37 protein-coding genes and 1 pseudogene are annotated in these 48656 nt (G+C 52.8%); 16 read left to right on the top strand and 22 right to left on the bottom strand.

Annotation, left to right across the window (positions count from 1 at the left end; translation table 11 throughout):
- Positions 1–96 precede the first annotated feature (96 nt).
- The gene (locus ABD949_RS19550) at positions 97–423 is read left to right on the top strand and encodes a nucleotide pyrophosphohydrolase (RefSeq protein WP_345246105.1); all 327 of its coding nucleotides are present in this window, start codon (positions 97–99) and stop codon (positions 421–423) included.
- A 117-nt stretch (positions 424–540) separates the two neighbouring features.
- On the opposite strand, the gene ABD949_RS19545 is transcribed toward ABD949_RS19550, so the two are convergent.
- Positions 541–1086, bottom strand: coding sequence for a DUF3347 domain-containing protein (locus ABD949_RS19545; protein ID WP_345246103.1), 546 nt, complete (start codon positions 1084–1086; stop codon positions 541–543).
- A 553-nt stretch (positions 1087–1639) separates the two neighbouring features.
- On the opposite strand from ABD949_RS19545, the gene ABD949_RS19540 reads away from it, so the two are divergent.
- On the top strand, positions 1640–3346 hold the full coding sequence (locus tag ABD949_RS19540; RefSeq protein ID WP_345246101.1) for an AMP-binding protein: 1707 nt from the start codon (positions 1640–1642) through the stop codon (positions 3344–3346).
- 87 nt (positions 3347–3433) lie between these two features.
- Here the strand turns inward: ABD949_RS19540 and ABD949_RS19535 are convergent, their stop codons facing one another.
- Positions 3434–3880, bottom strand: coding sequence for a LytR/AlgR family response regulator transcription factor (locus ABD949_RS19535; protein WP_345246099.1), 447 nt, complete (start codon positions 3878–3880; stop codon positions 3434–3436).
- 252 nt (positions 3881–4132) lie between these two features.
- On the opposite strand from ABD949_RS19535, the gene cysM reads away from it, so the two are divergent.
- The 8 genes from cysM (at position 4133) to ABD949_RS19495 (ending at position 15621) form a co-directional block, all read left to right on the top strand.
- Positions 4133–5008, top strand: a complete 876-nt coding sequence (gene cysM / locus ABD949_RS19530; protein WP_345246097.1) for a cysteine synthase CysM — start codon at positions 4133–4135, stop codon at positions 5006–5008.
- 80 nt (positions 5009–5088) lie between these two features.
- Complete coding sequence (locus ABD949_RS19525) at positions 5089–6123, top strand: quinone-dependent dihydroorotate dehydrogenase (RefSeq protein ID WP_345246107.1); 1035 nt, start codon at positions 5089–5091, stop codon at positions 6121–6123.
- Between the two features lie 137 nt (positions 6124–6260).
- On the top strand, positions 6261–8768 hold the full coding sequence (locus tag ABD949_RS19520) for an FtsK/SpoIIIE family DNA translocase (protein WP_345246095.1): 2508 nt from the start codon (positions 6261–6263) through the stop codon (positions 8766–8768).
- A 97-nt stretch (positions 8769–8865) separates the two neighbouring features.
- Positions 8866–9513, top strand: a complete 648-nt coding sequence (lolA1, locus tag ABD949_RS19515; RefSeq protein ID WP_345246093.1) for an outer membrane lipoprotein periplasmic chaperone LolA1 — start codon at positions 8866–8868, stop codon at positions 9511–9513.
- Between the two features lie 184 nt (positions 9514–9697).
- Positions 9698–11986, top strand: a complete 2289-nt coding sequence (locus ABD949_RS19510) for a sensor histidine kinase (RefSeq protein WP_345246091.1) — start codon at positions 9698–9700, stop codon at positions 11984–11986.
- A gap of 11 nt (positions 11987–11997) precedes the next feature.
- Positions 11998–14145 carry an ATP-binding protein gene (locus ABD949_RS19505; protein ID WP_345246089.1) on the top strand — a complete coding sequence of 716 codons (2148 nt, stop codon included), beginning with the start codon at positions 11998–12000 and terminating at the stop codon, positions 14143–14145.
- 49 nt (positions 14146–14194) lie between these two features.
- Entirely contained in the window at positions 14195–14575 is a 381-nt protein-coding gene (locus tag ABD949_RS19500; RefSeq protein WP_345246087.1) for a response regulator, read from the top strand.
- Entirely contained in the window at positions 14572–15621 is a 1050-nt protein-coding gene (locus ABD949_RS19495; RefSeq protein ID WP_345246085.1) for an adenylate/guanylate cyclase domain-containing protein, read from the top strand. Before ABD949_RS19500 ends, ABD949_RS19495 begins: the two co-directional genes overlap by 4 nt.
- A 47-nt stretch (positions 15622–15668) precedes the next feature.
- Here ABD949_RS19495 and purQ read toward each other — a convergent pair whose 3' ends face one another.
- The 12 genes and pseudogenes from purQ to ABD949_RS19440 form a co-directional block, all read right to left on the bottom strand.
- The gene (purQ, locus tag ABD949_RS19490; RefSeq protein WP_345246083.1) at positions 15669–16358 is read right to left on the bottom strand and encodes a phosphoribosylformylglycinamidine synthase subunit PurQ; all 690 of its coding nucleotides are present in this window, start codon (positions 16356–16358) and stop codon (positions 15669–15671) included.
- A 1-nt stretch (position 16359) separates the two neighbouring features.
- Positions 16360–16557: pseudogene (locus ABD949_RS30835) on the bottom strand (type II toxin-antitoxin system RelE/ParE family toxin); the annotation flags it as partial.
- 83 nt (positions 16558–16640) lie between these two features.
- Positions 16641–16892, bottom strand: coding sequence for a hypothetical protein (locus ABD949_RS19485; RefSeq protein WP_345246081.1), 252 nt, complete (start codon positions 16890–16892; stop codon positions 16641–16643).
- Between the two features lie 47 nt (positions 16893–16939).
- Positions 16940–17872, bottom strand: a complete 933-nt coding sequence (locus ABD949_RS19480; RefSeq protein ID WP_345246079.1) for a bifunctional metallophosphatase/5'-nucleotidase — start codon at positions 17870–17872, stop codon at positions 16940–16942.
- Positions 17850–18596 (bottom strand): 5'-nucleotidase C-terminal domain-containing protein, encoded by a 747-nt coding sequence (locus tag ABD949_RS19475; RefSeq protein WP_345246077.1) that lies wholly within the window; start codon positions 18594–18596, stop codon positions 17850–17852. Before ABD949_RS19475 ends, ABD949_RS19480 begins: the two co-directional genes overlap by 23 nt.
- Positions 18597–18611: 15 nt before the next feature.
- Entirely contained in the window at positions 18612–20258 is a 1647-nt protein-coding gene (locus ABD949_RS19470) for a M1 family metallopeptidase (protein ID WP_345246075.1), read from the bottom strand.
- 186 nt (positions 20259–20444) lie between these two features.
- A complete protein-coding gene (locus ABD949_RS19465; protein ID WP_345246073.1) occupies positions 20445–21224 on the bottom strand; it encodes a DUF4397 domain-containing protein in 780 nt (259 codons plus the stop codon).
- Between the two features lie 28 nt (positions 21225–21252).
- Complete coding sequence (locus ABD949_RS19460; RefSeq protein WP_345246071.1) at positions 21253–22794, bottom strand: RagB/SusD family nutrient uptake outer membrane protein; 1542 nt, start codon at positions 22792–22794, stop codon at positions 21253–21255.
- A 19-nt stretch (positions 22795–22813) separates the two neighbouring features.
- Positions 22814–26374: a SusC/RagA family TonB-linked outer membrane protein gene (locus ABD949_RS19455; RefSeq protein ID WP_345246069.1), complete on the bottom strand. Its 3561-nt coding sequence runs from the start codon at positions 26372–26374 to the stop codon at positions 22814–22816.
- Between the two features lie 20 nt (positions 26375–26394).
- A complete protein-coding gene (locus tag ABD949_RS19450) occupies positions 26395–27399 on the bottom strand; it encodes a FecR family protein (protein ID WP_345246067.1) in 1005 nt (334 codons plus the stop codon).
- 50 nt (positions 27400–27449) lie between these two features.
- Positions 27450–28100: an RNA polymerase sigma-70 factor gene (locus tag ABD949_RS19445; RefSeq protein ID WP_345246065.1), complete on the bottom strand. Its 651-nt coding sequence runs from the start codon at positions 28098–28100 to the stop codon at positions 27450–27452.
- 199 nt (positions 28101–28299) lie between these two features.
- Positions 28300–28500, bottom strand: coding sequence for a hypothetical protein (locus tag ABD949_RS19440; RefSeq protein WP_345246063.1), 201 nt, complete (start codon positions 28498–28500; stop codon positions 28300–28302).
- Between the two features lie 3 nt (positions 28501–28503).
- Here ABD949_RS19440 and ABD949_RS19435 point away from each other — a divergent pair, with 3 nt between their 5' ends.
- Both ABD949_RS19435 and ABD949_RS19430 read left to right on the top strand, forming a co-directional pair.
- Positions 28504–29601 carry an outer membrane beta-barrel protein gene (locus ABD949_RS19435; protein WP_345246061.1) on the top strand — a complete coding sequence of 366 codons (1098 nt, stop codon included), beginning with the start codon at positions 28504–28506 and terminating at the stop codon, positions 29599–29601.
- A gap of 11 nt (positions 29602–29612) precedes the next feature.
- A complete protein-coding gene (locus ABD949_RS19430) occupies positions 29613–31718 on the top strand; it encodes an IPT/TIG domain-containing protein (protein ID WP_345246059.1) in 2106 nt (701 codons plus the stop codon).
- 20 nt (positions 31719–31738) lie between these two features.
- Here ABD949_RS19430 and ABD949_RS19425 read toward each other — a convergent pair whose 3' ends face one another.
- Positions 31739–32590, bottom strand: coding sequence for a DUF6597 domain-containing transcriptional factor (locus tag ABD949_RS19425; RefSeq protein WP_345246057.1), 852 nt, complete (start codon positions 32588–32590; stop codon positions 31739–31741).
- A gap of 87 nt (positions 32591–32677) precedes the next feature.
- On the opposite strand from ABD949_RS19425, the gene ABD949_RS19420 reads away from it, so the two are divergent.
- On the top strand, positions 32678–33520 hold the full coding sequence (locus tag ABD949_RS19420) for an SDR family NAD(P)-dependent oxidoreductase (RefSeq protein WP_345246055.1): 843 nt from the start codon (positions 32678–32680) through the stop codon (positions 33518–33520).
- A gap of 36 nt (positions 33521–33556) precedes the next feature.
- Here ABD949_RS19420 and ABD949_RS19415 read toward each other — a convergent pair whose 3' ends face one another.
- From ABD949_RS19415 to ABD949_RS19400, 4 genes are all read right to left on the bottom strand, one after another.
- Positions 33557–34132, bottom strand: coding sequence for a Uma2 family endonuclease (locus ABD949_RS19415; protein WP_345246053.1), 576 nt, complete (start codon positions 34130–34132; stop codon positions 33557–33559).
- Positions 34133–34239: 107 nt separating this feature from the next.
- Positions 34240–35556 (bottom strand): adenosylhomocysteinase, encoded by a 1317-nt coding sequence (ahcY, locus tag ABD949_RS19410; protein ID WP_345246051.1) that lies wholly within the window; start codon positions 35554–35556, stop codon positions 34240–34242.
- Between the two features lie 159 nt (positions 35557–35715).
- Positions 35716–36372: an SGNH/GDSL hydrolase family protein gene (locus tag ABD949_RS19405; protein ID WP_345246049.1), complete on the bottom strand. Its 657-nt coding sequence runs from the start codon at positions 36370–36372 to the stop codon at positions 35716–35718.
- Between the two features lie 121 nt (positions 36373–36493).
- Positions 36494–37789: a UDP-N-acetylmuramoyl-tripeptide--D-alanyl-D-alanine ligase gene (locus ABD949_RS19400; RefSeq protein ID WP_345246047.1), complete on the bottom strand. Its 1296-nt coding sequence runs from the start codon at positions 37787–37789 to the stop codon at positions 36494–36496.
- Positions 37790–37884: 95 nt separating this feature from the next.
- Here ABD949_RS19400 and ABD949_RS19395 point away from each other — a divergent pair, with 95 nt between their 5' ends.
- Together ABD949_RS19395 and ABD949_RS19390 are read left to right on the top strand one after the other, a co-directional pair.
- Positions 37885–40149, top strand: coding sequence for an FG-GAP-like repeat-containing protein (locus tag ABD949_RS19395; RefSeq protein ID WP_345246045.1), 2265 nt, complete (start codon positions 37885–37887; stop codon positions 40147–40149).
- Between the two features lie 104 nt (positions 40150–40253).
- Positions 40254–40592, top strand: a complete 339-nt coding sequence (locus ABD949_RS19390) for a hypothetical protein (RefSeq protein WP_345246043.1) — start codon at positions 40254–40256, stop codon at positions 40590–40592.
- 89 nt (positions 40593–40681) lie between these two features.
- On the opposite strand, the gene ABD949_RS19385 is transcribed toward ABD949_RS19390, so the two are convergent.
- Positions 40682–42274 (bottom strand): sensor histidine kinase, encoded by a 1593-nt coding sequence (locus tag ABD949_RS19385; protein WP_345246041.1) that lies wholly within the window; start codon positions 42272–42274, stop codon positions 40682–40684.
- 594 nt (positions 42275–42868) lie between these two features.
- Here ABD949_RS19385 and ABD949_RS19380 point away from each other — a divergent pair.
- Positions 42869–45094 carry a DUF7133 domain-containing protein gene (locus ABD949_RS19380; protein WP_345246039.1) on the top strand — a complete coding sequence of 742 codons (2226 nt, stop codon included), beginning with the start codon at positions 42869–42871 and terminating at the stop codon, positions 45092–45094.
- Between the two features lie 6 nt (positions 45095–45100).
- On the opposite strand, the gene ABD949_RS19375 is transcribed toward ABD949_RS19380, so the two are convergent.
- The gene (locus ABD949_RS19375; RefSeq protein WP_345246037.1) at positions 45101–46462 is read right to left on the bottom strand and encodes an amidohydrolase family protein; all 1362 of its coding nucleotides are present in this window, start codon (positions 46460–46462) and stop codon (positions 45101–45103) included.
- 331 nt (positions 46463–46793) lie between these two features.
- Entirely contained in the window at positions 46794–48362 is a 1569-nt protein-coding gene (locus tag ABD949_RS19370; protein ID WP_345246035.1) for a vanadium-dependent haloperoxidase, read from the bottom strand.
- Positions 48363–48656 lie beyond the last annotated feature (294 nt).

The raw sequence follows: 48656 nt of genomic DNA, 5'->3' as shown, positions 1-48656 counted from the left end.
GCCGGTGCCGAGGCATCTTAATTGTAATTCAATCAGCAAGATGCCTCGGCACCGGCCGCCCGGCTGCGTCGGCATGACAAAAATTAACCCCAAATTATGACGTTAAAGGAGGCACAGGACACCGTTGATGTATGGATAAAGACCGTAGGTATACGGTACTTCAGTGAGCTGACCAATATGGCGATTTTGACCGAAGAGGTTGGCGAAGTAGCCAGAATAATGGCCCGACGCTACGGGGAGCAATCGGAAAAGGAATCCGACGAAAGCAAAGACCTGAGTGATGAAATGGCCGATGTTCTCTGGGTACTCATCTGCCTCGCCAACCAGACCGGGATTGATCTGACCGAAGCCTTTCAGAAGAACCTCGACAAAAAGAACATCCGTGACGCAACGCGGCATAAGGATAACCAGAAGCTCAGGTAGTTAGCCGTGATGTGGCCTTTGCAACCATCATCACCCAAAAGCTGAAGGCTTTGCCTTCTTAATAAACACAAAAGCCATTGGGTATCCAATGGCTTTTGTGTAGCGGCCGATGGCCTCTCAGATCTCTTCGGTTACTTTGCCGCACTTCATCATCCGACTGCCGTAGTAGGGGTTGGCAATCTCTTTTTTGCTGCTCAGCCACGCGGCTCCCTTGCCATCAGCGGCCATTGGGCAGTATTGCACATAGGTCTTCTCCGGCTTATATTCTTTGGCGAAAGCAGTCATTTCTTTAGAAAGCAGCTCAAAATGACTACGCTGTTTCTCTACGTTTTTGTTCTTTTGAATCTCACGTGCATGCTTCTCCAGGTTCCGGCTGTAAACATCAAAAGATTTCATCTCCGCAGCAGACATCTTGCTGTGGTCAACTGCCTTCAGGGTCTTTAGGAATGCATCAGCCTGCTGGCCGGCTTCTTTGGCGTTGGTAGCCACCAGCGCATCCTTTATCGTGTAATAAGCCGCCAGTACTTTACCGGCTTCCTGTTTCATCTGGCCACCCGACTGGCTGGTTTTAGCGGTCGGGTGATGCCCCTCATGCTGAGCCAGTACCGGAACGCTCACCAACAGAGCTATTATTAAAGCGGCTACTTTTCCTGATTGTATCATGGTATACTTTCTGTGATTAGGTTAGACAATTGATTTGACTACTTTTAAAGGTTTTCGTTTAATCCGGGAGCGTGTTGAACCTGCAAAATAAAGACAAAAGTCTGAGAAAACCGTAAACAGTCCTCATGCCCAAAAGTCTCTCAAGCGGTGGCTGTTCATCGGGTTGTGACGTTGGTTTGCCCCGAAAACAAGTAACCCCAACGGAAGCGCCGTTGGGGTTAACTACTGTTTGGTTCAAGGTATTTTTAATTTTCCACTAACAGTCGCTAATGCGTTAGAGAAGGTGGCCTGTTATTGAATTAGGTATTTAACATATTTGGATCGCTTTTGTTTAATTGTAAATCGAACAATATACGAGCAGGGTCAATAAAATGCGGGTAAAGGTTTACTGGTAAGCGGTTTGCGCTACTTTGAGTTCTGCCGGAGTGGTGTCTGAGCGCAAGCCTGTAACTAATGTGACACAGCAGACCTGCGCGGTTATTTAGTGGTGTCGCATAAAACCTTTCCTGTTTTCGTTTTATTTTTGCTAAAAAACATCCAAACGCTATACACTATGCAGACCCCCTCAACAACGAAGTCATTTCCATGGCATAAGTTTTATCCCGAGGGCGTTCCGACAGAAATAAATCCGGACGCTTATCCATCACTAGTGAGTTTAATGGAAGAAGGCTTTGAGCGCTTTGCCGCTCAGCCGGCCTTTGCCAACATGGGCAAACAATTAACTTTTAGAGAAGTAGATACATTATCCCGTCAGTTTGCGGCTTTTCTGCAGCATGATCTGGGCCTTCAGAAAGGAGACCGGCTCGCGATTCAGATGCCTAACCTGCTGCAATACCCGGTTGCCATGTTTGGCGCCTTGCGGGCCGGCCTGACGGTAGTCAATACCAATCCCCTCTACACTCCCCGCGAAATGCAGCACCAGTTTAAGGACTCGGGCGCTAAGGCCATTGTAATCCTGGCCAACTTCGCGGCTAACCTGGAGAAAATCATTGCGCAAACGGACATCGAGCATGTTATCCTCACTAAGATTGGTGATATGCAGGGCTTCCCCAAGAAGCACATCGTGAATGCCGTGGTGAAGCACGTCAAGAAAATGGTGCCGGCTTATCAATTGCCGGATGCTATTTCGTTTGAAAATGCGCTTCGGCGGGGTGCGCGCCATACGTTGAAGCCGGTTACCCTGACCGGTAATGACATGGCGTTTATCCAGTATACCGGCGGAACTACCGGCGTATCAAAGGGGGCCATACTCACCCACCGCAATGTGGTGGCTAACGTAGAGGCCAACGACGCCTGGCTTCAGCCGATGCTGAAGCAAATGGGCAATAAGGCAGGTGTGGTGGTAGCAGCTCTGCCATTGTACCATATTTATGCGCTTACGGTCAACGCCATGTCGTCGCTCAAGAGCGGTTCTATGAACCTGCTTATTACAAATCCCCGTGATTTGAATGCCTTCATCAACGACCTGAAGAAGTACGAAATCACCATGTTTACGGGGGTAAACACACTCTATAACGGTCTGCTGAACCACCCCCGCATCAAAGAAGTAGATTTCAGTCACCTGAAGATTACGTCTGCTGGTGGTATGGCGCTGCAGAGCACGGTGGCTAAGCGCTGGCAGGAACTGACGGGTTGTTTGCCGGCCGAAGGCTATGGTTTGTCGGAGACTTCTCCTGTGTTATCGTCGAATCCGCTGGTCGGTGAAAATCGGGTCGGGACAATTGGCGTACCCTGGCCCAGCACCGAAATGAAGATTATGAACGAAGACGGTACCGAAGCTGCCCAGGGCGAACCGGGCGAGATCTGGGCGCGGGGTCCGCAGGTGTTTGCCGGGTATTTCAACCGGCCGGATGAAACGGCTAAGGTGATGGAGGGCGAGTGGTTCAAGACCGGCGATATTGGGGTTATGGACGAAGATGGCTTCTTCCGAATTGTCGACCGCAAGAAAGATATGATCCTGGTCTCCGGCTTTAATGTATACCCCAACGAAGTAGAAGACGTCGTGGCGCAATGCCCCGGTGTGCTGGAAGTCGCCTGTGTGGGTATCCCCGATGCCAGATCGACCGAGACCGTGAAAATCTTTGTGGTAAAGAAAGATTTGGAACTGACTGAGGAAGCCATTCGGAGCTACTGCCGCGAGAACCTGACCGCTTACAAGGTTCCGAAGTACATTGAGTTTAGAAACGAATTGCCGAAAACAAACGTAGGTAAGATTCTGCGCCGGTCGCTTCGCGAAGAAGAATTGGCGAAACAGAAGTAAGTGAAATTGAATGTAACGGCAAGCGCCGGCCGGCTATCCATACTAGCCGGCCGGCGCTTGTTCTTTACCGGGGCGAAAAGCGAACGATCAGGCGGTTGCCACCAGCGGCATTCCGCTTAACGCCCGTATTTCCTGCTGAAAATCCTGAATCTGTTTCATAACCAGGTTTGTTTTCCGACGGGATACCTCAACCCGGTCGCCGTTGGCTAGTACCACGGTTACCTGCTGGTTATCGTACCGAACATCATTCAGGTACATCAGGTTGATGATGTTTTTTTTGTGGAGCCTTACAAACAGCAAAGGCGGCAGCCGGGCCTCCATTTTTTTCAGCGTCAGCGAGACCACCAGTTCACTGCCGTCGTTGAAATGGAACCGCGTGTAATTTCCTTCACCTTCCAGGCGCATAATTCGGTACATCGGCATTTTTTTACGGTAACCCCAAAACGGCAGTGTCAACTCTGACATATGAAAATGGCGGGAAATTTCTTCCAGGCCGGCAGTAGTAAACTGGTATGTATAAAGCGGCTTTTCCATGGTTAAACATTATAGGCGGTTGATAAAGGTAGCCTCATGGGTAGACGGACACGCTTGTTGAACCAGCCTTACACATGAAGGAGCACAATAATATATATATTTCATAACCAAACAATTACGGATTTGAATTTTTTGGATTGTACCATTTGGTTACATGCAAAGTTTTTTTTGAACGGTAAAAATTGGCCTGTAATGAACTAATTTTTCCTCCTGGTTTTTATTCCGGATAATACATCACCCCATTCTGTATACATGGCCACCCTGCTTGATCTCGTTGGGAATACTCCGCTGGTTGAACTAAATCGCTTACATACCAAATCAAACGTCCGGCTGTTTGGCAAGCTGGAGGGTCAAAACCCCGGCGGTAGCGTGAAAGACCGCCCGGCCTACGGCATGATTAAAGGCGCTATTGAGCGCGGTGAACTGAAGCCCGGTATGCGGCTGATCGAGGCTACCAGCGGCAATACCGGCATTGCGCTGGCGATGATTGCCCGGCTGTATGGCGTCGATATTGACCTGATCATGCCCGAAAGCTCCACCAAAGAGCGGGTTCAGACGATGCAGGCCTTTGGCGCCCGGGTGATCCTGACCGAATCGATGGAGTCGGCCCGCGATTATGCCGAAGCGCAGGTAACAAAGGGAGGCTATCTGCTGCTCAACCAGTTTGCCAATCCCGATAACTACATGGCTCACTACCACTCGACAGGGCCGGAGATCTGGCGTGATACCAACGGCCAGGTAACGCATTTTGTCTCCTCTATGGGCACAACGGGTACCATCATGGGTACCTCCCGGTACCTGAAAGAGCAAAACCCGGCCGTGCAGATTGTCGGCTGCCAGCCCACCGATGGCTCTTCCATCCCGGGCATCCGGAAATGGCCGGTCGAATACCTGCCGAAGATATTTGAGCCCCAGCGGGTCGATCGCATCATGGAGGTATCGCAGGAAGATGCCGTAACCATGACCCGCAAACTGGCTAAGGTAGAAGGCGTATTCGCCGGGATGAGCAGCGGGGGATCCGTACATGCCGCGCTGAAGCTGGTTGACGAACTGGAAGAAGGCGTTGTGGTCTGCATCATCTGCGACCGGGGGGACCGCTACCTGTCGTCTGATCTGTTTGCGGAGTAACGTTCCGGCCAGCAGGGATGCTGGCTGAGATTTACCGGTCAGCATCCCTGCTGGCCGGGACATTTTTGTATTTTTGCGCCATGTACAAGCGCATACTGCTGCCCATTCTGTTCCGCTTCGATGCCGAAACCATTCACCATCTTGTTACTTCCGCGTTAAAAACTGCCTTTAAAATTCCGGGTGTGCCGGCGTTGGCCCGACGATGGTTTGTCGTGACCGACCCCCAACTGGAGCGACAGGTTTTTGGCCTGACGTTTCCGAATCCGGTCGGGTTGGCCGCCGGTTTTGATAAAAATGCCGAGCTGGTTAATGAGCTAAGTGATCTGGGCTTTGGCTTTATTGAAGTGGGTACCGTTACCCCGCGCCCGCAGCCGGGTAACCCACGGCCCCGGCTGTTCCGGCTTAAAGCCGATCAGGGACTGATTAATCGGATGGGGTTCAACAATAAAGGGGCCCGCCCGGCCGCTGAACGGCTGCGGCACCGTCGGGCGGGTATTCTGGTAGGTGGTAATATTGGAAAAAACAAAGACACGCCTAACGAAAACGCGCTCGACGACTACCTCCTCTGCTTTCACGACCTGTTTCCAGTGGTCGATTATTTTGTAGTGAACGTAAGCTCGCCGAATACCCCCGGCCTGCGGGCGTTGCAGGAGAAGGAGCCGCTGACCCGTATTTTGCAGCGGCTGCAGCAGGAGAACCAGGCGCAGGCCCAGCCCAAGCCCATTCTGCTGAAAATTGCGCCGGACCTGACCAATAGTCAGTTAGACGACATCATCGACATTGTAGCCACCACCGGTATCGCCGGGGTCATTGCCACCAACACCACCATCAGCCGCGATGGGCTCAGAACGGATAGCCAGACCATGGAGGCCATTGGCGCCGGGGGAGTGAGTGGACAGCCGCTGCGCCAGCGGGCTACGGAAGTGATCCGTTACCTCCACCAGCAATCCGGCGGAGCCTTCCCCATTATCGGCGTGGGCGGTATCAATTCGGCCGACGATGCGCTCGAAAAGCTTCAGGCCGGAGCCAGCCTTGTTCAGATTTACACCGGATTTATTTACGAAGGTCCCGGCATCGCCAGGAAGATCTGTGAGTCCCTACGGAATAGCCGGTAGTCGTTTAATCACTTTCTACCCACTATCGACGATTGACCATCGACTAATACCTAAAAGTTCTTCCTCTTTTCGTTAAAATCGCAGACATTTATAGTGTAGCCGTTTTTTGTCTGCCAACTGGGCTACACACCAACTGTATGGCGCCAACTACCGTTAAACAAAATACCATCCGCCGACCCGAGCGCGCTCCCAAAGAAGAGCCGCCCAAAAAGGCCTGGACGCTGAATTTCGACCAGGTATTTTCTGATAAGCGCAATAACCTGACCCTGGGTGTGCTGATGATGATGCTCAGTGGCGGGTTGTTCTTTGCGTTTGTGTCTTACCTGTTCAACGGACAGGCGGATCAGAGTACCATCAATGCGGCATTCCGCGCACCGTTGCGGGAAACCGGCGAAGAAACCCGGAACTGGCTGGGCCTGGCGGGGGCCTATATTGCACATGTCTTTGTGTTTCGCTGGTTTGGGGTGGGTGCGCTGGGTCTGCCGGTCATTGCTTTTCTCGCCGGCTGCAAGGTCGCCTTTGGAACCGAGTTGCTGCCGCTTCGCCGGACTACGAAGGCTATTCTGTTTTTGTCGTTCTGGATTAGTCTGTTACTGGGCTATATCGTGCTGGTGACGGATAGCGTACAGGACTATAGCATCTGGTGTGGCGGTCTGGGCTATGAGCTGAACGTAGCGCTATATGGACTAATTGGCTGGGGTAATGTTGCCCTGATCGGTTTTCTGCTGTTCTGTTTTGTCGTTTTCTTCTTTAATGTGACCTCACTCCAGTGGCCGTCCAGGTCAACCAATACGTCTGCGCCGTCTCCCCGGCCGTCTACCACCCGCTTTGATCGGGTTGAGGATAGTTACGACGATATTGACGATGAGATACTGGCTGACGAAATACCGGAGCCCGCGCCGGTGGCGGTTGTCGAACCGGCTCCACCTACAGCACCGGCCGCCCCTGTCGCCGAAGAAACCACCCGGGAACTGAGTTTACCAACGCCAGCTTCTGCGCCTAGACCGGCTGCCAAGCCGGGTAGCCTGACTTTTACCATAGAAGATACAACCGCCGTCGTGGAGGCTGAGTCCATAACACCGGTATTCGACGTAGAGCCGGTAACAGGAGAGGACCTGCTGTCTACCCACGGCCTGTATGACCCAACGCTCGATCTGCCCCGGTATCAGTTTCCGACGGCGGAACTGCTGACAGACTACCCGGAAAGCCAGAAGGCCCAGGTAGGCGCCGACGAACTCGAAGCCAATAAAGACCGTATTGTTGAAACACTACAGAACTACGGCATCACCATTGACCACATCAAGGCTACCATCGGACCCACGGTAACGCTTTACGAAATTGTGCCGTCGGCGGGCGTGCGCATTTCCAAGATTAAAAGCCTGGAAGATGATATTGCCCTGAACCTGGCGGCTCTCGGTATCCGGATTATTGCCCCCATGCCGGGCAAAGGGACCATTGGCATTGAAGTGCCAAACAAGAACCGGGAAATGGTGTCGATCCGGTCGGTGATGACCAGCGACAAATTTGCCAAGAGTACGTATGAACTGCCGGTGGTGCTGGGGAAGACCATTTCCAACGAAATATACGTAGCCGACCTGGCCAAGATGCCGCACCTGCTCATGGCCGGGGCTACTGGTCAGGGTAAGTCGGTGGGTCTGAATGTGCTGCTGACGTCGTTGATCTACAAAAAGCACCCATCGCAGCTCAAGCTGGTCCTGGTCGACCCGAAAAAGGTGGAATTGACTCTGTTCAACAAACTGGAACGCCACTTCCTGGCTAAACTGCCCGATTCCGACGAAGCGATCATTACCGATACCAAGAAGGTAGTGAATACACTGAACTCGCTGTGTATCGAGATGGATAACCGCTATAACCTGCTGAAAGATGCCGGTTGCCGCAACCTGAAAGAATACAACGCCAAGTTTGTGCAGCGCCGGCTGAGCCCCGAGAAAGGCCACCGTTTCCTGCCTTATATTGTGCTGATCGTGGATGAGCTGGCCGACCTGATGATGACAGCCGGTAAGGAAGTGGAGCAGCCCATTGCCCGGCTGGCGCAGTTGGCGCGGGCCATCGGTATTCACCTCGTAGTGGCTACGCAACGGCCATCCGTCAATGTGATTACGGGTTTGATTAAAGCCAACTTCCCGGCCCGGTTGTCGTTTAAGGTAACGTCGAAGATCGACTCGCGGACAATTCTGGATACCGGCGGAGCCGAGCAACTGGTAGGAATGGGCGATATGCTGCTGTCGTCTAACTCCGACCTGATCCGGCTCCAGTGCCCGTTTGTCGATACGAACGAAATTGAGGAAATCTGCGACTTCGTAGGCAATCAGCGTGGCTACGAGGATGCTTATGCCCTGCCCGAATTTGTTGGTGACGACGGCGGTATACCAGACGACAAAGATGTTGATCTGGAAAACCGCGATCCTATGTTCGACGAGGCCGCCCGTCTGGTGGTAATTCACCAGCAGGGCAGTACCTCCCTGATTCAGCGCCGGCTGAAGCTGGGCTATAACCGGGCCGGGCGGCTCATCGACCAGTTGGAGGCAGCCGGAATTGTGGGGCCGTTTGAGGGTAGTAAGGCCCGTGAGGTGCTGATCCATGACACGCAGGTGTTAGAAGAACGGTTGAAGGAGATGAGTTAATTAAACTTTTCCTTCTAAATACTGTCTAAGTACAAAACGAATTGCCAATTTTGCTGGCAATTTTGGTTCTGGATTAACACCATAAGACACTATTGTGATGAGAAAAATAGCATTGATCTTCAGTCTGGCAGTCGGTATGCTGGGTTCGGCAGCGGCTACGGATGCATTCGCACAGAAGGACAAACGGGCAGAGGCCATACTCGACGCCATGAGTAAAAAATACAAAGCTATGCCGGCTTACCAGGCGGCTTTCTCGTATACCGCGCCGGGTGCCAAGCCATACACCGGCGACCTGACCGTCAAAGACAATAAGTTTCGTCTGAAACTAGCCGGGCAGGACGTCTACAACGATGGTAAAACCATGTATACCTACATTAAAGAGTCGAATGAGGTAAACGTGCAGGATTACGACAACAGCGCCACCGGCGATTTTAACCCGGCCCGTATTTATTCGATCTACAAAGAAGGCTACAACTACAAGCACCTGAAAGAGCAGAAGCAGGGTGGTCGCACGGTCGATGTCATTGAATTGACGCCGGAGAAGAAAAATACGCAGATTTCTAAAGTGCAGATTAATGTCGATAAAGCGGATAAATCGGTGCGGAGCTGGCAGATTACCGACAAGAGCGGTAAGGTGACCAACTATACGATCACCAGCTTTACGCCGAACGCTAAAGTAGCCGACAATTATTTTGTGTTCGATAAATCGAAATTCCCTGGGGTGGAGGTAGTTGATCTCCGCTAAGAACAGGTAATACTTTTAATGCAAAAGCCGGGCAATCGTCCGGCTTTTGTCGTTTGCAGCCCCTGGGCTTCCGATTACTAACTCCTGCAACCTGCTACTACCTCAAAGACGCTAATGAGAATACTATTGTCTATCTTTCTGTACCGATAGCATCAGGTCACTTTTAGGTTATACATCCACATTTATGAAAAAAGTAATTTTTCTACTTTTCCTGCTTGTAACCGGAATCACGGCTGCCTTAGCGCAATCTGGTCTTCCCTCCGCTTACGTCATCAGGACAGATACAGCGGCTTATTACCAGCTCGATAGCGCCGGTTACCAGATTCTGCCGGAACAGGCCCAATGGACCATTGAGCAGGTGACCAGTGCCGCCTTTTCGACCAGCTTTCGCCCGGCAGATCGTATTGAAGGTAATAAAGTCCAGGCATACTGGTTTCGGTTTCGGCTCAAAAACGAACGGACTCAGGAGGCCAGATTGTACCTTGGCAATCAGCTGGATTATTTCGATCTGTATACGCAGAACCCGGCCGGGGGTTGGCAGCGTCAGCGGACGGGACGTCGGGTTGCGTTTGCCGGGCGGGATGGGTTAAAAGCCAGTCAGGCCCTGCCTGTCACAATTCCGGCCGGGCAGGAGGTCATCATTTATCAACGCTGGGAAGATCCCTTTCTGAGCTATTATACGCCTTTAGAACTGATACCAACATTTACGTTTGAGGACAAGCTTTTGAATTCTGTTTACGTAGATAGGCTCGAAAATAACCGGGAGCAAATAGTATTGCTACAGGCAATTTTTTGGGGAATAGCGTTAATTATGGCGCTGTATAACCTCTGTGTCTATCTTGGCGTGCGAGAGCGTGTCTTTTTATATTATACATTATTCCTTTTTTTCTTTGGTTTTTCCCGAATGCCAGCTTCCATCCGGCCGTATCTGTTTCCTGATTTTTCCGATTCTATTTATTATAGTCAGGTAGCCGCCTATATTCTTACTGACTTATTTCTAATTCAGTTTATCCGCAGTTTTCTGCAATCGGCAACCCGACTCCCAATACGGGATAAGTGGCTGGTGAGGTTAACTATAGCCTGGGCTATTCTGAGACCGATAGAATTTTATTTTACGCTTACCGGACATCCTACATCTACTGTCGAAATTTTCCTGAATGCCGGAATCAGCTCGCTGGCATACATTACCTACTTTATTCTGTTCGTCATGATTATTCTGGTATTGGTTCAGGCAGCTCGTAAAAATTACGAAGGAGCCAAACTGCTGGCCAGTTCAATTATACCATTGTTTCTGCTAATGATTGTTGGGCGTTTAATTTATGCATTGCTAGGTGGGGGTACTAGCGGTGCTAAATCTCCTTACGAAAAACTATTGGATAATCAGTACTATAACACTGAGATTATTGAAGGGTTAGCCACGGTTTGGCTAGTATTCCTATTTTCAGGAGCACTCTCCCTGCGCTATACCCGTATGCGAAAGGAGATCGCTGAGCAGGCTCTGGAGAAGGAAAGGCTGGAGAAAGAACGGGAGCGGGAGCGCAACCAGTTGATTGAAGCGCAGAAAGTAGAACTCGAACGGCAGGTGGCAGAACGAACCGCCGAGGTGGTAGCTCAGAAAGAAGAAATAGAGGCCCAGCGCGACAGCCTGGCCCAAACGCTGCGCGACCTGCAGAATACGCAGACTCAACTCATTCACAAAGAAAAAATGGCATCGTTGGGCGAGTTGACGGCCGGGATTGCCCATGAGATTCAGAACCCGCTCAACTTTGTCAATAACTTCGCTGAGTCGAGTGTCGGTCTGCTGACAGAACTTCACGAGGGACCCATTCAGACGGTAGGCGATCCGGAGAAGAAAGAAGAGGCCGAAGATCTGCTGGAGGATCTCAACCAGAACCTGCAGCGGATATGTCATCATGGCAAACGAGCAGGTAGTATTGTCAGGGGTATGCTGGAACACAGCCGGGCTGGTTCAGGCGAAAAGACGCCCACAGACCTGAATCAATTGGTTGAGGATTACCTGCGACTGGCTTATCAGAATGTGCGGGCCAAGGACGAAAGCTTTGAAGCGGATCTTCGTCTGGAACTGGATCATGGCCTGGAGAAGATACCGGTCATGGCCCAGGAAATGAGCCGTGTGCTGTTAAATCTATACAGCAATGCGTTTTACGCTGTGCAGGAAAAGCGCCGGCAGCAGAACGGACGCTTTCAACCGCAGGTAACGGTGAGTACGCATACCATCAACGGAAAGGTGGAAATTAGCGTAAAGGATAACGGGACGGGAATACCTACTACTATTTTGAATAAGATTTACCAGCCCTTTTTCACCACTAAACCCACGGGGCAGGGTAACACCGGTTTAGGATTATCACTGAGCTACGACATTGTAACCAAAGGACACGGGGGCGAAATGGCTGTTCAAACCGAAGAAGGAGAGTACACCAAAATGATCGTAAGCTTACCGGTAGCACCCTAAACTACTTTTCTATGCGAACGGCATACCTGCTTGCCTGGCTGCTTCTCCTGGAGATGACCGCTTTCGGCCAAACGTCCGTTACAACGGGTCAGTGGCTGAGAACAGGCTGGAAATTTCATCCGGGCGACAATCTTGCGTGGGCAGACCCTGCCTTCGATGATCATCAGTGGGAAAGCCTGAATCCAGCCGATTATCTTCAGGAGTGGCAGCAGGACCGGGTAGCCGGAAGCGGCTGGTTCCGGCTGCGATTTCGGGTGGCTCCTGCATTAGCGGGTCAGCCGGTGACGTTGCTGCTGTCGCAGATTGGGGCCTCGGAGCTGTATCTCAATGGCCGGCCGATTCATCGGGTGGGCGTAGTCAGCGCACAGCCTGCCGATGAGCAAACGCGGTATATAAGCCATCAGCCCATACACGTCACCGTGTTGGATACGGGTGTTCAGGTGCTGGCGGTTCGGTACTCTCTTACCAAAAGTAACTTTTACTTCAACCTGCCGATACCTGTCGGTTGGGGAGATAATCCGGCCTACGCGCTGCAACTCGAGCCAGCCACCGCATCGGTGACTAACTACGCCCGATGGGAGGCTGTTGGTGCGGTTCCGGTTGCTTTTACAATCGGATTTTTCCTGGTGCTGGCTATCCTGCACCTGTTCATCTATATCTCATTTCGTAAGGGAAAGGCTAATCTGTATTTCGGCCTGGCTTTGGTGCAGTTGTCCATTTGGCGCCTGATTCCACCGCTGCTCATCTGGGCGGAGTTGCCCGTATCGCTGCATTATAGCCTGCTTTGGGCCGGGTACGGGTTTGGTGCCCTGGCGGGTACCTTCATTGTGTTGGCTTCGTACCAGGTGTTTCGGCGGAAACTCGATTGGGGATTTATCACGCTGGCCGCTTTCTGGCTAGTTGTGTGGGCCACGCTACCCTGGAATCCGCAGAGTATCACTGTATCAATAGCCGGTACATTTCTGGTGATGCTGCTGGCCGCCTGGGTGGCTTTTCTGTCGATCCGGCCGGGCAATCGGATTGGCTGGCTCTACCTGATAGGTTCTGGTCTCTGGGTTCTGATAAACCTTTTGATGTTTCAGATAAACCCTGAAACCAATGTGTCAGGTATGGCCGTAGGGCAGGCGGCTATGGATATTATTATTCCATTCGTTATCTCCATCGTGCTCGGAAATGGGTATGTGCGGGCAAATCGGACGCTGGAGGCCAAACTGGTGGAGGTAGAACAACTCTCGCAACAGGCGCTGGCGCATGAGCGGGAGAAGCAGCAGCTACTGTCCGATCAGAATAAAATGCTGGAGCAGCAGGTAGCCGTTCGGACCGCTGAACTGGTAACCCAGAAAGACGAACTTGAGCAGACGCTGAAAAACCTGCGGGCTACTCAGGATCAACTGGTGCAGAAAGAAAAGATGGCTTCGCTGGGTGAGTTGACGGCCGGAATTGCCCATGAGATTCAGAACCCGCTCAACATCGTTAATAATTTCGCGGATATTTCGGTCCGGCTGGCCGATGAACTGCAGCAGGAGATGGTGGCCGGCAATACCGAAGAAGTGAATACCCTGACCGGCTATATCAAAGACAATCTGCAACGGGTTTCCCAGCAGGGGCAGCGGGCCAGCGCCGTCGTTAAGAGTATGGTTCGACTGGCCCGGACCAGCAGCGGAGAGATTGAGCCCACGGACCTGAATGCCCTGACCGACGAGTACCTCCGGATTGCTTACCAGAACCTGAAAGCCAAAAATGACAGCCTGACCGTGGATTTACGCCTGCACCTGGACCCTTCGCTGGGGAAAGTGGCGCTGATGTCTCAGGAAATGGGACAAGTCCTGCTGAACTTGTACGATAACGCGTTTTACGCCATCACCGAAAAAGGGCAGCGGCATCCGGGCGGCTTTCAGCCTCAGATTGAGGTAACAACCCGGGCGACGGAGGGACGACGGGTAGAAATCCGGGTCAGAGATAACGGAACCGGCATTCCCGAAGAGATACTGCCCAAGATCTACCAGCCTTTCTTTACCACTAAGCCAACCGGGCAGGGTAACACGGGTTTAGGCCTTGCCCTGAGCTTCGAAATTGTGACCAAAGGGCATAAGGGTGAGCTAAGCGTAGAAACAGAATTAGGCGAGTTTACCGAATTTATTATTAGTTTGCCTGAATAAAGTTTCTAATTTTATAGCGGAGAACATTCCAACTATAAAGCCTTCCTGTATGAAAATTCTGGTTGTTGATGATGAACTGGATGTGCAGTTCCTGTTTGAGCAGCGGTTCCGGCGTGAGATCCGAAGTGGGGAGCTGAGTTTTGCGTTTGCTCATTCCGGCGAAGAAGCCCTGAACTACCTCAGTCAGCACCCTTCAGAAATCATTCTGATTCTCTCTGATATAAACATGCCCGGCATGAGTGGGCTGGAGCTGCTGCGGAAAATCCGGGAACACTATCCGTCACCTCCCCCAAAAATTATGATGATAACGGCCTACGGCGACGTCGATACCTTTAACCAGGCTATGAGCTACGGGGCCGACGACTTTCTGACCAAGCCGCTGGACTTTGGTGGCCTCAAAGACAAACTTAACACCACGGTAGGCACATGACAAAGGCCAAAATCCTGGTTGTTGACGATGAGTCAGACCTGGAGTTTCTGATCAAGAAAAAGTTTCGCCGGCAGATCAGAGAAGGCCTGTATGACTTTGTTTTTGCCGGAAACGGACGGGAAGCGCTCAGCAAACTACAGGAGGAATCAGATATTGACATGGTCCTCAGCGACATCAACATGCCCGAAATGGATGGGTTAACGCTGCTGGTCCGGATCAATGAGATGAGCCCGCTGATTAAGGCGGTAATTGTTTCGGCCTACGGCGATATGGGGAACATCCGGACCGCCATGAACCGGGGTGCCTTTGATTTCGTCTGCAAGCCGGTAGACTTTGAGGACCTGGAGGTAACAATGCAGAAGACCATTAGGCATGTGCAGCAACTGCGGGACACCTTACAGGCCATTAAGGAAAATAATATCCTCCGCATGTACGTCGATGAGAACGTGCTGAATTTCATGAGCCGGCGGGAGTTTGAGTCGGCGTTGCTGGATAACGAAACCGTTGAGGGGACCGTCGTTTTCATTGACATCTGCGGTTTTACGGCTATCACCGAACGCGAACAGGCCGATACCGTAGTGCGGCTTATTAATAAGTATTTCGACGTGATGGTGAAGGAGATTATTGCACAGGGTGGCTACGTCGATAAGTTTATGGGCGATGCCGTCATGGCGGTTTTTCGGGGTGATTACCACCTCGACCGGGCTATTGAGGCCGCACTGGCAGTGCGTACGCAGATTGAGTTGATTCAGGAGCCATTGCCCGGTCAGCCGGCATTTTTACCTAAAGTATCCATTGGTGTTAACACGGGGGAGATGATATCGGGTAATATCGGCTCGGCTACGCTCCGGCGGCTGGATTATACGGTGATTGGCGATACAGTCAATACGGCTCAGCGGTTACAATCGGTGGCCAAAGCCGGGCAGATTGTAATTAGTGAGCCGGCTTATCAGCGGGTAAAAGAGTCTTTTCATTGCGAAAAGATCGGGGAAGTAACCCTTAAAAATAAGAGTAACCCGGTCGTTGTGTACGAGGTACTGGAATAAAAAAGCAGCACCCATAGTCGGGGTGCTGCTTTTTTATTCATATTCATTTATACAAAAACGGCATTGAGCAACTGCTCCAGAATAATTTTGCCGTCGGTATTGCCCAGCATCGGATCAGAAGCCCGCTCCGGGTGTGGCATCATCCCAAACACATTCCCCTGCTCATTGCAGACTCCCGCAATATTCTCCAGGCTTCCGTTGCAGTTCGTTTCCTCTGTAATGTTGCCGTTCTCGTCGCAATAGCGGAACAGAATCTGGTCGTTGTCATTCAATAGTTTCAGCGTCTCCGCATCGGCATAATAGCGGCCTTCACCGTGGGCGATGGGTATCTTGTACGCCCGTTGGTCCAGTCCCGCCGTCAGCAGCGCTTTTTGGGATTGGGGCAATAGATGGACGTTTTTGCAGATATACCGCTGGTTGGTGTTGCGCAGCAGCACGCCCGGCACCAGGTGCGCTTCGGCCAGAATCTGGAAGCCGTTGCAGATACCCATCAGGTAGCCGCCCCGCTTCGCGTGCGCGATCACTTCGTTCATGATGGGTGAGAACCGCGCTACGGCACCCGTCCGCAGGTAATCGCCGTAGGAGAACCCACCGGGCAGGATAATAAAGTCGCACCCTTGCAGGTCGTGGTCTTTGTGCCAGAGCTTCACTACCTGCTGGCCCAGGTTATGCTGAAGGGCATCCACTGCATCCTGATCGCAGTTGGAGCCGGGAAATACAACAACGCCGAATTTCATATTATAAATCACGCGGGTTTATATCCCGCCGAGTGTCAATTAGTTTAAGAATGATGACCTCTTGTCCTTTAATTCGATAGAACAATCGTGTATACGGGTTAATCAACAGAGCTCTGATTCCCTTATCCGCTACAGCAATACTACCTAATTCCGGAAAATTTTCCAGCAAAGCTACCGTTTTGAAAACTTTATCAATAAAGTCATGGGCAACTTTTTCGTCTCAATGTTCCGTCAGAAAACTTGCAATTTCATATAAACTTCGGTCTCCTGCCTTGGTCCAGGTTATGATGTACGCCATTGTTGGTACTTCTTCACAACCGCTTCATGGCTTAGCCGTTGAGTTGTCTCTTCACTTTCATTATAGGCTTCCAGGATTGATTTTTGCTGCGAAGGAGACAAGTCATTCCATAAAGCTCCTTCATTATCTGAAGCTGTAGCGGACAAGGCTTCATAAAACTGCCTAAGCAAGTCTTCACTGTCTATTTCATCAATTAACCGATGAAACTTATCTTTCAGAAGAGCCGTATTTTCCATACCTATATTGAATGTCCTGCAAAGATACTCAGTTCTGTTGGTATTCTCTACTTCACCTCAACCGCCTGGCCTTTAGCCTGAGCGTCCTTACCGCGCTCAAAGGTCAGATCGATGCGGCCGAGGTAGATGCCGGCAAAACCGACCTGGTTGATGAGGACCGGCTTTCCGTTCTGATTCGGTACGCTGACGGGGGCTTCCAGAAAGGTATGCGTGTGCCCTCCGATAATCAGGTCAATATCCCGGCTCTGGGCCGCCAGCACGTGATCGGATACCTCCGGCCCCTGGTATTTGAAACCGAGGTGCGACAGGCAGACCACGTAGTCACATACCTCGTTGTTCTTGAGAATAGCCGCTGCGTTGTTGCCGGCTTCAATCGGGTCGAGATAGCGCGTTTCTTCGTAGAGCGATTTGGGAACCAGCCCTTCCAGCGCAATTCCCAGGCCGAACACGCCAATCTTCACGCCGTCTTTTTTGAATACCTTATACCGCTGCGTCTGGCCCTCCATGACGGTATCTTTGAAGTCATAATTGGCAATGAGGAACGGGAAGCTGGCCTTGCGGAACTGCGTGCGCATATTGTCCATACCGGCGTCGAAGTCGTGGTTGCCGATGGTGGAGGCATCATAGCCCATTCGGTTCATCGCCAGCACTTCGGGTTCGCCCTTGAATACGTTAAAGTAGGGTGTTCCCTGAAACAAATCGCCGGCATCAAACAACAACACGTTCTTCTGTTCCTGCCGGATACGCTCAATGAGCGTCGTACGCCGGGCGACTCCGCCCTTACCGGCGTTGCGACTACCGTCCATCGGAAACGGGTCGAGCCGGCTGTGTACGTCGTTGGTGTGCAGAATGGTAAGTTGCGTAGTCTTCGGCGGAAACAGCCGGGGTAGGGCCAGCGTGTCGGGGGCTACACTGCCGATGACGGCCGTGGTGCCCAGCAGCTTCAGAAACTGGCGTCTATTGGATTGTAATGCGTCCATCAGTAGTTGGATTGATTGGCTGACCAGCTTTGCCCAGTTGCCGGAAATAGTCGATAAAAGCGTCGCGGATGTTCACGTTGAGGTCTTCGCGCCGGACGGCATCTTTCAGGAACGAAGCGCCACTGCCACCGTTGGCTACGTAGTCGCTCATAGCAACGGTATAGGTCTCATCCGGTTGCAGCGGCTTGCCATTCGCCAGTGTAACCGACTGCACTTTATCGTTGGCAATGGTGGCCCGCAGGCCGCTTATCACCAGGGCTTCGTCTTTCAGGAAGTGATTCAACAACTGCATCACCTGCGAACCTTTCAGGGTCAGGACCGTAATCTGGTTGTCGAACGGCATCACTTCGTAGATGTTGCCGACCGTAATGGGACCTTTGGGCAGCCCGGACCGGACACCGCTGTAGTTGAGGTGCCCGATATCGATGGGCTTACCGTAGCGTTTACCGGCTTCCTGGCGCAGGGCATCGGCCAGCAGGTTGTTGATAGCCGACTCCGGCTTCCCTTTTTCCAGCGATACATCCGATCGGACCAGCATTTCCGTCATAGTCTGGTCGAGTTGCTGTTTGTACGGTTGCAGAAAACGCGACATACCCGTATCAGCCTGGGTTGTGGCGTCTACCTCGATCCGGTTGTAGGTCCGGCCAGTTGGATAGTACGTGTTCTGGCAGGCTGACAGGGCTGCTGTCAACGCCAGAAAGTATATGAGTTTTAGTCGTTGCATAGGTTCTGAAAACGCTTATTCTAAACGAACTTGCCGGATGTTGAACAGGCCGTAATCGGTATTAAAATTGATCCAGCCGGAGCTGAATTTAACGTTGGTGGCACTCCATTCAGTTTTGGGGTATATGGTCTGCCACTCCCCAAAACCGAATCGTACCTTCACCGGCAGGTTGAAGCCCTCTGTATCCGCTACCCAGCGGTGGCGAACTTCCCATTGTTTGTCGCTTTTTGCCAGGACTTTATACTCTAAAACGGGAATACCGGTATATTTCAGGTATTGGTCGGCAATCGACTGTAAATCTACCTGCGTTTTCAGTTCTAAAAAGTCGATGACTTCGTCAGTCGTAACGATAGAGAGTTTTTTCTCGGTAGCCAGCGCTTTAAGAGCTTTAAACCAGACGTTGTCGTTATCCACTGCGTGGCGGAGCGTATGCAGCATCCAGGAGCCTTTGTAATAAATATCCGTGTCTTTGTGCTGGTAATTCACGCCCAGCGGTCCGAGCATTGGGTATTGGTTTTTGATCAGCTTTCGCTGCACGTTCAGGTACTCAATGGCTTTCGGAATGCTGTGGGTGCATTCCATATACAGCGCTTCGGCGTAGGTAGCGAAGGCTTCATGAATCCACATCTCGCCCGAATCGCCGGCGCTAAGGCTGTTACCGAAATACTCATGCCCGCTTTCGTGAATGATGATGAAGTCGAAGCCAAAAGGGGTGTTGCGGTAATTGTTGCCGTAAGCAATGGCGGTCTGGTGTTCCATGCCCCAGTAGGGGGTTTCGACCAGTTTGTAGCCGTCGCGCCAGAACGGAAACTTGCCGAAGTACTTCTCGTAGCAGTCCAGCATCGCTTTTACCTGCTCAAAATGCGATTTGGCTTTTTCGAGATTATGGGGCAGTACGTAATAATTCAACGGCAAGGCCTGCCGGTCGAGGCTGCGGTACTCGTCTTTAAAATAGGCGTAATTGGCAATATTAAGCGTAACGTTGTAGGTATTGATCGGATAACGAACAGTCCAGATAAATTCAGTCTGTCCGGCGGTGCGGGCGGGTCGCCTGGTTTGTAGCGTGCCGTTTGATACACAGGTGAGGCCATTGGGCACGCGGCAGGTAATACGCATGGAATCCGGCTCGTCGGAGGGATGATCTTTACAGGGCCACCACAGGCTGGCACCGGTACTTTGGCAGGTAACGGTTACCCAGGGTTTGCCGTTCGGGTCCTGCCGCCATACAAACCCACCATCCCAGGGCGGATTTTTGGCCACTTGCGGACTACCGCTGTACGTTACCTTCACCTCCCGGAGCTGCCCCACCGGCTGCGCGTCTTTCATGTCCACAAACACGGCATTCCCATCCCGTTTGAACGGTAACTTCTGGCCATTCTGCATTATGGCCGCAATCTGCATATTCCCGAACAGGTCAATCTGCATCCGCCGGAAGGGCTCTTTGACCCGGTAACGAATGGTATTGCTGCCGTCGATGGTGCGGGTAGCCGGGTTAACGTTCAGGTTGAGGTCGTAGAAGGTCACATCGTAGCCGGTCCGTTCGGAGCGCTGGCCACCCCGCAGCGAATCCTGGCGGGTAAAGCGATACGTCGAGTCCGGCTGCTGAGCAAACGAAATCAGGGAACAAAACATGGCCGCTACGGCCAGCCACCAACATCTCATCGGTCAGGTTGACATTCAATGCCCGAAGTTACGAACCAAAACGGAGGAAACCAGAAGATGAGTAGGCAGTGGGCAGTTTTCAGTAGGCAGTAAGCAGGGAGATAGGCTGGCTGGGGAAGGGGAAAAGACAAAGCCCGGCGAAGTAGCCGGGCCTGTAAATCTGTTTATCCCTAACCTTGTAAAAACTTAAAGCGGAACACTCCAGCGGTTGGCGTGGTAGCTGATGTCCAGCCCCTGACCCGAAACTGAATTGCCCGGCGAGGGGGTGGTCCGGAAGCCACGCGCCCAGATCGAGTAGCAGCTATTCCGATCAATAAATACGTTGGACTTTGACGCCAGTACACGGGCGGTGCCTGCCTCCCGAAGCTGAATGGTATACGTGCCGGGTTCTATTTCAAAAAAGTCCTTTACATCCTTAAATTTCAGACTGGTCCCTAACGTGGCACCACCGGAGATCACGATGTCGATTGGGCCGGCATCCGGTGAGTAATTCATCAGCCGGACCTTCGCTTTACCTGGTGCCGGTAAGGCCAGATTGTCGTCCAGCACGACTATCTCCACTTTCTGGGCTGTACCGATCGCGTAAACCGAATAATACTTATCCGCCTGAATGGGAAACGATACCTCTGCCACCTTGGCGGCTGGTCCGGCCGGGTTGTTAGCCTGCGACTGTGCCGTGTCGAACCGCATGGTCATGGTCCCGGGTGCAAATGCCTTGTACCCGTTCGACCACGGGAATTTGATAGGAAACAGGTTGAACTGCACGTTATTGTAAAACGGGAAGATGGCAATTTCGCGCTGGGCCTGCGCTGCTACCGTGGCAGAGTTGGGCGCAGCATTGACGAAGATAATTTTGCCTTTGTCTTTTTCTTCGCCCAATCCGGCAACGTCGTCTTTTTCACAAGCCATCAGACCCAGAATACCGGCCGTCAGGCTGACTGAACAAAATATGCGTAGGTAATTCATAGTCGTGTACGGTTTAACAGCCTACCAGTTAGTAGCCGGGGTTTTGGGTCAGTAAAGGATTGTTGAGGGTTTCGATACGGGCGATGGGGAACAGCAGCTTGTCCCGGGTAAAGTTGTCCCGCTTCTGGTCCACTTTCAGCACCTGATTGGTGTAGTCGAAGCCGTAACGGACCAGGTCGAACCACCGTTTGTTTTCCATCGCCAGCTCTTTCCGGCGCTCCGAGCGGATGGCTGCCCGAAACTCGGCCTGCGATAAGCCCGGCTTCAGGTCGGCTTTCTCAGAAGCAGTCGTTAACGGCAGGTCGAAGGCCCGGCGACGGAGCCGGTTTACGTACTCATACGCCAGCGCATCTACTGTGTTTGATTCGTTGGCCGCTTCGGCGTAAATCAGGTATACTTCGGCTAAGCGGTAGACCGGGAAATTGGCTTGCCCAACCGCCCCGGAGCCAGGTACGTAGTATTTGACCGTCAGCCAGCGCTGGGTACCGTCACCGCTCTGGCCACGACCGAAGTTGACATCGCGCCGGACATCCCCTTCTTCGTATTCCTGAATCAGACCACCCCGGAAACCCGCTTCGTTGTCGCTATTGGTATTATCCGATGGGCGGTAGGCGGCCAGGTTGACAACGCCACCGCTGGCATTGTTGGTCGGCCCCATAATGAAGCTGTAGTTCTGACCGAGCGGAGCCGTACCGGAAGCCTGTCCGCCGTTGCTGAACTGGATTTCGAACAGCGACTCCGCCGTATTTTCCTGACCGCCACGGGCCGCGAAGTTATCGGCGTATTTGGGGTTCAGATTCAAACCGCTCTGCGTAATAACCTGAGCGGCCGTGGTCTTGGCTTCGGCGTAGTTCTTCTGGGTGAGGTACACATCGGCCAGCATAGCTAGTGCCGCCCAGCGACTGGCCCGTCCACGCTCATTACCGGCTCCGCTGCCCGAGTAAGTGGGGGGAAGCTTGGCAGCCGCATCTTTCAGGTCGTCGATGATCTGCTGGTACACCTGAGCGGCCGGTGTGCGGGGAATATTTACATCCGTGGGGCTTTTAATCTCATCGGTTCGCAGCGGAACATCGCCAAACAAGCGTACGAGGTTAAAATACGCAAACGCCCGCAGGAATTTAGCTTCGCCCACAAACTGGTCTTTGAAGAGCGTGCCCGCCGAGTTGCGCGACTGGGCAACCGGAAACGTTAGCCCAGGTACCCGGTTGATGATAACATTGCTGCGGTAGATAAGCCGGTAGAAGCCATCCCACAGGCCAAACGTCATGCCGTTGTCGGCCGGTAGTTCAAAATAATCGACCAGGCTATAGGCCGAGGAGGCCAGCTTGCTGACGTTCACAATGTCGTCGCTGGCGTAGTCGACGTAGAGCATATCGTTGTTGCCCCGGTACAGGTTGCCGCTGGTGAGGGTACTGTACGCTCCGTTAACGGCCGCGAGTGTACCGGCAAAGTCGGTAAACGTGGCGTCAATGGTTTGCAGACCCACCGGTTGGGGGTTCAGCATTTCGTTGCAACTGGTGGTAGCGGTCAGTAAACCGGCTACAAGCACGCATAGGTATTTGCTTTTCATGGTGATTTCCGGTTTAGAATTAGAAGCCCAGGTTAATGCCTACCGTTATGGATTTGGCAATCGGATAGGCACCGACGTCAAGACCGTTGGTGGTCACGTTGGAGCCGAAGCTGTTCACTTCCGGGTCCCAGCCGGGGTATTTGGTGAAGGTAAGCAGGTTGTTACCCTGGACAAATACCCGTGCCCGCGTCAGCAGGACTTTCTGAATCAGGTTCCTGGGTAGTTCATAACCCAGGGTAATGGTCCGGAAGCGGAAGAACGAAGCATCGTCCAGGTACCGGTTTGAAGGGATCAGCGGGTTGTTGTTGCGCGGAATGGGTACAGAGGTCTGTACGCCCGGCTCCCAGGGCTTCCAGCGGTTTTCATAAACAGATCGCCAGGTATTGGCTTCAAATGTCTCGGCCTGCAACCGCGGCTGGTTCCACAGCAAGTTGCCGTGCTGGTAGTTGCCGACCAGGTTTAAGGTCAGGCCTTTATACGAGAACGTATTGGAAATGCCCCCGAAGAAGTCGGGGAAAGGCGAACCGTACCATACCCGGTCATTATCGTCAATTACTTTGTCGCCGTTCTGATCAACGGGGATAAAGTCGCCGGGGGTGAAGTACGGCTGCGAGCCAATGCGGATAACTGGTGCTCCAGCCGCCTGTTCCCAAGTCTGGTACTGGCCTTGTTCTTTCACTACATAGAACCCACCGATGGGATGACCCACTTCGGTTCGGTTAATGTACCCGTTCACCCGCCAAACGCTGGCACCGTTGATAAACGGCAGTGTTCCCAGACTGACCACCTCATTCTTGTTGGTAGCGATGTTGAAATCCAGATTCCACCGGAAATCGCCCGAGTTGATGACGGTGGCGTTGGCGGCAAACTCAAAGCCACTGTTGCGTATTTTACCGATGTTCGTGGTATAGGCATTACCAACCCCCGAGATGACCGACAGCGGGGCCGGGCCAAGCAGGCCGGAGGTCAGCTTATCGTAATAGTCCATGGTCAGGTTGATGCGCCCCTGGAGCAGGCTGATATCCAGTCCAATATCAGTCTGATTGTTCCGCTCCCACTGGATATTTGGGTTTTCGAAGCGGCTGGGTGCGACGCCCGTGACAATGGTGTTGCCAAACACGGCATTGGAGCCACCCATCACGGCCGAGTAGAGGAAGTCTCCGATGTTCTGGTTACCCGTTGAACCGTAGCTGGCCCGTAGTTTCAGGTCGCTGATGAGTGCACTGTTCTTCAGGAAGGGTTCTTCCGAAATGCGCCAGCCGACCGAGAAGGACGGGAAGATACCGTACTTGTAATTAGCACCAAAGCGGGAAGAACCATCGCGCCGGACCGTACCCGTAAACAGATACTTATCCTGGAAACTGTAGTTGGCCCGGACAAACTGCGACACCAGCGCCGAAGGCGTTTCGCCCCCGAAAACACTGGTGGGCGTTGGCATATTGCTCAACTGGTCCAGCGCCCGGGAGGGTGAGCCCTGTGCCGCGGCACCCATAAATTTCTGCGTAAACTGCTGGGCTGAGAAGCCGGCTACCACATTGAGGGTATGCGCTCCGAAGCTGCGGTCATAGGTAAGCAGTTGGTCGGCCAGCCAGTTGTAGGTTTTGGGCTGGCTGACAAAGATGGTCTGGTTCGTGTTGGCGTCGATACCCCGCTGCCAGACCGGGTTAAAGCTCGTCAGATCATTGAACAGGTAATCCACCCCAAACAACGACTTGAACTTTAGTCCCTTCAGAATCTCCAGTTCACCATACACGCTGGAGTTGATGCGGAAGCGGTCGTAGGTCCGCTTCCGCTCTGTCAGATTCGCTACGGTATTGCCGTTTCCGTCAACAAACAGGTTGGAGTTGATGACACTGTTTGGGCGACCGGCAAACTGCCCGTTCGAGTCGTATACAGGGGCTAGTGGGCTCGCACCGGTAAGGTAGTTGAGCTGCCCCTGAAAAAACTCGTCATTATCCATATTGTTACCCTGCTGGTAACTCAGCGCGGTGCGGGTGCCGAACTTCAGCCGCTCGGTTGCTTTTACATCCAGATTCAGACGGGTCGAGTACCGCTTGGAGTAGGTGTTAATGACGATACCCTGCTGGTTGAAATAGTCGGCGCTGGCGAGAAACTGGATCCGCTCGGTACCGCCCGAACCCGACAGGCTGTAGTTCTGCATGGGTGCCTCCCGGAAAACGGCATCCTGCCAGTCGGTAGCGGTTTGCAGCAGGTACGGGTTCACCGCCCAGATATCAAAGACCTCATTGCCCCGCGTTCCGGCATTCCGGCGGTGCTCAAAAATGTACGATGCCCGTTCGGTGGCGTTGGTCACCGGTATTTTCTTCCGGAGCGACTGAACGCCATAGTACGCATCGAAATTGATCTGGGTTTTACCGGCTTTACCGGCTTTCGTGGTAATCAGGACTACCCCGTTGGCGGCCCGGGAGCCGTAAATGGCCGTAGCCGAGGCATCTTTCAGGACCTCAATACTCTCAATATCATTTGGGTTGATAGAAGCCAGCGGGCTGGAGTTGTTGGAGCCGGCCCCACCGGTGCTGCCTTCGTTACCCACCGACAGGCTATTGGCTCCTTCGTTCCAGGTGAGCGGAATACCGTCAATGACGTATAGTGGCTGGTTGGCTCCGCCCCCGGCGGTTGAGTTAACGCCCCGGATGCGTACCTGAACGGCTCCGCCCGGTGCCCCAGAGGTTTGCACAACCTGCACACCCGACACGCGGCCCTGCAGCGCCTGGTCGGCACCCATTACCGGTACCGCTTTAATTTCCTGCGACGATACACTGGCGACAGCACCGGTAATGTCCCGCTTTTTCTGCGTGCCGTAACCGACCACCACCACTTCATTCAGCGTCTGATCCGATTGGGTCAAACTAAGGCTGATGGTCGTCTGGTTACCTACCCGCATTTCGCGTCGTTCGTAACCGATAAAGCTAAAAACCAGCACCGAGTTCTCATTGGGAACGCTAATCTGGTAGTTACCATTGGCGTCGGTGGTAGTACCCCGGCTCAGGCCTTTCACGGCGATGCTCACACCGGGTAAGCCCTCGCCTTTCTCGGCATCCGTTACCCGGCCGCGCACCGCAATGTCCTGCGGAGCCTGCATTTCATGCGGCTGGAGGGTTGCCATATTTTCGATTACGGTTCTTTCCGCCGATTGGGCGGGAGCATCTGCCGGACGGGCTGCTTCGGGAAATCGCGCATCGGTGGTCTGTGCCGTTTTCTTGTCCGCCCGCTTGTTCAGGATGATGTACGAGCCGTCTTTTATCCGCTTGTAGCGCAGGCCAAACGGTTGCAGCAGCCGGTCGAGCGAGGTCTCGACCTGGTTGCTGCCGGCCAGAATGTTGGTTGGCACGGTGAAGCCTTCAATGGTCTTGTCTTCAAACAGAATGTCTACGCGGTGGCGGGACTTCAGTTCATTCAAGACGTCTTTTAGTTTGCGAACGGCAGGTACCGCCGATGGGTCGGCTTTTGGCGCTTGCCGGGCCATGGCCAGCGTCTGGCTCCAGACGGGTTGTTTACCGGCCACCAGCGCCCCGAGGAGGAGCGTCCGCAGGCCCAGTTGTCGTAGTTGTCGCTTCATGATCTATAAGGTGGTTGGAATTATTCAAAAAAAGTGACGGTGTCGTTCTGGCGATTAAAGTTGATTTCGAGCAGTTCGGCGATCACCTGAAGCAGTTCGTCGGCGGTTTTCGCCTGGAAAGAACCCGATACGGTGCGCTCAGCCAGTGCCGGCTCCCGAATCTCCACCGTGAGGCCGTAGTTTTCGTGCAGCAGGTTGGCGATTTCGGTTAGCGAGGTCTGGTCGAACACGAAGCGGTGTTCCTGCCAGGCCGAGTGATTTTCCGGCTTCGGAATCTGCTTCACCGAAACGGTACCCGCCGGATTCAGCTTCATCAGTTCGCCGGGTTTCATGGTTAATTCACGGGGCTTCTCGGCGTTGGCGTAGTATTTGACCTGTACCTTGCCTTGGTTCAGCACGACTTTGGCGTCGCGCTGCCGGGCCGATACGGTGAATTCCGTGCCAAGCACCACCACATCGAATCCCCTGGCCGTTTTTACCACAAACTGCTGATCGTCGGGAGTGTGGGTGACCGAAAAAGCCGCTTCGCCGGTCAGGTACACTTCGCGGGTGCGTTGGCCGAAACCAAAGCGGGGTACCCGCAGCGACGAGTGGGCGTTGAGGGTGACAACGCTGCCGTCGGGTAAGGTCTCTTTGCGGATTTCGCCGTAGGCCGTTTCGATGGTCCGGTACAGCAGGTGCGTGCGGTTAGCGTACAGGAGCGTCGCCAGCGCCACCAGCACTACCGTGGCGGCTGCGACCCACCGAAAGCTGAGCCGAAACCGGTTGGTATCAAGCGGGTCTTCCGCGCTGGTTGTCGGCTGCTGTTGCTGCCAGGCGTCGATCTGGGCGAGCGAAGCCGTCAGGGCGTCCTGATCGTCGGCTGCGTACTGGAGGTTGAGCCGTTCCCACTCCTCCAGCCATTCATAGTACAGTTCACGGTGGGTGGGCGTCTGCAGCCAGTCCTCAATCAGCTTGCGCTGAATGGGCGTGATGCGGCCCGCAAAATGCTCAAACAGGGTATGTTTATTAACTGAGTTGTCCATCTTGGGTGTAAGGCTTTTGTAAACGTTGACAGGAAAAACGGTGATTACCCTTAGCTGGCAATCAATAAACTGAGCAGGGTCATCAGGCCGATCTGGAGCGCCCGGCGCAGGTGCGAGAGCGCCCGGAACATATGGGCCTCCACCGTTTTTATCGAAATCTGAAGTTCATCAGCGATTTCACGGTTCTTTCTGCCCTCAAAGCGGCTCAGCAGAAACACCCGCTGGCACTGCGGAGGCAGCACACGGATTTCCTCTTCGATCCGGTTGTATAGCTCCGTAAACTGAAGCATCTGCTGCGGGTCATCGTCGGCGGGTGGCTCTTCAAACGTATCGGTTTGTTTACCCAGCAGATTATCTTTTCTGAGTTCGTCCTGCAAATGATTGTACACCCGGTTGCGAACGGCAGTGAACAGGTACGCCCGGTACGAGGTCGTAATATGCAGGTGGGCCTGCGTTTTCCAGAAGTTCAGAAAGACTTCGCCGACAATATCCTGGGCAATGTCGCGGGAGTACACAAAGCGCACCGCCTGGCTGCACAGCACGCGGTAATACCGCCGGAACAGCAGTTCGTAGCCTTTGCGCACTTCGGCCTGGAAAGCCTGCCGGATCAGCAGTTCAGCGTCGGTGGTTACCGGTTCCGGTTTGCGGAATGGGTTTGGCCGGGTGGAGTCTTCTGAGAATGATAGGGATAAGTCTGCCATAGGGGTAACGCTTACACATAGATAGACAGAAGCGTATCTTTTTACCCTTAGCGGAGTGCAAGAAATAGTTTTAATTGTTTAAAAAATTCGACAGATGTTTTTCTGTGAACTGCTTTCAATTCAGGCAATTGGCTTTATTTGGCGACAAAAAATCAGATGATTTCGAAAAAATTTTAAAGTATTCAAGTATGTTTATGGGTTAGTTTGAATGATTAATGGAATGACCCGCCGGTTTCTTTTTCTTTGCTTCTTTCTCGCCGGACAAGTTGTTTTTGCGCAGCGCGAATACCGTCCGGGTTACATCGTCAAAACTCCGGGTGATACCCTGCGCGGTTTGGTCCGGTACGTAGAGACTCACCAGCAGGCGCTGTCCTGTTGCTACCGTGCTTCCGTGAAACAAGCCGTGGCATGTTATCAACCGGATGAACTACTGGGATATGGATTTGATGGTGGTCGGGTATATCGCTCGGTGCAGGTCAACGGTTCCCGGCTGTTTATGCAGGTACTGGCCGACGGACATGCGGTCTTGTATAAGAACAGTCACCAGTATTATGTGCAGAAAGGCAGCGAATCCCTGAAAGAACTGGTGTCGGTGTCTCAGGATACAACGGTATACAGGTCTGGCAGGCCTTATATAGCCAGAAACAGGCTGTTTGCCAATTTGCTGAATGATCAGGTCATGGCCGATTGTCCGGCGGTGCAGCCTTTGCTGCAGAAAGCACTCCTGAGGGATGGTGACCTGATGGCCATTTTTGAGGTCTATAATCATTGTCGTCCGGCGAATACACCCACCAGGTTGATTGCTGTGACGGCAAAACCGCGGACGTCCGTGTCAATGGGCATAGGCCTGAGCTGGCATCGATCCACGTTATCCATCTTACCGACAAACTGGGTACCGGTAAACGCTATTTTACATCCAACCCGATCATTTATTCCCTACCCTACCTGCTGGTTGGTGCTTACATCTCCCCGTATCTCGGAGCGGTTTTCTTTCCAAACCGGGCTAAGCTTCCTACACGAAGCCTTCCGGTTTTCGTCAACCGAAGAAATAGACGAGGGGGCGGATAGACGGGTGCTGCAACGTCAGGATTTGTGGCTGCAGATGAGTTCCTTGCGTATACCGGTACAAGTTCGTTATAATGTGCCGGGTTTTCAGGCAAGACCGTACCTGGCAGTCGGGTCGTCGCTGCTACTTCCGCTGCGTTACGAGAGTAGTTATTCCATTGAGAGGCAGCAGAACAGGCTGGTTAACAGCTTTCGTTATCCTTTTTTTGTTCCGCACCAGCTGGCAATAAGTGTTACCGGTGCCCTTGGTCTGAAGATTCCGCTGAACCAGAACTTTTCCGGAGTGGTCGAAGGCCGTTACGAGATGGCGCTGGCCGGCATTGCGCAGTTTGACAATATTGACGCAACCAAAGCGCCACACGCTGCCGGATTAACGTCCCTGGCTGAAGCGCCCTATCAGGCTTTCCAGTTCTCGCTCGGTCTTCAGTTTCGTTAATCTTCTCTACAATGATTTTAAAATCAGCCCTACGCCACTGGCTTTTGTTTCTGTGGCTGTTTTGTTCGCTCACTGCCTGCCGACAGGAAGAGGCATTTGAACAGCGCGATTATCCCCGATTACGTGAAACCCTGGTGCTAGCCGTTGAGAAGGCCAGCGCTACATTTGGCGGCACAGTGCTGTCGTCCGGCACCAGCGACATCATTGATCATGGCTTTATCTGGAGAAAGGCGGTGTCTTCCCAACCCGATTTTAAGGATATTCCGGAGAATTTTACAGCGATGGAGCGAATCTCACTAGGCTCTCTCAGGGGCGGGTCAGCTTTCCAGTCAACCGTTAGTTACGGGCTGGAGGCAGGGCAGTCATACTCCGTTCGTGCTTATCTGAAAACTAAAGACGGGTATACCGTTTATGGCCAGCCGGTGGCGTTTGTCAGTCAGGGGTCTGCTCTGCCAGTAATCACCCAAATTCAGCCGGAAAGTGCTGTCTGGGGAGATACCTTAACTATTACCGGTACCAACTTCAGTTATCTGTCTGAGAACATCACCGTATTTTTTGATGAGGGCCTACCGGCTAAGGTACTATCGGCGACACCCACCGTCATACGCTGCCTGGTTCCCGAAAGCCTTACCAAAGAGGAATGCAAGATTAGTATAAAAACGGTTGCGGGGATAGCTACGTCTACGGCCACCTTTAAACTGGATACCAGTAGACCGATAATTGCCGGAATAAGTCCTGCCCTGGGTACGTTTGGAGAGACCTTAACCATTACGGGAAAAAACTTTTCGGGTGCTCCTCAATACTGGCGCGTCGTCTTCGATTACAACTATTATCAGATTCAGGGGGTGGTCACGGACGTAAATCCGACCGAAATAAAAGCGGTTGTACCGGCGCTTGACCGGCGGTTTAGTTCAGTCAAGCTGGCACGGGTAAGCTCCAGTCGCACCATTGTATCAGATCCGGCACCGGACTTGTTTCAGATGAAGCCACCTAAAATTGCTTCGGTCGAACTGCTCAGCTCTGGTGTATCTAAATGGGTAAAAGTCACCGGCAGTGGTTTTAGTAAGCCAGCAGTGACCTTTGCGGGTGTACGAGCCGATGCTGATGCCAGGGTGAGTACCGAGTTTTTGTTTAATCCGGCCGATGGTGTTTTCCCCCGGCCAACCAGCCTGGTCGATCTGAAGGTCACCTCCGCCGAGCAGGAGGATAGCCAGCGGATTTCTTTTACGTATACAGCTCCCTGGGTGAAACGCGCAAACCGGGATATTGGGCCCTTTTCGGGTAGTCCGGGCACGCCTATTGCTGCCTTTGCCCTTCAGGACAACGGTTATTTTCTTTTCTCGCGTGATTTTTATTCACCGGTTCAGGCGTATCGCTACAATCCCCAACTGTACGATTGGCAGCGGCTCCCGGATTTGCCTGTCATGGCAGGGGCCTTCTCCGGCAGTAATCTGGGCACGGTTGTTATAGACGATCAGGCCTATATTCTTAGCGGCAAAATGTACGAGTCGACACCGCCTACAATGTGGCGATACAAACCGGCTACTAATGAATGGAAGGAGGTAAAAGCACCCGGATTACCAATAACCAGCAATCAATATTCGAACAACAGGCCTTATGTAATGACTGGCATCGGCAACAAGGTTTATCTGCTGGCTGGTGAGGAAGGCGGGAGCCTGTGGGAGTACAGCGCTGTGAATGATACCTGGGCGCGGAAGCGTACAAACCTGCTGCCGGCTTCGTCGGTCTTTTCCGGCGCCTTTTCTGTCAATGGTATCCTTTACGGGGTTAGCATTGGTCAGAATCAGGATGTGGCCATGTTGTACAGCTACAATCCAGCTTCCGATGAGTGGCAGCTTAAAACCAACTTTCCGTTTGCCATTGCCAACGCTACTCGTCAATGTACAGCCTACAGCAGCGGTCAGCTTGGTTATATCGTAAGCATGCAGGAGACGGTGTCGTATGATCCTGCGTCGAATACGATTAAAAGACTTCTACAAAACCCAGGTAACAGTTCGAATACATATACCAATACTATTCTAGGGTTTTCGTACCAGAAGAATGCTTACCTGCTCAACGCGGCCTACCTTGATTTTTGGGAGGTAACCCACAATTAATAACAAGCGCCGGGGAATCTCTACGGGTGGCCCGGTCTGTATGCGGTTGCGAATAAATGAGCCAGATCCTGCACATCGGCCCGGTATAAACCAGTAGGGGTCTGATTGGTAAAATACCGGAATTCTTTGTTGAAGTGGGTCTGGTCGTAAAAACCATTTTCCACGGCCAGACCGAGCAGATCCTGTAACCCCTGCCGGCGAAAGCTGAAGTAGGTATGGATGAACCGGTTCAGTCGGGCAAATTCTTTGGGTGATAGTCCCAGATAGGTTTGAAATCGCCGTTCCAGCCATTTGTAGCTGACCTTGAGATGGACGGCCAGGCTGTCGATGGATTGCTGTCCTCTGCTGGTCACTATGCGTTGAACGGCTTCCTGAAAACGCAGATCCTGAGCCGGGTAACGGGCCAACTGCCGGCGCAGGTAGGTTTCTGTGGCTCCGATTAATTGCCCCACTGTCGAAGACGTTAGTACCTGCTCGGTTAATGCCGGTAGCCACGCTCCCAACACCAACTCTGCCGGCCAGGCAGGTTGCCCCCTTAAGCCGGCTACAGGTTGCCGGAGCAGGTGGTAAATTCCTTCGGCTGTGAACCGTATACTAAACAGCCGTTGGGTTTGCGCCTGCCGGGGTACATAGATGCCCTGGCTGTAGGCACCGGTCAGGTACGCCTGCCGACACTCAATGGCTGCTTTCCCCGGTGTAAAAAGTTGCAGGTGGTGCGGCTGGTGCAGAATAAATACCAGACTGGGCAGACCGTCGGGCAGAGCAAATTCCCACGCCCAATCGGCCCTGTTTTCGTAGTAGGCGTAATGGCTGACATACGATGCCAGTTCCGGAGCGGGTGCGTAGCGCTGGTATGTGATGCCTGCTTCCATCGTACCTGTGTCGAAAATTTACTAAAGTTCCTCGGGGTAGCTACCGTACTTTGTGGCTGTTCAACAAAACTACACGAATGTAAAGGTATGCTGACAAACAGCTTAGTAAACGGAACAGTAGCGCTGATTACCGGTGCCAGCCGGGGTGTAGGCAAAGGCATTGCCCACGAACTTGGACTGGCCGGCGCAACGGTCATTGTAACGGGCCGCTCTACCCGCAGCGGTCAACCAGACGACGACCGGCCCGGCACCATTGAAGACACCGCCGACCTGGTTACGGCATCGGGGGGTAAGGGTATCGCCATCCCGTGCGACCATACCAGTGATGAGGAGGTGAAGCGGCTTTTTGCCCGTATTCAGGAGGAGTTTGGAAGGCTGGATATTCTGGTCAACAACGTCTGGGGCGGCTACGAAGGACACGAGGGTAAGATCTTCAGCAAGCCATTCTGGGAGCAGGATCTGGACGTTTGGGAAACCATGTTCCGGGCGGGGCTGCGGGCTCATTTTACCGCCAGCTACTACGCGGCTCCTCTGATGATTGCGCAGCAGAGCGGCCTTATCATCAACATCTCCATTGGCGTAACCGGCAAATACCTTGGCAATGTCATGTACGACACCTGCAAGACCGCCGACGACCGGCTGGCTTTTGCCATGGCGCAGGAGCTACACCCGCATGGCGTTACGGCGGTGGCTCTTTATCCCGGTCACACCCGCACTGAGCGTGTCGAGCGGGTACTCACCAAAACTGGCCACGCGGACAAGTTAACCGAAACCCATTCTCCCCGGTATGTGGGCCGGGCGGTCGTCGCGCTGGCCCAGGACCCACACCTTCTGGATAAAAGCGGTCAGTCCCTCGCTACCGGCGATTTGGCTGCTCTGTACGGCTTCACTGATGTTGATGGACGGCTGATTCCGGCGTTTACGTTTTGAGGTTGAGGTAGCCCGGAATGTAATTCCGGGCTACAACTACAGCAAATCGCTAATCGTTAACTCGAACCCTGGCATTACCTCTTCTCCACCTAATTGCTGACTGAAAGATTTGATCTCTGGCTCCTGATCCGGTCGGTAAATGGTAGTTTGTTGCAGAAAGGGATTGACCAACCAGCCAAGGCGGACGCCGTTGTTCATCCATTTGACCATTTTATCCTGAATCTCCCGTAACTCGTCAGACTCGGAGACCAGCTCAATGACAAAATCAGGGCATACGTGTGCGAATTTTTTCAGATCCTCTTCAGTGACATTCGCCAACCTTTCATGGCTAACCCAGGCGACGTCCGGGGCACGCATGGAGCCATCTGGTAATGTATAACCGCCATTTGAATCAGAAACCCGGCCGAGTTTTGTTTTCCGATTCCAAATACCAACTTCAATGATGAGATCGGTATTTCTAAAGCTTGTTTGAGTTCCGGTAGGCACTTTGAAAAAGATTTGTCCGTTTTCGTCGCGTTCAATATGCAAATCAGGATTGGCCCGGCAGAACTCAAACAACTCATCCTCGGTAAAGCGACCATCCTGGGCAGGTAAGTTGATAGGGAAGCGCATAGATCGTTTTGGTATTGACGTAAAGGACTCTTCTGGGTAACAATTTACACAAAAAAGAAGCACGGCCCATTTCTGAACCGCGCTTCCCTCTCATAACTCTTCACTCCTTAATACCGGTACCACTCCGACTTGAACGGACCTTCTTTGGTGACGCCGATGTAGGCAGCCTGCTCTTCGTCCATGGTGTCAAGTTTGGCACCGACGTGCGCCAGGTGCAAAGCGGCAACTTTTTCGTCGAGCTGCTTGGGCAGCACATATACTTTGTTTTCGTACTTGCCGGGGTTGTTCCACAACTCAAGCTGAGCCAGGGTCTGGTTCGAGAATGAGCAGGACATCACAAACGACGGGTGACCCATGGCGCAGCCCAGGTTGACCAGACGACCTTCGGCCAGGACGATGATTTCTTTGCCGTCAATTTCGTACATATCGACCTGCGGCTTGATGCTGCTCTTGCTATGGCCGTAGTTGGTATTCAGCCAGGCCATGTCGATTTCGTTGTCGAAGTGACCGATGTTGCAGACCACGGCTTTGTCACGCATCTTGCGGAAGTGCCGGTCGGTGATAATACGAACGTTACCCGTAGCGGTAACGAAAATGTTGGCGCGCTCGGCAGCCTCATCCATCGTGACCACTTCGTATCCATCCATAGCGGCCTGCAGGGCGCAGATCGGGTCGATTTCGGTGACTAATACCCGGCAACCGGCACCACGCAGTGATTCGGCTGAGCCTTTACCTACGTCGCCGTAGCCAGCGACCACCGCTACTTTACCGGCCAGCATCAGGTCGGTTGCCCGACGGATGGCGTCGACCAGCGACTCGCGGCAGCCGTATTTGTTATCAAACTTCGACTTCGTAACAGAATCATTCACGTTGATGGCCGGCAGGTGGAGTGTACCGTTCTTCATCCGCTCGTACAGCCGGTGAACGCCCGTAGTGGTTTCTTCCGACAAGCCCTTGATGCCTGAGATTAATTCCGGATAGTTGTCGAACACCATATTGGTGAGATCGCCACCATCGTCCAGGATCATATTCAGCGGCTGGCGATCTTCGCCGAAAAACAGCGTCTGCTCGATACACCAGTTAAATTCTTCTTCGGTCATCCCTTTCCAGGCATACACCGGGATACCAGCGGCAGCGATAGCGGCAGCCGCGTGGTCCTGCGTCGAGAAGATGTTGCAGGACGACCAGGTAACATCGGCACCCAGTTCAGCCAGCGTTTCAATCAGCACGGCGGTCTGGATGGTCATGTGCAGACAACCAGCGATGCGGGCACCCTGTAGGGGCTTTGAGGGGCCAAACTCCCGGCGGAGAGCCATCAGGCCAGGCATCTCGGCTTCGGCCAGCCGGATTTCTTTGCGGCCCCAGTCGGCGAGGGCAATATCTTTTACTTTGTAGGGAACGTAAGCAGACGTTTGCGTTGACATAATAGACGAAGTTTCGAAGTTCTGTAAGCCGAATTAACACCGGCGCAGATGAATTCTATAGAAAGTACAAAATTAGCGAACGCAGGTCAGAATGCCTAACCGGGATGAGCCAGGAAGCAAATAGCTTAGCAAGCGGTCAGACCGTTGGTAGGCAGCGGATTACTTCAGCACCGGTCGCAGCTTCTCCGCCCAGATGACGTATCCTTTTGGGTTCATATGGAGGCTGTCTGCTTTGAATAATTTACCCTTAGGTTGCCCGTTACTATTGAGCATCGGTGTATACACATCCACATAGGTGGTACGGCGCTGTTTGGCCAGAAAATCCTTTATCAGGCGGTTCGCTTCCAGAATGACCGGAAAGTACTGCCGGCGCGACGGGCTGGGTTTCATTGAAATAAAGACGATCGGCGTTTTCGGCAGATCTTTTCGAATCTTCCGGAATAACGTCACAAACCGGTCACAGGCCTCCTGAGCCGATACTTTGCCGGAGGCAACATCATTCTCTCCCGCGTACAGCACGATCTGTTTCGGACGGTACGGAATTATAATCCGGTCGGCGTAGCGGATAACATCAGGCAAGCTGGAACCGCCGAAGCCGCGGTTCAGCACGACCTTATCCGGAAACGACTCCTGCAGGTTATCCCACAGCCGGATCGACGAGCTACCGGTAAACAGAATGGCGTTTTTGGGCGGAGGGCTAACCAGATCTTTGGCTTCAAACGCCAATATCTCCGCCTGAAACGGCGGTACCACCTGGCAATAACCTACAACAGGTAAAACCGCAACAACGGCAAGGCGCAATATGAAACGTAACACAGGTACGGGGAAAGAATGATTGAATGGTTGAATGATTGATTACATAAAGTGTAGAATGAGAGAAAAATAGAGGGTTAAACGGCGAAGCTACCCATTCAATCACTCTATCCTTCAATCATTATCAAATAAACGGCACCACCGACTCCAGCCCAATGCCCCGTGAGCCTTTCACCAGAATATGGGTGTGCTCAAATGGGTGGTCGAGCAGCCAGTTGTGTAACGAAAACTTATCGGGGAAGTAATATGCTTTCGGCAGCGCGGCCAGGGCATATTTCATGTCCTTACCAGCCAGAATAACGACATCGAAGTTACCCGTCGCCACCAGTTCGCCCAGCGCAGCATGCTCCACTTCGCTCTCCGGACCCAGTTCGTACATATCGCCCAGAATGACCACTTTCTTCTGCGCGGACAAATTCATGAACTGCTGCACGGCGGCTGCCATAGACGACGGATTCGCGTTATACGCATCCAGCAGGATGGTGTTGGAGCCTTTAGCCACTACTTGTGATCGGTTGTTGGTCGGGTTGTAGTCGGCGACGGCGCGGTTGGCTTCTTCGGGCGGCACCCCAAAATATTGCCCGATGCAGAGGGCAGCCGCCATGTTTTCGAAATTATACCGCCCTGGCAGGTGGGTAGTTACCTCCCGGCCTTCGGCATCCCGGTATACCACCACAGGCGTATCCTGTACCAGCGTGGCATCATAGGCACCGTCGGGGGTCAGATACGCCACCAACTCGTTAAACTGTCGCTCCTGCGCCATGGCCTGGAGCGTGGCATTGCTGCCGTTTATAAAAACGGTACCGCCCGATTGCGCCAGCCAGTCGAACAGTTCGCCTTTGCCTTTGCGCACGCCTTCGACCCCGCCGAAGCCTTCCAGGTGCGCTTTGCCAATGTTGGTAATCATTCCATGGGTGGGTTCCGCAATGGAGCTGAGCAGGGCAATTTCCCGCTGGTGGTTGGCCCCCATTTCTACTACGGCCATTTCGTAGCTGTCGTTAATGGCCAGCAGGGTTAGGGGTACGCCGATGTGGTTGTTGAAATTGCCGGGGGTGGCGTAGGTTCTGTACTTCTTCGACAAGACATCGGCAATGAGCTCTTTCGTGGTGGTTTTACCGTTGGAGCCGGTCAGGGCGACAATGGGAATGGTGAGCGTCCGGCGGTGGTAGCGGGCCAGCGCTTGCAGCGCCGTCAAGCCATCGTCGACCAGCAGCAGACGCGAATCCCTTTCCGCAACTGCCGGATCATCAACAATGGCGTAGCGGGCTCCTTTTTCCAGCGCTTCCTGGGCAAACTGGTTGCCGTTGAAGGCCGGACCTTTCAACGCAACGAACAAACAATCCGGCGTAATCTTCCGCGTATCGGTCGAAACGCCGGTGCATTCCAGGAATTTATCGTAAAGATGAGACAGAGAAATCATGCACAAACAGACCAAACAAAGGGCCTTCTACGTTAGAATATAAGTTTCGCTTATCCATAACCGGGCATGCCCGGCATCATAAGTCCCAAAATTACATGAAAAATTGGACTGCCGTGGGGCTCTTTGTGGCTTCCTTTTGTTTGCTACCGTTTCTCGGCGTTGCCCAGACTGCTTCCCCCTTTACCTTCCAATATAATCAGCAGGTGCCCGTCTCCATGAACGGTCAGTCGCTGCCCAATGCCTGGGCGGGTGGCCTGAATGCCGCTCAGTTTACCAAAATGCACCTGAACGACGATGGCCGCGAGGACCTGGTGGTCTTTGACCGGACCAGCAACAAGATCAGCACCTTTCTGTCCGACGGTCTGTCCTGGCAGTACGCCCCCGACTACGAAGCGCAGTTTCCGTCGGTGCAGAACTGGATGATACTGGTTGATTATGATGGCGATGGCCGTAAAGATCTGTTTACCCATGTGCCGCAGGGCGTAAAGGTACTGAAGAACGTATCGACCAGCGAACGGGTGAGCTGGCAGGTGGTAGCCGATCCGCTGCTGCACGAAGGACTGTCCTCCTCAAAGCTAAACCTGTACGTTGCGTCGACCGATGTACCAGCGATTGTGGATTTTGACGATGACGGTGACATTGACATCATCGCCTTTGATATAACCGGCAATTACGCCGTCTACTTTCAGAACCTCAGTAAGGACCGGCAGAATGCGGCCAGTACCACGCCGGGTCTGGACTTTAAGCGTACAGGCCAGTGCTGGGGTAATTTCATTAAAGAACATTGCAATGACTTTACGTTTGGGGTTGATTGCAGCGTATCGGGTGGACGGCTGGCCGCTACGGCCAAGGCCAATCCGCGGGCCAAGGTGTTGCATGCCGGTAACACCATTACGGTGATGGATACCGACGGCGACGGCAAAAAAGACCTGCTGTTCGGCCATGTGTCGTGTACCAACGTGGCCCGGCTGCGTAATGCCGGTACGAACAACGAGAAAGCCAACTTTGTCAGTTTCGACGCCAAATTTCCGGCTCAGGATGCGATCGAGTTCAAAATCTTTCCGGCTACTTATTTTGAGGATATGGACGGCGATGGCATCAAGGACTTGGTGGCGTCTCCGAACACTTATAATAATGAGGGAACGCTGATGGATTTCCGGGCGTCGAACTGGTTTTTCAAAAATGTCGGCACCACGGAAAAACCGGACTTTCAGCTTGTACAGAAGAACTTTCTCCAATCAGATATGATCGACTTGGGTGAGAATGCGGCCCCGACGCTGGCTGACCTCGACGGCGATGGGGACATGGACCTGCTGGTGGGGAACGGCGGTATCCGGGGGGATAAAGGGTACCGGGGCAGTATCTGGTATTTCGAAAACAAAGGTACCTCGGGCAGTCCGGTGTTTGAACTGATCACCAGCGACTACCTGCGCCTGTCGGAGACGTTGCAACTGACCGATATTGTACCGGCGCTTGCCGATGTCGATGGGAACGGCTCCCTGGATCTGGTTATTACGGCAACGACGTTTAAAGGGGCGGAGATCCGGGTGCTTTACAACAAGGCTCCGCGTGGGGCGGCTGCCCAGTACACCCTGGCCGACGCTAAATTGCTGCCTGTACCGGACCGCTTCTCACCGGGCGATCTGCCTGTGTTCTACGATGTAGATAAGGATGGTAAACCGGATATGCTACTGGGCAAGGCCTCTGGTAATATCGAATACCACCGGAATACCGGAACGCCCACTACGCCGGCCTTTCAGGTGCAGACAACCGAGTTTGGGGGTATAAAGTTAAATTTGCTGGCCCGTAGCCCATCGCTTGTTATAGCCGACTTCAACGCCGACCAGAAACCGGAACTGCTGACTACCACCCGCGACGGAAAGGTGCAGCTATACCGCTGGCCCGACAGCCCCACCCAGGCTTTAACCCCGCTGGAGGGCGTGGGAGGCATACCCATGCCGGGTGGTGGGCTTATTAGCACGGCGGCTGACCTGGACGGCGATCAACTGCCCGATGTTGTTATGGGTACGATGACCGGCGGACTTCGTTACATCAAAAACACCACCGAGAAGGCGGTTATTACCGGCATAATACCGGTGTTCGGTATTTCCGAAGAAGACATCATCCACCCCTGGGCATACCCCAACCCGACCGAGCGGTATATCAACATCCGGCCGCCTTTTGGTGGCGTAGCCGAAGTGCTGTCGGCCGGCGGGCAGCGCATTCTGCCGGGTCAGTCGGTGCAGGCTGAGGCCCAGACGACTTTCGATCTGGGATCGCTGCCGGACGGGATCTATTTTATCCGCTTAACCGGCGATGGTCACCCGGCCCGGCTGCAGAAGGTGGTGCTGTGGAAATAAACGTTGTTTAAAACCTCCGTCAGTCTTATTGGTTAATACATTCATCCGGCCCAGTCTGGCAGGTAGCGGATGAGCCGGTATTGAACCAATAAAGACAAGACGTTATGGAAAGCAATAACAATGATTCGCCCAATCGGGTAGAGCAGACGGGTGGCCCGGAGGGTGGCGTATCGCCGGAGCGGGTGAATGTGCCCGAAAACGATGTAGATTTCAATCCGGCTGTTTATTCAGAGTTTGGCATGGACGACACCACCGATGTGTACAGCCACCCCGACGATGAAGCGGCCGATACCATCCTTTATACCGACAATATTACGGCGCAACACGCCATGGATCAGGTGCCAAATGGCCCTGCCTTCGACGAACTGCCCGAAGATATGATTGACGAGGAGATCACCGAAGCCGACGAGGATAACGTTGATCCGTATCTGGATGAAAAGTAGTTAGTAGTAGGCAGTCTTCAGCAGGCAGTAGGCATAAAAGGAGCCACTAAGTTGCTCATTCAATTTGCCAACTGCTTACTGCAAACTGCCTATTTCTTTAACCTCACCCCCATATCCTCCACCATCGGTTCCGCTACGGGGAGGTAAACCGTGAAGGTCGCACCCTCGCCGATCTGGCTGTGGGCATTTACGTAGCCCTGGTGGTTGTCGGCCACTTTCTGGACAATGGCCAGCCCGATGCCGGTGCCCTGGTATTCGCTGCGGCCATGCAACCGCTGGAAAATGGTGAAAATGCGGTCCAGGTATTTGTCATTAAAACCAATCCCGTTATCGGCAATGCTGATGGCGTAAAACTCCTTATCGAGATCCGAAGCCCTGACGGAAGTGCCCGGCAGCGGAGTGATGTCGCGGCCGAGTAGTTGGACGCAGTTGATTCGGATGTTTGGAGCGATGGCTGCTTTGGTAAATTTCAGCGCATTGCTCAGCAGATTCTGGAAGAGTTGCCGCAATTGAAGCGCATCGCCTTTGACAACCGGCAGAACAGTGATGTCAATTACCGCCTGTTTGTCACGGATTGCAGTCTCCAGGTCTCCCAGCACTTCACCAACAATAGTCTGCAGGTTTACTTTCCGGAAAGGCTCTCTCTGGGAGGAAATGCGCGAGAAGGTCAGCAGATCCTGGATCAGTACGTTCATGCGCTGAGCCGCCGACCGCATACGGTCAATCAGATCCGTACCAAATGTATCAATAACGTGACCGTATTGCGTTTGCAGCACTTCGCCAAACGCGGTTATCTTGCGCAGTGGCTCCTGTAAATCGTGGGAGGCTATGTATGCAAATTGCTCCAGATTCTTATTCGACCGCTGAAGCTCTTCGATGTACTTCTGCAAATCCTGCTGGTAGCGTTTCGAGGCTGTTATATCGATAAAGGAAACCAGCACGCCATCGTCGAATTTAGCAGCCAGGATCTCGTACCAGCCATTCAGGCCGTCGGCTTCGTAGTAGCTTTCGGTCCGGTACGATGAACCGGTTTCGATGGTCTGCACGTACTGCTCAAACAGGCCGGAATACGCCAGCGTAGGGAAAAGTTTTTTTAGGGTACGCCCCACCATCTCGTCGGGAGACAGGCCTGTAAGACTCGCAGCCGCTTCGTTGGCGAGTTTGAGCTGAAGATCGTAGACCACGCCCTGCTCATTGCGTAAAGCCTTAAACATCACCAGGCCGTTGAGCGAACCGTTGAGCATACTTTCAATCAGGTCGGTCTGCTCCTCGGAGGATTTTTGTCGGAGGTAGCGCTCCGTAATATCATTCAGTGATACCGCCACGCCATCGCCGTACGGAGCCAGGTTGATCGTATACCAGGCTTCGCGACCATTGGGTAGCGGGTAAGCCGCTTCAAATTCGTAGGGTTGGCCACTGGCAATCACCTGGGCTGCATACCGCCAGAAATCCTGCTCCAGGCTACCCGGAAACAAATCGCCAACCAGCCGGCCAAGCATCTGCGCTTCGGTCATGCCGGTAATCTCTTCCGCTTTCTTGTTTGCCAGAATCACGCGGAAGTCCTGAATATCACCTTGTTTATCCCGTACACAATCGTATATGACAATTCCATTGCTGGAAAAGTCTAACGCTGCCCGCAACAGGTGTGGATCGTTGGGGGCAGTCCGCATATTATTCCTCATGGCTATAACATTGAGTACAATGTCCCGGCTGAGGAGTCCCTATTGACAGTAGGTAGCCGGACTGTTCTTGTAATTTTCTTTTTATGTAACTGTTAGCCTACGGTTTTGTTAATCAGATTAGTAGTTGACTGACTAATCATAAACATGGCTGTTCGCATTCCTGGCTGACTCTATCCCTGAACAGCCTAAGGGAAAGATCAGTGGGGGTTCACGTATAAATACCTGCGTTGAAAAGGGTACCCTAAACTGGTTAAAAATATAAAGCAGCCCTTTTTCGTCAAAATCAATACGTAACTATAACCTTTTTTTCGAGTAGACGGCCCTACTAATTATGTAGTTTTGAGTATTCGGTTTATACGTGTATTAACGCAAAAAGGAGGGCGCTATATTGCATACCGCACGCTCCGGTTAGTTACAGGCCGGAGCGCCAACGGTAGGGCAGGTAGGCCTGTCGACACCGTTCAGGCTTCGCAGGCAGTAAGTAGCCGCTTGTCAATGCTTTATGGGCTATAAGCATTGACTATGCTGCCGAACCTCTGCTCTGCTAACACAACAAGAAATCTTTGGTTGGCTCTTCTGGCAACGGGCTGTCTTGTGCTATCCCTTGCCGCCTTCCAGAATCAATCGTCAACCGAAGATCCCTTCGATACGCCCCATACGGTCAGCCAGAAGCCTATCCTCACTCGCCAATCTCCGCAGGAGAGCCTGAAATCCTTTCGCCTGCCCAAAGGATACCGGCTCGAACTGGTCGCCAGCGAACCGATGATTGCCGAACCAGCCGCCATTGCGTGGGATGGCAACGCCCGCATGTACGTGGCGCAACTGGAAACGTATATGCAGACGATCGACGCCAGGGGGCAGGATGAACCCCGCAGCCGGGTGATGCTGTTGGAAGATACCGATAACGACGGCCGGATGGATAAAAGCGCGGTGTTCATCGACAAACTGGTGTCGCCCCGCATGATCCTCTGCGTTGGGCGGGAGGTGCTGGTCAACGAAACCAATTCCTATGACATCTATGCGTATCAGGACACCAACGGCGACGGCAAGGCCGACAAAAAACGTCCGGTGTTCCAGATGCCGAAAAAAGCCTACGGCAATGTGGAGCACCAGCGCAGCGGGCTGGACTGGAACCTGGATAACTGGATTTACGTCACCACCGATCCAGTGCGCTTCCGGTACAGAAACGGGGTGTTGGACGTCGATACGCTGGTCAGCGGCTCAAACGGGCAGTGGGGCCTCACCCACGACAATTACGGCCGGTTGTTCTTCAGTCGGGCGGCTTCGGGTATGGCGGCTTCGGGCTTCCAGATCAATCCCGTCTACGGACAGCTTGATTTGCCGGATGCATTTCAGTCCGGCTTCAGTCAGATCTGGCCCATCGTGAAAACACCCGATGTGAATGGTGGTCCACGGACCCTTCGGCCCGACAGTACCATGTTTGGCTTTACCTCCGTCTGCGGCCAGTCGGTTTTCCGGGGCGACCGGCTGCCCAAAAGCATGGAAGGCGACTACCTCGCAGCCGAGCCGGTGGGCCGCTTCATCCGTCGGGCCAACATCAGCGATACCGACGGCAAGATTTCGCTCGCCAACGTCTATCCGCAGGACGAGTTTATTGCGTCGACGGACATGAACTTTCGGCCGGTTAACATCTACACGGGGCCGGATGGGTGCCTGTACATCGTAGACATGTACCGGGGCGTCATTCAGGAATCGACGTGGGCGCAGCAGGGGAGTTATCTGTACGACCAGATCATGAGCAAAGGCCTCAACCGGAACGTGAAGAACGGCCGCATTTACCGGCTGGTCTACGAGGGGATAGCGCGTGGACCTAAACCCCGGATGCTCGATGAACCGACCAGTAAACTGGTTACGTACCTGAATCATCCCAATGGCTGGTGGCGGGATAATGCTCAGAAAGAAATCATCGTTCGTGATGATAAATCGGTGGTGCCTGCTTTACGAAAAGTGGTGGTAAACCAGACCGGCAATTCACCGGAATTGTACCGGTTACACGCCTTATGGACGCTGGAGGGAATGGATGCTGTCGATAAGCCGTTGCTGCTCTCGGCGCTGATGGACCCGGATCATCAGGTCCGCAAAGCTGCCGTCCGCATTAGCGAGCCCTATGTGAAAAAAGACGACCCGGCTGTGCTGGTCAGGCTTAGCGCAATGGCGGGTGATGCCAGCCGGGATGTACTCACCCAACTCGTTCTGTCGCTGCGTGTATCGGAATCACCCAAGGCAACCGCCCTGGCAGAACAGATCATGGCCCGAAAGCCGGACGACGAACTGCTGACCAGTGTCCGCAAAAGTCTGCAAAAGAATGACGAAGCCAGAAAATACGGCTACAAGCTGATGGCGCTGGACGAATCGGCCCGTAAATCCATCATCGAAGGTGCTACCATCTTCAACTCCCTTTGTGCGGCCTGCCACGGTCCCGAAGGGCAGGGACTGGCGACCAAAGTAGCCCCGCCCCTGATCAGCAAATTCAAGCTGATTGAAAACAAGGATGAAGTCATCAAGATCATGCTGCACGGGTTGAGGGGGCCGGTCGATGGCGAACGCTACAACGACCAGATGCCGGCCATGGGCAGCAACACGGATGAATGGATTGCGTCGGTGCTGAACTACGTCCGCTACGACCTGTGCATGCGCAGCTTCCCGCAGATGAGCGCTGGTTACATCAACTGGGTCATCGTAAAACCCGAGCAGGTAAAAGCCGTGCGGGAGCACACCGCCGGCCGCACCAATGCCTGGACCTGGACCGAACTGCTGGCAGAGCGGGATAAACTGCGCCAGAGTCAGGCTAAGAAGTAATAGATCCTACTGCCGTTCCAGCTTTTTCAACTGCTGCTGTATATAGTCTTTTGACAGCCAGTTGGTGCCGATCATCACTCCTTCAATGTTGCGGGTCTGGCTGATGTCTCGCAGCGGATTACCGTTCAGCAACACCAGATCCGAAACATTACCGGTCTTGATGGTACCCCAATCGGGTTTGTTAAAGTATCGGGCTACATTGACGGTACCCGTGCGCAGCGTCTGGTACGGTGTCAGTCCGGCATCGACCATGTACTGCATTTCGTGGTGAATCGCGAAGCCGGGCACGTTAAAGACCTGGGGCGCATCGGAGCCAAGTAGCAGTTCAACACCGTTTTCCTGACAGGCTTTAATAAGCTGCCGGCGAATCTGCAGAAACTTCTCCGCCCGGTCCTTCCTGAAGTTCGGATTATTGTTGTAGTTGTTCTTGGCGTTCACCCAACTCCGGATCTCTTCCGGCCGCATGTATTTCATCTCCGGCGCTTTGGTAAATTCCTCCGCCGGCATTGGCGACAGCCACCGCTCGGCCAGCGCCTGGGTCGGCACTACCCGAATGTTCTTGTCGCGCAGCGCCTTCATCAGCGCCGGAATTTTGGCCGGATCAGCCCGGTAGCCGATCCAGGCCCCGAACAGGCCGGTTTCCTGTTCCACCAGCGTATCGCTGCCGGGGGTAATGGCTTCCACAAACCCGTCGAGGTGATCGATGGAAGCATACTCCGCATCAATCGCCCGCCAGACACCTACGTTGAACGAAACGTGCCCGGCAAACGGAATACCTAGCTCTTTGGCCGTGCGGGCAATGGCCGGAAACGTCTCGCGGGTAAGACCCGGATGCAGTTTGAGAAAATCATAACCGGCTGCTTTCTGCCGGCGTACCATCTCCGCACCCTGCTCGGCTGTTTTCACACTCTGGCTGCTGAAGGAGGGACCGGAGCTGTAAAAATGCGGCCCCAGAATCTCCCCGCTGTTGATCTTACTCCGTAGCTCCAGGTGCCTCGGGTGGCCCAGCATACCCCGGATGGTGGTAATACCGTTGGCCAGGTATAGCATCAGCACATCCTTCATCGGCTCAATATCATCAATCGGCGGCACGTGCGCGTGAATCTCCGCCCAACCAGGCATCAGGTATTTTCCCTTGCCATCAACCACTAGCGCGTTATTGCCGTACCTGACCCGACCCTCATTGCCCATAGCGGTAATCTTCCCATCCCGCACCACCACCGTCTGATTTTCCAGCACCCGTTCCGCATCCATTGGCACCACGTTCACCGACCGGAAAACAATCTCACGCTGGCGGTTGCTAGCGGGCTGCTGAGCCAGGAGTGATTGGGTCAGGACGACAAGGCAAAGAAAGGATAGGAGACGCATAGTAGTATATTTGAGGGCAAGGCTTTGGTGTATTTGCACTCGAATATAATCCTTTTCGCAAATTGCTATGGTGTTTATTCGAATTTACCGCATCCGAAAAGGTTCCGGAGCGGTTGGTATTTGCATTTTATCGGCTAAAATAAGATCGAGTTGGGTATTGACCCGTAACGGCTCCAACAGTAAACGCTGCTTAGGTCATGGCTCCAATATGGTAATTCCATTTCGAGTGGGATACCATGAAACGAAGGCGTGAGTCTATAACGTAGGTAGAAGCTTACGTGCCCCCTCGGGGATTGCTAATCGGATTGATGGAGGTAACCAGTAGGGATTCCTAATTTATTGGTCTCGGCATTACAGGTGACTTTTGCATCCCATTGCTAAAAATATCTTCTGCAATCTTTAACCCGAGAGGAACTCCACCGATGCCGGCAATCCTCGGATTTGCAGGATCTAATCCTCTGTTGAGAGCCATTCTGTTGTTGTTATTCACAGCGAAGGCGTCGAATACCCAATGTACGCCAAGATATACCCGACTTCTGCCATTTTCTTCAATCATTTGCCATAGCCCTCCATTGGGAAAATTGCGTACATGTCGGGGGCGAACAGTTCCTTCGTTGTCCTGATTTACACCATTTAATTCTTCTGAAACAAAAGAAAGGCTATTAAACAATTGGTCAGCGTTTCTGTCTCCGACGGCTACGCCCCCATTGTTAATACCACCGGGTCCCGGACCGTAAAATAACCGGGCCATGTGCAAAGCAGCAGCCCCGAATGTGGCATGTCCGGATGGATAAGCTGGAAAATTGGGGGTGAAATTTTTGGACCTTCCAACGATTACCTGGTTAAAAGGGAAGGTAGGAGTAGTTTGTTGAGTGGTGATAAAGTTCTTATTCATGGCATTTGTGGCAGGTGCGCCTAAAGGCAGCCATGAGGAGTCGCAGTCGTTGTCTACATTATTTTGAGGAACCGTTTCCCATCCCATGGACTGATCGTGTTCACGAATACCCACAACCGGTCGCCAAAAGTTATGAATGTATTTCTGATCCCAGGCTAAAATGCCAGCATCAGCCATGGCCACATTTACCAGTGTAAACAAACGTGCATTCTGTGCTTCACTATTTCCTCGATCATTAGCTACAACGCGTATAATTTGATTGTATAAACGTGGAGGTGTTCCTAGGCCCGCAGCCCCATCATAACCCCAATAGAGTCCAATTAGCGTTTGATCAGTTATACGGGGTGGTATATTATTAGGTAATGTTCCCATTAAGTTAGGGGCTATTCCTCTGCCGCGTACCTCTCTTAATGCTCTTAAATAATCGGGTGCATTATAGGGAGGTGGTGCCAACTCAAATCTATCTGTGATTGAAAATCCTTTTGAAAGTGCTCCATAGAAAGGCGCGTGAAACCCTTGATCAGAGTTATCCGGATCAGGACGATGAGCACCACGTGCAACAGAAAAAGCATAGCCATCATCACTGGCAGAAGGATCATCTTTTCTGTCATTCAATATATATTGAGCTATCTGCATTCCAAAAGCATGCCCCTCTGCAAGACCCGGTCCCTGTAAGGCCGCAGCTTCAACAGCCTGAAGATGCTTTTGATCAAAAAAAGGCTTTTGGCTATCATAAAGCCTTGATAATGTTGCATGAGCGGCAGTAGCTACTGCCGCTTGCGCTGAAGCACCGGGAGCTGGAGGAATAATGGGAACGGCTGCCGGGATATAAGGTGGGAGTTGAGGATCGTTAACTATTCGAGCATACGCTTCATACATAGCTAAATGAACGATGGCCAGAGCCCGTGAACTGAGCGTTGGTCCCGTCTGTTCCTTTTTTCCATTAGTGTGACTAACCCGATTTGCTTCAAGAGCAACTTCGTTCCAGAATAGTATACAATCCATAATGATATAGTTTTAGAAGTGGTTATAAAGAGGCTTTTTGTAAGTATTTATTTAGAGGTGCTACCGGGATACTTAAGGCTGGTATTTTTTAATTTTTAACCAATACTCTATTTTATAAAAACTAGTTATAATTTATTTCAAATTTGGCGATGGAACGAGACTTGCTATGTAAGAGTATAATGAAAGTAAGGTAGTCCTAAAGTTGTAATGATAGGTTGTAGTGAGTCACTACAAACCGAATGGAGTTGATATGTCGGTTCAGCTTTTTAGAAAAGGACAAGCTCAACCGCACTA

It is taken from the genome of Nibrella saemangeumensis (assembly GCF_039541915.1).
In the GTDB taxonomy this organism is placed as follows: Bacteria; Bacteroidota; Bacteroidia; order Cytophagales; family Spirosomataceae; genus Nibrella; species Nibrella saemangeumensis.
Note: the sequence above shows the minus strand (reverse complement) of the source record. Positions and strands in the feature narration are given on the sequence as shown.

What these genes read in the sequence shown, in the direction of transcription:
- ABD949_RS19485 (WP_345246081.1), bottom strand. Translation starts at nt 16,892, where the DNA reads ATGGAAAATACGGCTCTTCTGAAAGATAAGTTTCATCGGTTAATTGAT.
- ABD949_RS19415 (WP_345246053.1), bottom strand. Translation starts at nt 34,132, where the DNA reads ATGCGCTTCCCTATCAACTTACCTGCCCAGGATGGTCGCTTTACCGAG.
- ABD949_RS19500 (WP_345246087.1), top strand. Translation starts at nt 14,195, where the DNA reads ATGAAAATTCTGGTTGTTGATGATGAACTGGATGTGCAGTTCCTGTTT.
- ABD949_RS19475 (WP_345246077.1), bottom strand. Translation starts at nt 18,596, where the DNA reads ATGCAACGACTAAAACTCATATACTTTCTGGCGTTGACAGCAGCCCTG.
- ABD949_RS19455 (WP_345246069.1), bottom strand. Translation starts at nt 26,374, where the DNA reads ATGAAGCGACAACTACGACAACTGGGCCTGCGGACGCTCCTCCTCGGG.
- ABD949_RS19470 (WP_345246075.1), bottom strand. Translation starts at nt 20,258, where the DNA reads ATGAGATGTTGGTGGCTGGCCGTAGCGGCCATGTTTTGTTCCCTGATT.
- ABD949_RS19465 (WP_345246073.1), bottom strand. Translation starts at nt 21,224, where the DNA reads ATGAATTACCTACGCATATTTTGTTCAGTCAGCCTGACGGCCGGTATT.
- ABD949_RS19390 (WP_345246043.1), top strand. Translation starts at nt 40,254, where the DNA reads ATGGAAAGCAATAACAATGATTCGCCCAATCGGGTAGAGCAGACGGGT.
- lolA1 (WP_345246093.1), top strand. Translation starts at nt 8,866, where the DNA reads ATGAGAAAAATAGCATTGATCTTCAGTCTGGCAGTCGGTATGCTGGGT.
- ABD949_RS19400 (WP_345246047.1), bottom strand. Translation starts at nt 37,789, where the DNA reads ATGATTTCTCTGTCTCATCTTTACGATAAATTCCTGGAATGCACCGGC.
- ABD949_RS19480 (WP_345246079.1), bottom strand. Translation starts at nt 17,872, where the DNA reads ATGGACGCATTACAATCCAATAGACGCCAGTTTCTGAAGCTGCTGGGC.
- ABD949_RS19450 (WP_345246067.1), bottom strand. Translation starts at nt 27,399, where the DNA reads ATGGACAACTCAGTTAATAAACATACCCTGTTTGAGCATTTTGCGGGC.
- ahcY (WP_345246051.1), bottom strand. Translation starts at nt 35,556, where the DNA reads ATGTCAACGCAAACGTCTGCTTACGTTCCCTACAAAGTAAAAGATATT.
- ABD949_RS19525 (WP_345246107.1), top strand. Translation starts at nt 5,089, where the DNA reads ATGTACAAGCGCATACTGCTGCCCATTCTGTTCCGCTTCGATGCCGAA.
- ABD949_RS19420 (WP_345246055.1), top strand. Translation starts at nt 32,678, where the DNA reads ATGCTGACAAACAGCTTAGTAAACGGAACAGTAGCGCTGATTACCGGT.
- ABD949_RS19425 (WP_345246057.1), bottom strand. Translation starts at nt 32,590, where the DNA reads ATGGAAGCAGGCATCACATACCAGCGCTACGCACCCGCTCCGGAACTG.
- cysM (WP_345246097.1), top strand. Translation starts at nt 4,133, where the DNA reads ATGGCCACCCTGCTTGATCTCGTTGGGAATACTCCGCTGGTTGAACTA.
- ABD949_RS19540 (WP_345246101.1), top strand. Translation starts at nt 1,640, where the DNA reads ATGCAGACCCCCTCAACAACGAAGTCATTTCCATGGCATAAGTTTTAT.
- ABD949_RS19385 (WP_345246041.1), bottom strand. Translation starts at nt 42,274, where the DNA reads ATGAGGAATAATATGCGGACTGCCCCCAACGATCCACACCTGTTGCGG.
- ABD949_RS19460 (WP_345246071.1), bottom strand. Translation starts at nt 22,794, where the DNA reads ATGAAAAGCAAATACCTATGCGTGCTTGTAGCCGGTTTACTGACCGCT.
- ABD949_RS19545 (WP_345246103.1), bottom strand. Translation starts at nt 1,086, where the DNA reads ATGATACAATCAGGAAAAGTAGCCGCTTTAATAATAGCTCTGTTGGTG.
- ABD949_RS19395 (WP_345246045.1), top strand. Translation starts at nt 37,885, where the DNA reads ATGAAAAATTGGACTGCCGTGGGGCTCTTTGTGGCTTCCTTTTGTTTG.
- purQ (WP_345246083.1), bottom strand. Translation starts at nt 16,358, where the DNA reads ATGAAATTCGGCGTTGTTGTATTTCCCGGCTCCAACTGCGATCAGGAT.
- ABD949_RS19430 (WP_345246059.1), top strand. Translation starts at nt 29,613, where the DNA reads ATGATTTTAAAATCAGCCCTACGCCACTGGCTTTTGTTTCTGTGGCTG.
- ABD949_RS19550 (WP_345246105.1), top strand. Translation starts at nt 97, where the DNA reads ATGACGTTAAAGGAGGCACAGGACACCGTTGATGTATGGATAAAGACC.
- ABD949_RS19375 (WP_345246037.1), bottom strand. Translation starts at nt 46,462, where the DNA reads ATGCGTCTCCTATCCTTTCTTTGCCTTGTCGTCCTGACCCAATCACTC.
- ABD949_RS19520 (WP_345246095.1), top strand. Translation starts at nt 6,261, where the DNA reads ATGGCGCCAACTACCGTTAAACAAAATACCATCCGCCGACCCGAGCGC.
- ABD949_RS19370 (WP_345246035.1), bottom strand. Translation starts at nt 48,362, where the DNA reads ATGGATTGTATACTATTCTGGAACGAAGTTGCTCTTGAAGCAAATCGG.
- ABD949_RS19495 (WP_345246085.1), top strand. Translation starts at nt 14,572, where the DNA reads ATGACAAAGGCCAAAATCCTGGTTGTTGACGATGAGTCAGACCTGGAG.
- ABD949_RS19505 (WP_345246089.1), top strand. Translation starts at nt 11,998, where the DNA reads ATGCGAACGGCATACCTGCTTGCCTGGCTGCTTCTCCTGGAGATGACC.
- ABD949_RS19510 (WP_345246091.1), top strand. Translation starts at nt 9,698, where the DNA reads ATGAAAAAAGTAATTTTTCTACTTTTCCTGCTTGTAACCGGAATCACG.
- ABD949_RS19445 (WP_345246065.1), bottom strand. Translation starts at nt 28,100, where the DNA reads ATGGCAGACTTATCCCTATCATTCTCAGAAGACTCCACCCGGCCAAAC.
- ABD949_RS19535 (WP_345246099.1), bottom strand. Translation starts at nt 3,880, where the DNA reads ATGGAAAAGCCGCTTTATACATACCAGTTTACTACTGCCGGCCTGGAA.